The 56,949-nt window shown below is 62.5% G+C and carries 49 protein-coding genes (1 of these 49 only partly in view); 17 read left to right on the forward strand and 32 right to left on the reverse strand.

Annotated elements, in window-relative coordinates:
* Positions 1 to 33: 33 nt before the first annotated feature.
* The 5 genes from ABN482_RS05315 to ABN482_RS05335 form a co-directional block, all read right to left on the reverse strand.
* Entirely contained in the window at positions 34 to 1,317 is a 1,284-nt protein-coding gene (locus tag ABN482_RS05315; RefSeq protein WP_349503013.1) for a TRAP transporter large permease, read from the reverse strand.
* Positions 1,314 to 1,952 carry a TRAP transporter small permease subunit gene (locus ABN482_RS05320; RefSeq protein WP_109062932.1) on the reverse strand — a complete coding sequence of 213 codons (639 nt, stop codon included), beginning with the start codon at positions 1,950 to 1,952 and terminating at the stop codon, positions 1,314 to 1,316. Before ABN482_RS05320 ends, ABN482_RS05315 begins: the two co-directional genes overlap by 4 nt.
* A 131-nt stretch (positions 1,953 to 2,083) precedes the next feature.
* Entirely contained in the window at positions 2,084 to 3,142 is a 1,059-nt protein-coding gene (locus ABN482_RS05325) for a TRAP transporter substrate-binding protein (protein WP_349503092.1), read from the reverse strand.
* 35 nt (positions 3,143 to 3,177) lie between these two features.
* On the reverse strand, positions 3,178 to 3,981 hold the full coding sequence (locus tag ABN482_RS05330; protein ID WP_349503014.1) for a putative hydro-lyase: 804 nt from the start codon (positions 3,979 to 3,981) through the stop codon (positions 3,178 to 3,180).
* Between the two features lie 291 nt (positions 3,982 to 4,272).
* Positions 4,273 to 5,175, reverse strand: coding sequence for a LysR family transcriptional regulator (locus ABN482_RS05335; protein ID WP_349503015.1), 903 nt, complete (start codon positions 5,173 to 5,175; stop codon positions 4,273 to 4,275).
* A 163-nt stretch (positions 5,176 to 5,338) separates the two neighbouring features.
* Between ABN482_RS05335 and ABN482_RS05340 the strand changes: the two genes are divergently transcribed.
* Together ABN482_RS05340 and ABN482_RS05345 are read left to right on the forward strand one after the other, a co-directional pair.
* Complete coding sequence (locus ABN482_RS05340; RefSeq protein WP_349503016.1) at positions 5,339 to 7,342, forward strand: FUSC family protein; 2,004 nt, start codon at positions 5,339 to 5,341, stop codon at positions 7,340 to 7,342.
* A 131-nt stretch (positions 7,343 to 7,473) separates the two neighbouring features.
* Entirely contained in the window at positions 7,474 to 10,398 is a 2,925-nt protein-coding gene (locus tag ABN482_RS05345; protein WP_349503017.1) for a xanthine dehydrogenase family protein molybdopterin-binding subunit, read from the forward strand.
* A gap of 29 nt (positions 10,399 to 10,427) precedes the next feature.
* On the opposite strand, the gene mnmE is transcribed toward ABN482_RS05345, so the two are convergent.
* The 6 genes from mnmE to rpmH all read right to left on the reverse strand — a co-directional run bounded on the left by mnmE (position 10,428) and on the right by rpmH (position 15,434).
* The gene (mnmE, locus tag ABN482_RS05350) at positions 10,428 to 11,945 is read right to left on the reverse strand and encodes a tRNA uridine-5-carboxymethylaminomethyl(34) synthesis GTPase MnmE (RefSeq protein WP_349503018.1); all 1,518 of its coding nucleotides are present in this window, start codon (positions 11,943 to 11,945) and stop codon (positions 10,428 to 10,430) included.
* Positions 11,946 to 11,972: 27 nt separating this feature from the next.
* Positions 11,973 to 12,677, reverse strand: coding sequence for a MarC family NAAT transporter (locus ABN482_RS05355; protein WP_349503019.1), 705 nt, complete (start codon positions 12,675 to 12,677; stop codon positions 11,973 to 11,975).
* 149 nt (positions 12,678 to 12,826) lie between these two features.
* The gene (yidC, locus tag ABN482_RS05360) at positions 12,827 to 14,539 is read right to left on the reverse strand and encodes a membrane protein insertase YidC (protein ID WP_349503020.1); all 1,713 of its coding nucleotides are present in this window, start codon (positions 14,537 to 14,539) and stop codon (positions 12,827 to 12,829) included.
* A gap of 84 nt (positions 14,540 to 14,623) precedes the next feature.
* Positions 14,624 to 14,920, reverse strand: a complete 297-nt coding sequence (yidD, locus tag ABN482_RS05365; protein ID WP_349503021.1) for a membrane protein insertion efficiency factor YidD — start codon at positions 14,918 to 14,920, stop codon at positions 14,624 to 14,626.
* Complete coding sequence (locus tag ABN482_RS05370) at positions 14,914 to 15,303, reverse strand: ribonuclease P protein component (protein ID WP_349503022.1); 390 nt, start codon at positions 15,301 to 15,303, stop codon at positions 14,914 to 14,916. Before ABN482_RS05370 ends, yidD begins: the two co-directional genes overlap by 7 nt.
* Positions 15,300 to 15,434 (reverse strand): 50S ribosomal protein L34, encoded by a 135-nt coding sequence (gene rpmH, locus ABN482_RS05375; RefSeq protein WP_043679136.1) that lies wholly within the window; start codon positions 15,432 to 15,434, stop codon positions 15,300 to 15,302. The genes ABN482_RS05370 and rpmH overlap by 4 nt, the downstream gene beginning before the upstream one ends.
* A gap of 238 nt (positions 15,435 to 15,672) precedes the next feature.
* Here rpmH and dnaA point away from each other — a divergent pair, with 238 nt between their 5' ends.
* From dnaA to ABN482_RS05410, 7 genes are all read left to right on the forward strand, one after another.
* Positions 15,673 to 17,151, forward strand: a complete 1,479-nt coding sequence (dnaA, locus tag ABN482_RS05380; protein WP_349503023.1) for a chromosomal replication initiator protein DnaA — start codon at positions 15,673 to 15,675, stop codon at positions 17,149 to 17,151.
* A gap of 2 nt (positions 17,152 to 17,153) precedes the next feature.
* Positions 17,154 to 18,263, forward strand: a complete 1,110-nt coding sequence (gene dnaN, locus ABN482_RS05385; protein ID WP_109062314.1) for a DNA polymerase III subunit beta — start codon at positions 17,154 to 17,156, stop codon at positions 18,261 to 18,263.
* Positions 18,264 to 18,284: 21 nt separating this feature from the next.
* On the forward strand, positions 18,285 to 20,747 hold the full coding sequence (gene gyrB, locus ABN482_RS05390; protein WP_349503024.1) for a DNA topoisomerase (ATP-hydrolyzing) subunit B: 2,463 nt from the start codon (positions 18,285 to 18,287) through the stop codon (positions 20,745 to 20,747).
* A 288-nt stretch (positions 20,748 to 21,035) separates the two neighbouring features.
* The gene (locus tag ABN482_RS05395) at positions 21,036 to 21,614 is read left to right on the forward strand and encodes an NUDIX domain-containing protein (RefSeq protein ID WP_349503025.1); all 579 of its coding nucleotides are present in this window, start codon (positions 21,036 to 21,038) and stop codon (positions 21,612 to 21,614) included.
* 76 nt (positions 21,615 to 21,690) lie between these two features.
* Positions 21,691 to 22,848, forward strand: coding sequence for an alpha-hydroxy acid oxidase (locus ABN482_RS05400; protein ID WP_349503026.1), 1,158 nt, complete (start codon positions 21,691 to 21,693; stop codon positions 22,846 to 22,848).
* Between the two features lie 3 nt (positions 22,849 to 22,851).
* A complete protein-coding gene (locus ABN482_RS05405) occupies positions 22,852 to 23,136 on the forward strand; it encodes an acylphosphatase (protein WP_109062322.1) in 285 nt (94 codons plus the stop codon).
* Complete coding sequence (locus ABN482_RS05410) at positions 23,102 to 23,641, forward strand: DNA-deoxyinosine glycosylase (protein WP_349503027.1); 540 nt, start codon at positions 23,102 to 23,104, stop codon at positions 23,639 to 23,641. The genes ABN482_RS05405 and ABN482_RS05410 overlap by 35 nt, the downstream gene beginning before the upstream one ends.
* 12 nt (positions 23,642 to 23,653) lie before the next feature.
* Here the strand turns inward: ABN482_RS05410 and ABN482_RS05415 are convergent, their stop codons facing one another.
* Both ABN482_RS05415 and ABN482_RS05420 read right to left on the reverse strand, forming a co-directional pair.
* The gene (locus ABN482_RS05415; protein WP_349503028.1) at positions 23,654 to 25,285 is read right to left on the reverse strand and encodes a methyl-accepting chemotaxis protein; all 1,632 of its coding nucleotides are present in this window, start codon (positions 25,283 to 25,285) and stop codon (positions 23,654 to 23,656) included.
* A 145-nt stretch (positions 25,286 to 25,430) separates the two neighbouring features.
* Positions 25,431 to 26,036, reverse strand: coding sequence for a helix-turn-helix domain-containing protein (locus ABN482_RS05420; protein WP_349503029.1), 606 nt, complete (start codon positions 26,034 to 26,036; stop codon positions 25,431 to 25,433).
* A gap of 126 nt (positions 26,037 to 26,162) precedes the next feature.
* On the opposite strand from ABN482_RS05420, the gene lhpI reads away from it, so the two are divergent.
* Both lhpI and ABN482_RS05430 read left to right on the forward strand, forming a co-directional pair.
* Positions 26,163 to 27,119, forward strand: coding sequence for a bifunctional Delta(1)-pyrroline-2-carboxylate/Delta(1)-piperideine-2-carboxylate reductase (gene lhpI, locus ABN482_RS05425; protein ID WP_349503030.1), 957 nt, complete (start codon positions 26,163 to 26,165; stop codon positions 27,117 to 27,119).
* 45 nt (positions 27,120 to 27,164) lie between these two features.
* Complete coding sequence (locus tag ABN482_RS05430; protein ID WP_349503031.1) at positions 27,165 to 28,460, forward strand: MFS transporter; 1,296 nt, start codon at positions 27,165 to 27,167, stop codon at positions 28,458 to 28,460.
* Positions 28,461 to 28,605: 145 nt separating this feature from the next.
* Here the strand turns inward: ABN482_RS05430 and ABN482_RS05435 are convergent, their stop codons facing one another.
* Genes ABN482_RS05435 through ABN482_RS05445 form a run of 3 tightly spaced genes read right to left on the reverse strand, consistent with a single transcriptional unit; the run spans position 28,606 to position 30,335 of the window.
* Complete coding sequence (locus tag ABN482_RS05435; protein ID WP_109062328.1) at positions 28,606 to 29,187, reverse strand: YceI family protein; 582 nt, start codon at positions 29,185 to 29,187, stop codon at positions 28,606 to 28,608.
* A gap of 25 nt (positions 29,188 to 29,212) precedes the next feature.
* A complete protein-coding gene (locus tag ABN482_RS05440; protein ID WP_349503032.1) occupies positions 29,213 to 29,791 on the reverse strand; it encodes a YceI family protein in 579 nt (192 codons plus the stop codon).
* A 1-nt stretch (position 29,792) separates the two neighbouring features.
* On the reverse strand, positions 29,793 to 30,335 hold the full coding sequence (locus ABN482_RS05445) for a cytochrome b (RefSeq protein WP_349503033.1): 543 nt from the start codon (positions 30,333 to 30,335) through the stop codon (positions 29,793 to 29,795).
* Positions 30,336 to 30,542: 207 nt separating this feature from the next.
* Here ABN482_RS05445 and ABN482_RS05450 point away from each other — a divergent pair, with 207 nt between their 5' ends.
* A complete protein-coding gene (locus tag ABN482_RS05450; RefSeq protein ID WP_349503034.1) occupies positions 30,543 to 31,715 on the forward strand; it encodes a YncE family protein in 1,173 nt (390 codons plus the stop codon).
* Between the two features lie 129 nt (positions 31,716 to 31,844).
* Here the strand turns inward: ABN482_RS05450 and ABN482_RS05455 are convergent, their stop codons facing one another.
* Entirely contained in the window at positions 31,845 to 33,146 is a 1,302-nt protein-coding gene (locus tag ABN482_RS05455) for an SLC13 family permease (RefSeq protein ID WP_349503035.1), read from the reverse strand.
* Positions 33,147 to 33,175: 29 nt separating this feature from the next.
* Positions 33,176 to 33,988: an amidohydrolase family protein gene (locus ABN482_RS05460; RefSeq protein WP_349503036.1), complete on the reverse strand. Its 813-nt coding sequence runs from the start codon at positions 33,986 to 33,988 to the stop codon at positions 33,176 to 33,178.
* Positions 33,989 to 34,162: 174 nt separating this feature from the next.
* On the opposite strand from ABN482_RS05460, the gene ABN482_RS05465 reads away from it, so the two are divergent.
* Positions 34,163 to 34,903: a GntR family transcriptional regulator gene (locus ABN482_RS05465; RefSeq protein ID WP_349503037.1), complete on the forward strand. Its 741-nt coding sequence runs from the start codon at positions 34,163 to 34,165 to the stop codon at positions 34,901 to 34,903.
* Between the two features lie 39 nt (positions 34,904 to 34,942).
* Here the strand turns inward: ABN482_RS05465 and panB are convergent, their stop codons facing one another.
* The 5 genes from panB to ABN482_RS05490 form a co-directional block, all read right to left on the reverse strand.
* Positions 34,943 to 35,770 carry a 3-methyl-2-oxobutanoate hydroxymethyltransferase gene (gene panB, locus ABN482_RS05470; RefSeq protein ID WP_349503038.1) on the reverse strand — a complete coding sequence of 276 codons (828 nt, stop codon included), beginning with the start codon at positions 35,768 to 35,770 and terminating at the stop codon, positions 34,943 to 34,945.
* Positions 35,771 to 35,821: 51 nt separating this feature from the next.
* Positions 35,822 to 38,209, reverse strand: coding sequence for a TonB-dependent siderophore receptor (locus tag ABN482_RS05475; protein ID WP_349503039.1), 2,388 nt, complete (start codon positions 38,207 to 38,209; stop codon positions 35,822 to 35,824).
* Positions 38,210 to 38,298: 89 nt separating this feature from the next.
* On the reverse strand, positions 38,299 to 39,186 hold the full coding sequence (locus ABN482_RS05480; protein ID WP_349503040.1) for a FecR family protein: 888 nt from the start codon (positions 39,184 to 39,186) through the stop codon (positions 38,299 to 38,301).
* Positions 39,176 to 39,688, reverse strand: coding sequence for an RNA polymerase sigma factor (locus ABN482_RS05485; RefSeq protein WP_349503041.1), 513 nt, complete (start codon positions 39,686 to 39,688; stop codon positions 39,176 to 39,178). Before ABN482_RS05485 ends, ABN482_RS05480 begins: the two co-directional genes overlap by 11 nt.
* An 89-nt stretch (positions 39,689 to 39,777) precedes the next feature.
* Entirely contained in the window at positions 39,778 to 40,248 is a 471-nt protein-coding gene (locus ABN482_RS05490; RefSeq protein WP_349503042.1) for an Lrp/AsnC family transcriptional regulator, read from the reverse strand.
* 103 nt (positions 40,249 to 40,351) lie between these two features.
* On the opposite strand from ABN482_RS05490, the gene ilvB reads away from it, so the two are divergent.
* Both ilvB and ABN482_RS05500 read left to right on the forward strand, forming a co-directional pair.
* Positions 40,352 to 42,106: a biosynthetic-type acetolactate synthase large subunit gene (ilvB, locus tag ABN482_RS05495; RefSeq protein ID WP_349503043.1), complete on the forward strand. Its 1,755-nt coding sequence runs from the start codon at positions 40,352 to 40,354 to the stop codon at positions 42,104 to 42,106.
* Positions 42,107 to 42,174: 68 nt separating this feature from the next.
* Positions 42,175 to 42,894 (forward strand): DUF554 domain-containing protein, encoded by a 720-nt coding sequence (locus ABN482_RS05500; protein WP_349503044.1) that lies wholly within the window; start codon positions 42,175 to 42,177, stop codon positions 42,892 to 42,894.
* Between the two features lie 101 nt (positions 42,895 to 42,995).
* Here ABN482_RS05500 and ABN482_RS05505 read toward each other — a convergent pair whose 3' ends face one another.
* From ABN482_RS05505 to ABN482_RS05525, 5 genes are all read right to left on the reverse strand, one after another.
* The gene (locus ABN482_RS05505) at positions 42,996 to 44,960 is read right to left on the reverse strand and encodes a TonB-dependent receptor (RefSeq protein WP_349503045.1); all 1,965 of its coding nucleotides are present in this window, start codon (positions 44,958 to 44,960) and stop codon (positions 42,996 to 42,998) included.
* Between the two features lie 219 nt (positions 44,961 to 45,179).
* Complete coding sequence (locus ABN482_RS05510; protein ID WP_349503046.1) at positions 45,180 to 47,801, reverse strand: DNA topoisomerase III; 2,622 nt, start codon at positions 47,799 to 47,801, stop codon at positions 45,180 to 45,182.
* Positions 47,802 to 47,947: 146 nt separating this feature from the next.
* Positions 47,948 to 48,796: a tRNA glutamyl-Q(34) synthetase GluQRS gene (gene gluQRS, locus ABN482_RS05515; protein ID WP_349503047.1), complete on the reverse strand. Its 849-nt coding sequence runs from the start codon at positions 48,794 to 48,796 to the stop codon at positions 47,948 to 47,950.
* 69 nt (positions 48,797 to 48,865) lie between these two features.
* Positions 48,866 to 49,330: a Smg family protein gene (locus tag ABN482_RS05520; RefSeq protein WP_349503048.1), complete on the reverse strand. Its 465-nt coding sequence runs from the start codon at positions 49,328 to 49,330 to the stop codon at positions 48,866 to 48,868.
* Between the two features lie 54 nt (positions 49,331 to 49,384).
* The gene (locus tag ABN482_RS05525) at positions 49,385 to 50,992 is read right to left on the reverse strand and encodes a Na+/H+ antiporter (RefSeq protein ID WP_349503049.1); all 1,608 of its coding nucleotides are present in this window, start codon (positions 50,990 to 50,992) and stop codon (positions 49,385 to 49,387) included.
* Positions 50,993 to 51,221: 229 nt separating this feature from the next.
* Here ABN482_RS05525 and ABN482_RS05530 point away from each other — a divergent pair, with 229 nt between their 5' ends.
* Positions 51,222 to 51,761, forward strand: a complete 540-nt coding sequence (locus tag ABN482_RS05530) for a cytochrome b (RefSeq protein WP_349503050.1) — start codon at positions 51,222 to 51,224, stop codon at positions 51,759 to 51,761.
* A 78-nt stretch (positions 51,762 to 51,839) separates the two neighbouring features.
* Here the strand turns inward: ABN482_RS05530 and ABN482_RS05535 are convergent, their stop codons facing one another.
* A complete protein-coding gene (locus tag ABN482_RS05535) occupies positions 51,840 to 53,981 on the reverse strand; it encodes a TonB-dependent receptor domain-containing protein (RefSeq protein WP_349503051.1) in 2,142 nt (713 codons plus the stop codon).
* 147 nt (positions 53,982 to 54,128) lie between these two features.
* On the opposite strand from ABN482_RS05535, the gene ABN482_RS05540 reads away from it, so the two are divergent.
* Entirely contained in the window at positions 54,129 to 54,914 is a 786-nt protein-coding gene (locus ABN482_RS05540; RefSeq protein ID WP_349503052.1) for a winged helix-turn-helix domain-containing protein, read from the forward strand.
* Positions 54,915 to 54,963: 49 nt separating this feature from the next.
* Here the strand turns inward: ABN482_RS05540 and ABN482_RS05545 are convergent, their stop codons facing one another.
* The 3 genes in view from ABN482_RS05545 to mlaD are tightly spaced (at most 23 nt apart) and all read right to left on the reverse strand, a layout consistent with a single transcriptional unit that may run on beyond the window.
* Entirely contained in the window at positions 54,964 to 55,641 is a 678-nt protein-coding gene (locus ABN482_RS05545) for an MlaC/ttg2D family ABC transporter substrate-binding protein (RefSeq protein ID WP_502877243.1), read from the reverse strand.
* A 16-nt stretch (positions 55,642 to 55,657) separates the two neighbouring features.
* Complete coding sequence (locus tag ABN482_RS05550; RefSeq protein WP_349503053.1) at positions 55,658 to 56,437, reverse strand: MlaA family lipoprotein; 780 nt, start codon at positions 56,435 to 56,437, stop codon at positions 55,658 to 55,660.
* Between the two features lie 23 nt (positions 56,438 to 56,460).
* Positions 56,461 to 56,949, reverse strand: the 3' portion of a protein-coding gene (gene mlaD / locus ABN482_RS05555) for an outer membrane lipid asymmetry maintenance protein MlaD (RefSeq protein ID WP_349503054.1). The gene runs 21 nt beyond the window's last position; only the last 489 of its 510 coding nucleotides appear in the window; its start codon lies beyond the right edge, outside the window — the gene reads right to left on this strand; its stop codon occupies positions 56,461 to 56,463.

The raw sequence follows: 56,949 nt of genomic DNA on the forward strand, positions 1-56,949 counted from the left end.
GCCTGCGCACAGGCGTGCCCGATCCGGCAGGGTCTAGTTGAACAGGGTCGGCAGGAACAGCGCCATGCCGGGGAAGAGCGCCAGCAGCGCGATCAGGATCAGCATGGTCGGCACGAACGGCAGCGCGCCGATCATGACGTCGTTCAGGCTGCCCTTGCTGCGCAGGCTCTGCACCACAAACAGGTTCAGGCCCACCGGCGGCGTGATCAGGGCGGCTTCGACCAGAATGATGATGACGATGCCCAGCCAGATCGGATCGTAGCCCAGTGCAATCATGATGGGTGCGACGATGGGGATGGTGGTAATCATCATCGACAGCGTTTCCATGAAGCAGCCCAGCACCAGGTAGAACACCACCAGCACGACCAGCATCCAGCCGGGCGACACGCCCAGGTCGGTGATGGTGCTGGTCAGTGCCGAGGTCAGGCCGGTGGCCGACATCACGAAATTCATGAAGGCGGCACCGATCACGATCAGCATGATCATGGCGCTGGATTTCATGGTGCCTTCGAGTGCGTCACGCAGCATGATCAGGTTCAGGCGGCCCATGCCGGCAGCCAGGACCAGTGCGCCCACGACGCCGAGTGCGGCGGCTTCTGTCGGCGTGGCGATGCCGGCATAGATCGACCCTACCACCAGCAGGAAAATGCCCAGCGGCGGCAGCAGGTGCACCAGTGCCGTGAAGCGTTGCTTCCAGCTCGCCTTCAGCTTGTTGCCACCCCAGGACGGGCGCAGCACGCAGGCCAGCATGATGATCAGCATGAACAGGCCCGCCAGGACCAGTCCGGGAATGATGCCGGCCAGGTACAGTTTGGGCACCGAGGTATTGGTCAGCACGCCGTAGATCACCAGGTTGATCGAAGGCGGCAGCAGGATGCCCAGTGTGCCGCCTGCGGCCAGGCTGCCCAGGAACAGCCGCTCGTTGTAGCCGTTCTTCTTGATCTGCGGGATGGCGACGGTACCGACCGTGGCGGCGGTCGCCACGCTGGAGCCGGAGGTGGCCGAAAAGACGGTGCAGGCCCCGATGTTGGCGTGCATCAGGCCGCCCGGCAGCCAGGACAGCCACAGGCTCATGGCGCTGTACATGCGCTCGGCCAGACCGGAGCGCAGCAGGATCTCGCCAAGCATGATGAACAGCGGGATGGCGACCAGCAGGAATTCGTTGCTGGTGCTCCAGGCCACTTCGCCGATGGCCATGGTCAGCGGCAGCATCGAGTACAGCGGGTCGAGTGCCAGACCGAGCAGGCCGAGCGCGGCACCGACGGGGATGCTCAACCCCAGGAATACGAGCATCAGGATGAGGGTCGTGGCGATCATCGCGCGTCTCCGTGTTGTGCTTCGCCGTGAACCATGCGCTTGCCGGCTTCGGCTTCTTCCTCGGCTTCTTCGCGGGTGCTGCGCATGCCGCAGAGGGCCTGCACCGTGCGCAGGTCGCCCGTGACCAGGGCCAGCGAGGAGCGCAGCAGCATCAGGCCCAGCACCACGCACAGCCAGACCAGGCCGGCAACCCACATGAACTGCGGAATCCACAGCGGCGTGGCCATGGTGCTGTTGGCCGTCGAGCCGTTGCTCCAGGAGAGCGCCGCCACATCGATGGCATAGCGCGTGAGATAGGCAATGAAAATCCCCAGACCCACCAGGCTGAGCCAGTCGAGGAAGGCGCAGATGCGCACGGGCAGCAACTGGTAGAGCGCATCGATCCGGATGTTGGCGCGGTTCAGCGCGACGAACGAGAGCGCCCACGAAATGCTGATGGCAAAGGCATAGCCGGACAGTTCGTCGGAGCCGCCCAGGTTGGTGCCGAACAGCTTGCGCACGACCACGTCGGCGGCCACGTAGAGCGCGCTCAGCAGTGTCATGGCACCGGCCAGCCAGACGGTCAGGCGTGACAGCCGGTTGGCCTGGTGCAGCAGGGCGCTGATCCATTGGAATCGGTCAATTGAGTGGGTCATGATGGTCTTCTGGGAAAATCTGCTGCGTCATCGGGCGCAGCGGGTCTGGCACGCGAGGTGCCGGTGTCCGGGCAGCCAGCCCGTCCGGAAAGAATCCGGCAGGCTGGCTGCGGCGTATGTGCCGGACGGTGTTACTTGCTGGCGACGATGCCCAGCTCCTTGCCGATGGTGTCGTTGAAGTCTTTCACGCACTGCTCGTTGCAGCGGGCGGCCCACTTCGGCACCACGACTTCGGCGGTGATCTGGCGCAGCAGTTCGCGATCGGCGTCGGTCGGCTGAACCAGGGTCATGCTGCCCTTGACGGCCTGGTCGCAGGTGGCGGCCCCGGTGTTGCAGTCATAGCCCATCTGGGTTTCGCGCGCGGCGGCATCCCAGATCTGGTTGATCAGGCCATCGATCTGGATCTGCAGGAAGTCCTGCACCTTGGGATCAAGCTGATTCCAGATGTTCAGGTTGGCTGCATGAATCTGCTGGTTCCAGTTGATCGGCAGTTCCAGCAGGTGGGTACTGACCTCGTACCACTTGGCCGAATAGCCGGACATGGAGCCGGTGATGGCGCAGTCCACCACGCCGTTCTGCAGTGCCGGCACGACTTCGCCGAATGGCAGCGTCACGGCCGTGCCGCCCAGCGCCTGCACGAACTCGCCGGTGGTGCGGCTGCTGGTGCGGACCTTCTTGCCCTTGACGTCGGCCAGGCCGGTAATGGGGGCATTGCAGAACAGCACCTGTGCGGGATAGGTCGAGATGCCCAGGACCTTGATCCGGTTTTTGCCGTAGAAATCCGAATAGACAGGTTCGAAGGCCTCGGTCACGGTACGGGCGGTGGCCACGTCGGGGGCCAGGCCGGCCAGGTCGATGGCCTCGTTGATCGGGTTGTCGCCTGCGAAATAAGACAGCGTGGCCGTGCCGAATGGCACCACACCCTGGCCGATCAGGCGCAGCAGCTCAGGGCCCTTGAGACCCATTTCATTGAAGCCCTGGACGGTGGCGGTGACCTGCCCCCCGGAGCGCTCGGGAATGGTCTTGGTCCAGAACGGTTGCTCGTTGTTCTGGTAGGCAGTCAGGTTGCTCAGGCCGCCCACGACCGTGAGTTCGGTGCGGGGCAGGTCGGGCGTGACATCCTGTGCGCCGGCCTGTGTGCCCAGCAGCAGGCCCAGTGCCAGGGTCGGCAGGGCGAGGGTTCGGGACATTTTCATGGGTATTCTCCTTGAGAGTATGGCCTGTCTTACAGCACGGCCAGTTTTGTGTTGAGCAGGTCGGTGATCAGCATGTGGCCGGGTGCATGGGTAATGCAGAACGGCGGGGCCACGGTCTGGATGACGGATTGCGGCGTGACGCCGCAGGCCCAGAACACGGGCAGTTCGCCCGGGCGAATTTCGACTGCATCGCCATAGTCCGGCCGGTTGATATCCTGGATGCCGATCAGGGCCGGATCGCCAATGTGTACCGGTGCACCATGCACCGAAGGCAGCCGACTGGTGATCTGTACGGCGCGGATGGCATCGGCGGCCTTGAGCGGACGCATGGAGACGACCATCGGGCCATGCAGGCCTGCCGTCGGGCGCGTCGGGATGTTGGTACGGTACATCGGCACATTGCAGCCCTGGCTGATATGGCGCACGTCGATGCCCTCGGCCAGCATCGGTTCCTCGAAGGAAAACGAACAGCCAATGGAAAAAGTCACCAGATCATCACGCCACCAGTCCAGCAGGTCGGTCGGCTCGGCCACCAGTTTGCCATCCTGCCAGATGCGGTAGCGCGGGGTATCTGTGCGGATGTCGATGTCCTCGCCCAGCCCCGTCAGCAGCGTCTGCCCGGGGTTGGATACGTCCAGCAGCGGGCAGGACTTGGGGTTGCGCTGGGCGAACAGCAGGAATTCGTTGGCCAGGTCCTTGGGCAGAATCATCAGATTGGCCTGCACATGGCCGGGAGCCAGCCCGGCGGTAGGGCCGTCGAGTTCGGCACGGCGGATGCGTTGCCGGACTTCCGGGGCGGACAGGGCGATTTCTGGGAGGATGGCAGCAGTCATGTCGGCTCGCAGGAAAGGGTGCCGTGAATACAGCCTGCAGAAGTGCAGCACGCATACGGCCTATGGCAGCGATTCCAGCCTACGGGGTGATGACTGTCCAATCATTCGTTTGGATGTTTTCTTATAAATTAAATTTATAAGTTTGAAAGGAAAGGAATTTTTCAGTTGCCGACCCTGTGTTCGGAAGGTGCTATGAGGGTAAGTCCTGATGTCTGAACAGAGGCTGGATCGGCGTATCGGCGCACACAGGGCGACCTCTTCATGCAGAGAACGCAAGGTCAGGCAATGGAATCAGGCGGCAGACTTGCTGTGTGCGGCATGTGCCACTTCCTGGGCGACCTGTGCCACGGTGCGCACGATGTAGCTGTCGGGCGAGTCCAGCCAGCAGGCATAGAAACTGAGTTCCGGCAGCGAGTCCCGCACGTTGAGAATACGGATGCTGCCCTGGGCCAGTTCGTCCTGCATGACCTCGGGGGCGATGGCACTGACACCGATGCCGCGCCGGGTCATGTGCACGATGGTGCTCAGCGAGGCGCAGCCATACATGCGTGGCGTTTTGATGCCGGCCGCCAGCAGCGTGCCGCGTACTGCGCGGTAGGGCTGGCTGTTGGCCGGGTAGGTGATGATGGGGTACGCCGCCAGCTCGCGTGCCTTGAGCAGGCGGTCATCCAGGTGCAGCGCCGGGCTGGCGGCCCAGACGACCGGGTAGTTGCACAGATGCAGGTGCTGCAGCTTGGGATCGTCACCCACGCCCACCAGCAGCGCCAGGTCGATCTGGTGGGCCGCCACCTGCGGGCGCATGACCTGCGTGGTATCGACATGGATCTCCACCACCAGCGCCGGATAAAGCGCGCTGAGCCGTTCCAGCAGGGCGTGCAACCAGGTATGGGCGATGGTTTCGGCCACGCCCAGGCGCAGGGTACCGCGCACGGCATTCTGGGCACAGGCTGTCTGCATCATGTCGTTGCGCAGGTCCAGCATGCGCTGTGCCTGCGTCAGCAACTCCTGGCCCTTGTCGGTGATCTGGATACCGCGCGTATCGCGGGTGAAGAGGCGGGTGTTGAGCGTCTGCTCCAGCGCGGCGATGCGCTGCGAGATGGCAGGCTGCGTGGTGTTGAGTTTTTCCGCAGCGGCGCGGAACCCGCCCAGCTCGGCGACCCAGACGAAGGTTTCGATTTGCTTGAAGTCGATCATGGCGGTTCCCGGATGGGCAGATACTACACCACGGTTGCCTGCGACAGGAGGTTTATGCTGGAATGAGGTCGCGTCTGCCCGGACAACTGGGCTGGCGCGAAATGCCGCACAGACCTGATCGCCTTTGGCGCCCATCGCCACTTCTGACATTTCGTGCCGCCCCATGACCACCGCTTCCCCGCCTGCCATGCCGCATGCCCCGGGCCCCAATGCCTGGCTGCGTGAACTGACCCGACTCAACAAGCCGGCCGCCTGGCGCTGGGGGCGTTCGCTGCGGGCGGCACTGGGCATGGCCGTGCCGCTGGGCGTGGGCCTGGCGACCCAGCAACTGGCGCTGGGCCTGCTGGTTGCCCTGGGTTACCTGATGCAGATGAATGGCGAACGCGACGGTCCGTACGAGGATCTTTTCCGCCGCCTGCTGGTCACGGCTCCATTGGGTGCCGCCGGTGCATTGCTGGGTTATGCCTCGGGGTTGCCCTGGGGCTGGATCGTGCTGCTGATGATGGGCGTCTCGTTTCTGGCCAGCGTGGCCAGCAGCTACAGCGCGGCCCTGTCGATCGGCACCATGCAGGCGTTGGTGCTGGGCACCGTGGCGCTCGGCAATCCTGCATTGCATGGTAGCGCCTTGCACATGTTCCTGATGTTGCTGGTGGGGGCCGCGCTGTATGCGTTGCTGCTGGGGGTGGAGGCGCTGCTGCAGCGCAGCCGCCCCCGGCGCGAAATGCTGGCTGCCCTGTTGCTGTCCCTGTCCCGGCTGGCCGAGGGACAGGCCAGTGGTGCTTCAGTCGAGACACAACGCCGGCAGGTGACAACACAGTTATCCGCCGTTTATGCCCTGATGCTGCAGACCCGTTCTCAGGCGCAGGGGCGCAGCCCCCAGGCGGACCGGCGGGCGGCGGTTCTGCAGCGGGCCGATGGGCTGTTTGCCGCCATCCTGGCGTGCAGTGAAGCGGCTCAATTGTCGGCAGCGACACGGGCCTTGAGCCAGATGGCCCAGGCCGTCAAGGATGGGCAGAGGCTGCCTGCCCCCGTTTTCGATACCCAGGCACCGCTGCTGTCGCGCGCCGTGGCGGCGCTGGGCGTGGCCTTGTGGGGGCCGATGGAAATGACCGTGCAAGTGGCTGATCGGCCTGGGCAGGCCGGTGCATCGGGTGCGCAGGTGGTGGCCGTGCACCCGCAGGCGCGGCTGCGGGTGTGGCTGGATCGGCTGGCTCCTGGGCGTGATGTCCTGCTGTCGGCGCTGGCGCTGGCACTGTGTGTCGGCATTGCCTATGCACTGCGCTGGCTGGATGACCGCAGCCACTGGTATTGGCTGCCGATGACGGTGTTCCTGGTGATGAAGCCGGATCTCGGGTCGATCTTCGGTCGTACCGTACTGCGCTGCCTGGGGACGGCCGGTGGTGTATTGATCGGCGCGGCCATCCTGGCCTGGCTGCCCCCCGGGCCGCTGTTCATCGGCATCATGGCCCTGATTGCCCTGCTCATGCCGCAGGCACGCCAGATTTCCTATGCCGTGATGACGCTGACGATGACGCCGCTGGTCCTGGTGCTGATCGATCTGGTCAGCCCTGAAACCAAGGGTATCGATTATGCGCTGTTGCGCCTGGTCGATACGCTGGGCGGGGGGGCAGTAGTGCTGGTGTTTGGCTATCTGATCTGGCCCAAGTCACATCATCGGCAACTGGCCGGTGCCTTTCACCAGGCGCGCCGGTCCATGGCGGATTATCTGTTGAGCACATTGCGTGCCACGGATGGTGACGGCCATGTGGCCGAGGCGGCAGAGCTGGGTGCCTGCCGGCGTACCGTATATGGGCAATTGGCCAACATGCGGGCCATCCTGCAGAAAACGCTGGTCGATCCGCCGCCATCGGGTCGGGAGGCTGCCGCCTGGTTTCCCATCGTGGCCAGTGCAGAACGGGTCTGCGATGCCATCACGGCGTATTCCATGGGGGCCACCACGGCAAGAGCCACTGCCCAGACCGAGGAACTGGAGCGGCTGGCCACCTGTCTGGCTGATGGGACTACCGGCAGCGACGGCGATGCGCAGCAGGGTGTGCAATCGCTGCCGACGGGAGATCCTGCGGCATCCCGGCTGGTGGCGCATATCCGGGAAGAGGTCGGGTCGATACGAGGGTATGTGGAGAAAACCGATAGCCGTCCGTGCTGACGGCTCGTGATGGTCAAAGCCTGTGCATTCCATTACATTTGGCGTTTCCGTGATGCACGAACAGCGGCGGCAGGAAAACATCGCCGCCGTGCGGTCGTTCCAGTCGCGCCAATGGTTTTCAGGAGCAGGTGGTGTCAAGCGCAAAGCAGGCTGGATTTTCTCGTCGGGATTTCATCAAGCTGGGTACGGTGGGCGGTATTTCTCTGTGGCTGGGTCGCTTGCCTGCGGCGCAGGCAGTCGAGGTCTATCCCGGTGCCAGCCCAACTGACTGGATCGGGCCGGATGGCAAGGCCAAATACCGCTGGGATGCCATCCGCAAGGTGACGGGCCAGAAGAATTTTGCGTTCGATTTTCGTGCCCCTGACCTGGAAGGCTGGCCTGCCAGCTCGGGTTATGCCTTCATGTTGAAGGCAACGGATGCCGAGCACGTATTCACCGGGATCGACCTGTCCATGTTGCCTGCCGATTTGCAGCCTGATCGGGTGCTGTTGCAGGGCGATTTGGCCGGCAGCGGCATCCGGGCACCGTCCAGCATGGGCAAGGGCTTCTACGGCGAGCATCTGTTGTTGCCGGTTGGCGAGACCGCGCCGTTGCTGGGACATCCTGTGGCCATGCTGTTCTATCGGGATTTCGATCGCTTCGAGGCCGCCAAGCGCATGCTGCGTTTTGAGACCGGCACCGTCAAGTATGGCCAGTTCACTGGCCCCAGGCCGCCTGCCAACTATGGAGCTGCGCGGTTCGTGCGCATTGGCGGCGAGACGCCGCAGTCTCCCCCTGTGTTCGCGCCCTTCCAGGATGGGGCCATCAAGGGCGGCTTTCATGGCGACGAGGTCGTCTGGCCGCCATTCGATCCCGATCCATCCCTGTTCGTGCCGGACGTCATCAAAAGAAAACGGGGCAGTGGCTTTGAAGATGCCTTGCATGCGGCCGATGCCGATCCGACGCTCAAGGAGCGTGCCATGGATGCCGCTGCCGTCATTGCGGATGAGATTGCCCAGGCACGCGCCAATCCGGACAAGCTGGTGCTGGAGCGGCATGGCTTTTCGCAGTCCATCGACCCCTGTGCGATGGAGCCCGACAACTGTACGGCCTGGTACGACGCCGACACGGCCACCCTGCACATCCTGACCGCGACCCAGTCGCCGGCCGGGGTCGCCAGTGCCGCAGCCGAGATGCTGAAAGACAATCGCCAGGTGCCGGTCAAGCGGATCGTATTGCTGACGGGCTCGACGGTAGGCTATGGTTCCAAGGACTATTCGGTCTTTCCGTACTACGCCATTGCCGCCTGTCTGTACAGCGGCGGCATGCCCGTGCGCATGGCCAACGACCGCTATGAGCAGTTCCAGCTGGGCATGAAGCGCCATTCGATCGACATGGACGTGACGATCACGGTCGATCGCCAGACAGGCAAGTTCGAGACGCTCAAGGGGGTCTACACCTGTAATGGCGGTGGCCGGGAGAACCTGTCGGTTGCCGTGTCTCATGTCTGTGCGCGGGGCGCGCAGTCGGTGTATTACTTTCCGAAGTCCGACCTGGCCACGATGGCGATGGCCACGTCGGCCGTCGAGGCGGGGTCCATGCGCGGCTTTGGCGCATTGCAGTCCATGACCGTGACGGAGATCATGGTCGATGAAATCGCCGACACGCTGGGGCTGGACCCCATCGAGCTGCGCCGGCGCAATGCCTTGCGCACCGGCGACCAGAACACGCAGGGCGGTGTCCAGGCGGGAGACCCGAGGATTGTCGAGATCCTGGACAGGGCCGCCGCACATCCCCTCTGGATCAACCGCGACCAGGCCAAGGCCGATTTCGACGCGGCCAACCCCGGCAAGCGCTACGGCGTTGGCTTTGCGCAGGTGCAGACCGTTTATGGTTCCAGTGGCGATCCGGGCATCCTGGTGCTGGAGTTCGATGCTGCCGGCACCTTGAGCATGCGGCACTGCGTTCAGGAAATCGGCACGGGGGCGACCACGGCACAGCAGGTCATGGTGTGGCAGGCCCTGGGCAAGGCCCCGGACAATGTCTCCTTCGGGGTGACCGATTTCCCGGAACTGCCGCTGCATACCGCGCGGGCCGACCAGGCGCAGCAGGACAAGTATGCCCAGCACGATCCCTATTGGGTGCCGGCCATCGTGCCCGACATGAGTTCATCGAGCAGCGTGTATTACACCGGCTTTGCCACGCGACAGGCCGCGCGTTTCCTGCTGGAGTACTCGCTCTGGCCGGCGGCGCGCGCGATCTGGAGCGAAGGGGCCGGTGGTGGTCCGATATCGACGTTCGATGTGCAGTTTTCGGATCTGCGCGTGAGCCCCGAAGGACTGGGCGGTGGCGGCATGGCACCCATCCCGTTTGAGCAACTGGCCCGCAAGGCACACGACATGGGGCTGGTGACCGGCGTGGCCCTGCACACCTTCAGCCGATGGGAATGGGCGCGTGCCGAGTTCGACATTCCCGGCGTGGGCGTGCGGACTCTGGCGGTCGATGCCCTGGCGTTGCGCTATGGCGAAGGCGCGCCGCCAGCGCTGAAGCAGCGCATGAGCGTGGCCGGCTATGACTTCATCAAGCGCATCCGTGCCCTGTATCCGCCCGTCAAGCGCAGCAGCGCCGGGCCGACGACCTATACCTCGGCGGCCTACATCATGGAACTGAACGTCAATACGTTCACGGGCGAGGTCGATGTGATGCGACATCATGCGCTGATGGACCCTGGCACCATGATCGTGCCCCAACTGGTGTCCGGGCAATTGCAGGGCGGTGCCGCCATGGGGATCGGTCATGCGCTGATGGAAGAACTGCCCCTGTATGGCGACGGGCCCGGCGATGGTACGTGGAACTTCAACCGCTATGTGCTGCCGCGCGCCGCGGATGTGGCGGTCTGGACGCAGACCGCAGAGTTCCTGCCGCCGCTGTCAGAGACCTCACCACCCAAGGGCATGGCCGAACTGGGCATGATTCCCATCGTGGCGGCCACCAGCAATGCGATTGCCCATGCCATCGGCAAACGCTTCTATGAGTTTCCGGTTTCTGCGGAGAAGATTCGGAAGGCGCTGGGGTAGTTGGGGCGGGAGGGAGTCGCGGAGGACGCTCACTTCCCAATACAAAACCCCGCAAAAATCTCCCCCAGCAAATCATCACTACTGAAAACCCCGGTGATCTCCCCCAGCGCCTCGTGCGCCAGCCGCAGCTCTTCCGCAAACAGATCCAGCACGCGGTCATCCATCTGCGCGTGCGCCCAGGCCATCTCAAGGTGTTCGCTGGCGCGCAGCAGCGCCTGCATGTGCCGTTCCCGGGCCAGCCAGGGGGATTCCATCGAGGCATTCCAGCCGGCCAGTCGCAGTAGCGTCTGGCGCAGCGTATCCAGCCCCTGGCCGGTGGCGGCGGAAACACAGAGGATCTCGCCGGCATCGCGCCGTCCGTTGGGAGAAGGCTGCGCTGCGCAGGCGAGGGTGTCCGTGCCGCCCGGCAGCAGGTCCAGTTTGTTGTAGACGGTCAGCACCGGCGTGCCGGCCGGCACGCGGGCGGCGATGTCTGGCTCCAGGATGGGCGATTCACCCATGGCAGGCAGATGACTGCCACGGGGTAGATCGGCGGCTCCCGGTTCATTGACGTGACTGCGGGTTGCCGCAGCATCGGCGTTCTGTGCCGACCTGTCGGTCAGCCCCATCACCGAGCGGATATCCCGCAGATGCAGCACCACGTCCGCTTTCTCGATTTCCTGCCAACTGCGGGCGATGCCGATGCGTTCGACCGTATCTTCGGTGTCGCGCAGGCCGGCGGTATCGACGATATGCAGCGGCACGCCGTCGATATGGATCTGTTGCTCGACCTTGTCGCGGGTGGTGCCGGCAATCGGGGTGACGATGGCAGCCTCGAAGCCGGCCAGCGCATTGAGCAGGCTCGATTTGCCCACATTGGGCTGGCCAGCCAGCACGACCCGCAGACCTTCGCGCAGGATCACGCCCTGACGTGTCTGGGCGATGATGGTCTGCAGGGCCTCTCGTAGTTGTTGCAGCGTACCGCGTGCCTGGTATTTTTCGAGGAAATCGATTTCTTCCTCGGGGAAATCCAGAGTGGCTTCGACCAGGGTGCGCAGGCCCACGATATCGCCTGCCAGCGCATCGACCTGGGCTGAAAAGGCACCGGTCAACGAGGCCATGGCACCGCGTGCGGCGGCGTCCGAAGAGGCTTCGATCAGGTCGGCCACAGCCTCGGCCTGCGCCAGGTCGAGGCGATCATTGAGAAAGGCCCGCCGGGTGAACTCCCCTGGCTCGGCCAGCCGCAGGCCCAGGTCGCGGCCAGCCTCCAGGCAGCGCTCCAGCACCTGTCGCAGCACAGCCGGACCACCGTGGCCTTGCAGCTCGAGCACATCCTCGCCGGTGTACGAATGCGGACCGGGAAAGGACAGTACGATACCCTCGTCGATGGTACTGCCGTCGTCTCTCAGAAAAGGCAGGAAGTGTGCGTGGCGTGGCCTGAGGGGCTGGGCGAACAGCCGTGTGCGCAGTGCGGTGAGGTCCGGGCCGGATACGCGCACCACGCCGATACCGCCCCGGCCTGGGGCGGTGGCGATGGCGGCGATCGGGTCGGTGTGATGGGCACTCATGCAAACTCCTGCTGATGCGGACTGCCGCTAGAACGCTGCAGCGGGTGCGGCCGTGGTTGGGGTGACGATTTCCTGCACGCCGTTGATCACGAACTGGACAGCCATGCAGACCAGCAGGAAGCCCATGATGCGTGAAATGGCTTCCACACCGTTGTGGCCAATGAATTTGACGATCTTTTCAGCCGAGCTCAGGCAGAGCCAGAACAGCAGGGCCAGCAAGACGAAGACGATGACCGGCGAGACCATCAGGACCCAGTCCGCATATTCCTTCGTGTCGCTGCCGTTGATGGTGGCGGCTACGCTGACGATCATGGCGATGGTGCCGGGGCCGGCCGTGCCCGGCATGGCCAGCGGTACGAAGGCGATGTTGGGCACATTGGCGCTGGCCATGGCCGTCTCGTTGGTTTTCTGGGCCTCGGGCAGATCGGTGTTGCTGCTGGGAAACAGCATGGTGAAGCCGATAAAGGCCACAATCAGGCCACCGGCGATGCGCATGCCGGGGATGGAGATCCCGAACGACTGCATGATCAGATGTCCGCCAAAGAAGGTGACGATCATGATCATGAAGACATAGAGCGTGGCCTGGCGCACCTGTGCCTGACGCTCCTTGTAGGGGATGAAGCGGCTCAGTGACAGGAACATGATCATCGATGTCAACGGATTGGACAGCGGCAGCATCAGCAGCAGGCCCAGGCCGGTCAGCGAAACAAGGTCGGTCAGGTCTTTCAGCATCTCAGTGTGCTCCGGGAAAAACTCAGCAAGGGTAGACAATAAACAAAAAGGCGCCGGCTGTCTGCCTGGCGCCTTCGGAGACTGCGTCGTGGAACGGGCCGGTTGTCATCCCGAAGGATGCCTGACAGCCCGTTACCTCGTCATGTCGCTCAGTTGTTGGCGGCTGCTGCTGTCTGTTTTTCCATCTTCTTGGTGATGTACCACTGTTGCGCGATCGACAGGATGTTGTTGACGCACCAGTACAGCACTAGACCGGCCGGGAAGAAGAACATCATCCCGCCGAACACCAGCGGCATGATCATCATGATCTTGGCCTGCATGGGATCGGGTGGCGTCGGGTTCAGCTTGATCTGCAGGAACATGGTCGCCATCATCACGGCGGGCAGGATGAAGTACGGATCGCGCACCGACAGGTCATGCACCCAGAGGATCCAGGGCGCACCGCGCATCTCGACGCTGGCCAGCAGCACCCAGTACAGCGAGATGAAGACCGGGATCTGCACCACGATCGGCAGGCAGCCGCCCAGCGGATTGATCTTCTCGTTGCGGTACATCTCCATCATGGCGGCGTTGAGCTTGGGCTTGTCGTCGCCATACTTCTCTTTGAGGGCCTGCAGGCGCGGGGCGACCATTTTCATCTTGGCCATCGAGCGGTAGCTGGCCGAAGCGAGCGGGTAGAACGCGGCCTTGATCAGCACAGTCAGGGCCACGATGGTCCAGCCCCAGTTGCCCAGCAACATGTGCAGCCAGGTCATGAGCGAGAACAGCGGCTTGGCGATGATCGTCAGCCAGCCGTAGTCCACCACCAGATCCAGGCCAGGGGCCAGGGCTTCCATGGCCTGCTGGTCCTGCGGGCCGACCCACAGGCGAGCCGAGGCGATGGTGGTTGCGCCGGGGGCGATGGCATCGACCGGCTCGATGGCGCGCACGGCGAACAGGTTCTTCTGCAGTTCGACGATGTCGTTGGTGCGAACCTTGCCCTGCGGCGGGACCCAGGCGGTGGCGAAATAGTGCTGGATCATGGCGATCCAGCCGTTGTCTGCCTGACGGACGTAGTCAGCCTTGTTCTTTTCGATATCGGAGAAGGTCACCTTCTGGAACTTGTCCTGGTTCGAGTACACGGCCGGGCCAGTGAAGGTGCGGTAAAAGCTCGATGAGTCGGCGGGCGAGTTGCCGTCGCGGGTGATCTGCAGGTAGACCGAGGGCGACTTGGCAGCTTCGCTGGTGTTGGTCAGGGCATGCTTGACGTCGACGACGTAGCTGCCCTTTTGCAGGCTGAAGCTCTTGACCAGGCGCACGCCGCCCGACTCGGCCTGGAACACCACGGTCAGGTTGTCGCCGTTCAGTTCGTGGTCGGCGCTGATCACGCTGAATTGCGACAGGTGGTTGGGGTAGGCCTCGGCACCGGCGGGCGCACCCACGGCACCGGTCTGCACCAGGTAGGTCAGGGCAGGCACGTTGTCGAGCAGGATGGTGGGCTGGTCGGAGCCGCTGCTGGCCGGATACTTGAGCAACTCCGCCTTGATGATCTGCGCACCCTGGGTGTCGAAGGTCAGGCGCAGCACATCGCTGGAGACGACCAGCAGGCGATCCTGAGGTGCATTGTCTGCGGGTACGCTGGCCAGAGCGGGCTGCGATGCGCCCGGTACGGTGCCGGTTGCCGCAGCAGGAGCCTGTGCGGCTGCAGGCACTGCCGGATCGGTGGCACCCTGCGTACCGGCAATGGGTGCGCTCGTGGTGTCGGCCTGTGCCGGCTGGGAGCTGAACAGGCCGGGCTGACCATTATGGGTCTGCCAGTTGTTCCAGAGCAGCAGCAGCGCGAAAGAAAAGATCATCCAGAGGATGGTGCGTCGAATATCCATGGTGCCTGCAGAGAGTTAAATCCGGCCGGAGCGGAAAGGGTGTGTCGGAATCAGGTTTGCGGCAAAGTCCACAAGTTTAGCCGGTTAAGGCTGCGGATGGTGGCGTCCGTCATGTTCGCCGTGTTCGTGGTGCGACCCATGCCGTGCGTGGCTCGCACCACACCGGCAGTCCGGAACCGGATCGACGCCGCCCTGGGCCCATGGGTGGCAGCGGCCGATGCGCCGCACCATCAGCCAGAATCCCTTCCACGCACCATGCGTCTCGATGGCTTCGATGGCGTACTGGGAACAGGTGGGGGTGAAGCGGCACGAGTGGCCGGTCCAGGGGCTGATGAAATAGCGGTAGAAGCGGATCGGTGCGATCAGCAGCGCCTTCAGCATTGGGCCGCCCTCCGGAAATGCCTGTCCAGCTCGATGCGCGCCTGGCGCTTGAGCTCGGTGAGGGACGTGTCGGGAATGCGGTTGCCCAGGCGCACCACATAATCGGCCGGCGGCAATTGCCCCTGTATCTGGCGAAATGCTTCGCGCGCTACACGCTTGAGGGCGTTGCGGCTGACCGACAGCGGTGCGAGGCGTTTGGCAACGATCAGCCCCAGGCGCGCGCGCGAACAGGCGGGCGCGTCAGAGGTCGCTGCAGGTGCGCTATGCAGTACGAACAAAGCCCCTCGGGATACGCGGCGGTTCTTGAGGCACGCGGCGTATTCGGAAGGGCGCAGCAGGCGGGCGGCAGCGGGAAAGCGGGCTGTCGGCCGGGGCTCGATCACACTGCCAGGCGCTTGCGGCCCTTGGCACGACGTGCGCTCAGCACGGCGCGGCCGGCACGGGTCTTCATGCGCACGCGAAAGCCGTGGGTACGCTTGCGACGGGTAACGGAGGGTTGGAAAGTACGTTTCATGTTCAGATCCGGGTTGGTCTGGAGGGTTGGTCCAAGGGCAGTACCGAGCCGCATCCCAGGCTGCATCAGGCATGGCCTGTGCAGCAGAAAATCGCCCGCTACAGTGAAAAGCCCTCTATTTCATCAAATTTTTGCAGTGTAGTCAAATGGTTAGGGATGGTGAACGTGTAACCGGGCAGGCGGCCTGTGGATAACATGGGCCGGGACAGGGTAGAATCGAGGTTTGGATAAGAGTCAAATGAACGAGTTCTGGCAAACCTGCGTTTCCCGGCTGGAGCAGGATATTCCCCCCCAACAGATCAGCGCGTGGATACGCCCGCTGGTGCCGCTTGCGTACGACGAGACGCAGGCGGTGTTGCGCGTGGCTGCACCCAACCGCTTCAAGCTTGACTGGGTGCGCAAGAATTATTCCCTGCGCATCGAGGAACTGGCGGCCGAATGGTTCCATCGTCCGGTGCAGGTCACGTTCGAGCTGGCCCAGGGGCGGGTCGGCGTGGCGGCTGCGCCGGTGCCCGCTGCACCGGTCCCGGCACCGGCCATTGGCCTGCTGCCCACCGAAACACCGCTGCCGGCCGACGTGCCGGCCTCGTCGGTATTCCAGGCCGATACCGGTACGCAGCAATCGGCCCGGATCGAGGCTCCTACGCTGGTGCTGGCCTCGCAGGCCTCCGGGCAGGCCGTATATGATCGGTCGCGGCTCAACACCGACATGACGTTCGACAACTTCGTCACCGGCAAGGCCAACCAGCTGGCGCGCGCCGCTGCACTGCAGGTGGCCGAGAACCCGGGCGTCTCGTACAACCCGCTGTTCCTCTACGGCGGCGTGGGCCTGGGCAAGACCCACCTGATCCACGCCATCGGCAACGCCATGGTACAGGCCGGCACCGGCTCCAAGTCCAAGGTACGCTACGTGCATGCCGACCAGTACGTCTCCGACGTGGTCAAGGCCTACCAGCGCAAGGCGTTCGACGATTTCAAGCGCTACTACCATTCGCTCGACCTGCTGCTGATCGACGATATCCAGTTTTTCTCCGGCAAGAATCGCACACAGGAAGAGTTCTTCTACGCCTTCGAGGCGATGGTGGCACAGCGCAAGCAGATCATCATCACCAGCGATACCTATCCCAAGGAACTGGCTGGCATCGACAGCCGCCTGATCTCGCGCTTCGACTCCGGCCTGACGGTCGCCATCGAGCCGCCCGAACTCGAAATGCGCGTCGCCATCCTGCTGCGCAAGGCCGATTCCGAAGGCATGCCCATGCCCGAGGAGGTGGCTTTCTTCATCGCCAAGCATCTGCGCAGCAACGTGCGCGAGCTTGAAGGTGCGTTGCGCAAGGTGCTGGCCTATGCACGCTTTCATGGCCGCGATGTGCTGACGGTCGAGATGTGCAAGGATGCGCTCAAGGATCTGCTGTCGGTTTCCAACGGCCAGATCACGGTCGAGAACATCCAGAAAACGGTGGCTGATTTCTACAAAATCAAGGTCGCCGACATGTATTCGAAACGCCGGCCTGCCAATATTGCACTGCCGCGCCAGATCGCCATGTACCTGGCCAAGGAACTGACCCAGAAAAGCCTGCCCGAGATCGGCGATCTGTTTGGCGGTCGCGATCACACGACAGTGCTGCACGCGGTGCGTAAAATCTCCGATGCCCGCACCAAGCAGACCGAACTCAACCATTCCCTGCACGTACTCGAACAAACGCTCAAAGGATAACCATGCAACTCGTACAGACCACGCGTGATGCCCTGCTCAAGCCGCTGACTACGGTGGCTGGCATCGTCGAGCGCCGCCATACATTGCCCATCCTGGCCAACATCCTGCTGCGCAAGGAAGGCGAGAACGTATCCTTCGTGGCGACCGATCTCGAAGTGCAGATCACCACCCAGGGCAGCTTCGGCGTTGGAGCCGAGGCCGAGTCCACCACCGTGGCCGCCCGCAAGCTGCTCGATATTCTGCGTGCGCTGCCCGACAGCAATGACGTGCGCCTGAGCCTGGCGGGCAGCAAGCTCAACGTGCAGTCCGGCAAGAGCCGCTTTGCCTTGCAGACACTGGCGGCCAGCGAGTTCCCGACCCTCAGCCAGCCCGAGACCTGGGACGTGTCGCTGACGCTGACTCGCAAGGCGCTGCGCCACCTGCTCAACATGGTGCATTTCTCCATGGCCCAGCAGGATATCCGCTATTACCTCAACGGCATGCTGCTGGTGTTCGAACCCGAGCAACTGCGCGCCGTCGCGACCGATGGCCACCGCCTGGCCCACGATGCCACGCCGGTCACCGGCCCGGCCCAGCGCCACGAGGTCATCGTGCCGCGCAAGACCGTGATGGAAATGCTGCGCCTGCTCGACGAGAGCGAGGAGCCCGTCCAGATCGACGTGGCCCAGGGTCAGATCCGTTTCCGCTTCGGCGATGTCGAGCTGATCTCCAAGCTGGTCGAGGGCAAGTTCCCCGATTTCACCCGCGTGATCCCGACCAGCTATACCCGTCACGTCGATATTCGCCGTGATGCCTTGCAGGGCAGCCTGCAGCGTGCCGCCATCCTGACCAGCGACAAGTTCAAGGGCGTGCGCGTGCAGTTCACCACCCACCAGATGCGCATTTCCTCCTCCAATGCCGAGCAGGAAGAGGCGCAGGAAGAACTCGAGATCGACTACAGCTTCGAGCCGCTCGATTTTGGCTTCAACGTCAGCTACCTGCTGGACGTGCTGGGCAACGTCAAGACCGAGAACATCCGCTGGTCGGTCGCGCCCGATGGCAACGCCTCCACGCTGATTACCCTGCCAGACGACGAAAGCTTCAAGTACGTCGTCATGCCCATGCGCATCTAACCGACAGGACCGCAGAACACTATGTCCGATCAACAGAATACGAATACGCCGACCTCCTCTGGTGCCGAATACGGTGCCGACTCGATCAAGATGCTCAAGGGCCTGGAGGCGGTGCGCAAGCGTCCGGGCATGTATATCGGTGACACATCCGATGGCACCGGCCTGCACCACATGGTGTTCGAGGTGGTCGATAACGCCATTGATGAGGCGCTGGCCGGCTATTGCGACGACATCGTGGTCACTATCCACGCCGACAGCTCGATTTCGGTCACGGACAATGGGCGGGGCATCCCGACCGATATCCACCATGATGACGAACACGGCCGCAGCGCTGCCGAAATCGTCATGACCGAGCTGCATGCCGGTGGCAAGTTCGACCAGAATTCCTACAAGGTCTCCGGTGGCCTGCACGGCGTGGGCGTATCCTGCGTCAATGCATTGTCCGAGTGGCTGCGTCTGACGATCCGTCGCAAGGGCCAGGTGCATCACATGGAGTTCCGCCAGGGTGCGCGCGTGGCACCGCTGGCCGTGATCGGCGAGAGCGACCAGCACGGTACCGAGGTGCACTTCCTGGCCGATCCGCAGATCTTCAACAATATCGAGTTTCACTACGAGATTCTGGCCAAGCGCCTGCGCGAGCTGTCCTTCCTCAACAACGGCGTCAAGATTCGCCTGCTCGACAAGCGTACCGGCAAGGAAGACAATTTTGCCTATTCGGGTGGCGTCAAGGGCTTCGTCGAGTACATCAACCGCAGCAAGACCGTACTGCATCCCGACATCTTCTCGGTGTCGACCGAGTCGTCGGCCGGCGGTGTGCCCGTGGGCGTCGAAGTCGCCATGCAATGGAATGACAGCTACGCCGAAAACGTGCTGTGCTTCACCAACAACATCCCGCAGCGTGATGGCGGTACCCACATGACCGGCCTGCGCGCCGCCATGACCCGCGTCATCAACAAATACATTGCCGACAATGAGCTGGCCAAGAAGGCCAAGGTCGAGACGTCCGGCGACGATATGCGCGAAGGCCTGGCCTGCGTGCTGTCGGTCAAGGTACCCGAGCCCAAGTTCAGCAGCCAGACCAAGGACAAGCTGGTCTCCAGCGAAGTGCGTCCGGCGGTCGAAGAGGCCGTGGCGCGTACGCTCGAAACCTGGCTGCTGGAGCATCCGGCCGATGCCAAGGCCCTGTGCGGCAAGGTGGTCGAGGCTGCCCGTGCCCGCGAGGCCGCCCGCCGTGCCCGCGAAATGACGCGGCGCAAGAGCGTGCTCGAGGGGGCCGGCCTGCCCGGCAAGCTGGCCGACTGCCAGGAGAAAGACCCGTCGCTGTGCGAACTGTACATCGTCGAGGGTGATTCCGCAGGGGGCTCGGCCAAGCAGGGCCGCGACCGCAAGTTCCAGGCCATCCTGCCGCTGCGCGGCAAGGTGCTCAACGTCGAGAAGGCACGCTTTGATCGGCTGGTCGCCAGTGAGCAGATCGCGACCCTGATCACCGCGCTGGGTACCAGCATCGGCCCCGATTTCAATATTGACAAGCTGCGTTACCACCGCATCATCATCATGACCGATGCTGACGTCGATGGTGCCCACATCCGCACGCTGCTGTTGACGCTGATCTACCGCCAGATGCCCGAACTGGTCACGCGTGGCCACATCTACATCGCCCAGCCGCCGCTGTACAAGGTCAAGGTCGGCAAGGACGAGCGCTATCTCAAGGATGATGTCGAGGAAGCGCAGTTCATGCTGCAACTGGCGCTGCGCGATGCGGAGCTCAAGCCGTCTGCCGAGGCTGATCTCATCACCGGCGACACGCTTGAAAACCTGGCGCGTCAATATCTGCTGGCCAACAGCGTGATTTCACGCCTGGGTCGCATCATGGATGAGTCCACACTGAGCGCCCTGGCCGAAGGTGTGGCGATCGAGCTTGACGACGTGGCACAGGCCGAAGCTTCTGCGAAACGCCTGCAGGAAGCACTCTTCAACCCGCTGGTGCCCGAGAACGTGACTGTGCTGGTTGAGACAGATGCCGAAAGCGGTGTGCCGCGCCTGATCGTGCAACGCCAGCACCATGGCAATGTCCGGGTTACGGTGATCGACCAGCATTTCCTGCGCAGCGCTGATTATGGCGTGCTGTCGCGTGCCGCCCAGACGTTCCTGGGGCTGGTGGGCAACGGTGCCGTGGTGGCCCGAGGTACGGGTGAAAAACGCCGTGACAAGCCGGTGTCCGACTTCCGCGAGGCCATTCAGTGGCTGTTCTCCGATGCCGAGCGCGGCCTGTCCAAGCAGCGCTACAAGGGTCTGGGTGAAATGAATCCCGACCAGTTGTGGGAAACCACCATGGATCCGACCGTACGCCGCCTGCTGCGCGTGGAGATCGAGGATGCCCTGGCGGCAGACGAAATCTTCACCACGCTGATGGGTGACGAGGTCGAGCCGCGTCGGGCGTTTATCGAAACGCATGCACTGACGGCGGCGAATCTGGATATCTAGGCTGTTTGAGGTGTCTTGAGTGCTACAAGGGGTTGCATCATTGCAGCCCCTTGATATTTTGTGGGGCAAGATAGCTTCCTGGCAAATTTGACTGCCACCAACTGCGAAATGGCTGGCATCGATGCGGGTGATGTTGCACTGATCACAGGTACGGCCCAGGCTGAGGTCTGGCGTGTGTGCTTCACTGTTTGCCGCCTGATACGGCGGCAGCCTCCAAAGCCCCGTCTATAATTTCCGGCATCCCGCGAAGGCAGTCTGGCCTTCGCATTGCATATTGCCGGAATACACATGACCGATCACGATCCCCTGCAGGAAGTTGCCCTCGATAGCGAAACGCTCTACCAGGGCAACTTCCTCTGCCTAAAGCGCGATACCGTGCGCCTGCCCGATGGTGCCGTCACGACGCGTGAATACGTAAAGCATCCCGGCGCGGTCGTGGTCATTCCCCTGCTGGACGATGGCCGCGTGCTGCTGGAGCGGCAGTTTCGCTATCCGGTCGGCCAGGTGATGATCGAACTGCCGGCCGGCAAACTCGATGCCGGCGAGGATCCGCTGGATTGTGCCCGGCGCGAACTGCTGGAGGAAACCGGCTACTCGGCACGGCAATGGGCGCAGGCCGGGGTGATGCATCTGGCGATCGGCTATTCGGATGAAATTCTCCATATCTATTTTGCCCGCGACCTGAGCGCCGGTGAACGCCAGCTCGACGAGGGCGAGTTCCTGGATGTGATTGCCATGCCAGCCGAGGCCTTCCTCGACGGTTGCCGTACCGGTCTGATCACCGATGCCAAGAGTCTGAGCTGCGCGCTGTGGCTGCAGAACGTGCAGCGCGGCGACTGGACGCTGGACTGGCAGGATATGGCGTAGCTTCGGCGCTGGCAGAGCGCGTTCTAGCGGGCGTTTTCGATTCACGATTCAAGATGTACGTAACACACAGGCAACCATGAGCAAAGACCTTTCCAGGATCACCGATATTGCCGACCTGCAGCGGGTCGCCCGCCGTCGGGTGCCGCGCATGTTCTATGACTATGCCGATTCCGGTGCCTGGACCGAGAGTACCTACCGGGCCAATGAAAGCGATTTCCAGAAGATCCGTTTTCGCCAGCGGGTGGCGGTGGACATGGAAGGACGCTCGCTGGCCACGCAGATGATCGGTCAGGATGTATCCATGCCGGTGGCGCTGGCACCAACGGGGCTGACCGGCATGCAGCATGCCGATGGCGAGATGCTGGCAGCACAGGCGGCGGCGGATTTCGGCGTGCCGTTTACCCTCTCGACCATGAGCATCTGCTCCATCGAGGATGTGGCGCGGCATACCCGCAAGCCATTCTGGTTCCAACTCTACGTGATGCGTGATCGCGGCTTTATCGAAGACCTGATCGGTCGTGCCCGTGATGCCGGCTGCTCGGCCCTGATGCTGACGCTCGATCTGCAGATTCTGGGCCAGCGACATAAAGACATCAAGAATGGCCTGTCCGCGCCACCCAAGCCGACCCTGGCCAACCTGATTGACCTGGTGACCAAGCCGCGCTGGTGCATGGGCATGCTGGGCACGCCGCGTCGTACTTTCGGCAATATCGTCGGCCATGCCAAGGGGGTCAAGGATATTTCCTCGCTGTCGTCGTGGACGGCCGAACAGTTCGATCCCAAGCTGAGCTGGGCCGACATCGAATGGATCAAGCGAACCTGGGGCGGCAAGCTGATCCTCAAGGGCATCCTGGACGAGGAAGATGCCCGCATGGCGGCCGACAGTGGGGCTGATGCCCTGGTAGTCAGCAATCATGGTGGTCGCCAGCTGGATGGGGCGATGTCTTCCATCGAGGCGCTGCCCGGCATTGCCGAAGCGGTCGGCAAGGATATCGAGGTCTGGATGGACGGTGGCATCCGTTCCGGGCAGGATGTGCTCAAGGCCTGGGCGCTGGGCGCACGCGGTACGCTGATTGGCCGTCCTTTCCTGTACGGGCTGGGTGCCTTTGGCCAGGAGGGTGTGCGGCGCGCACTGGAAATCATTTACAAGGAAGCCGACATCACCATGGCGCTGTGCGGCCGGAAAAATCTGTCCCAGGTCGACCGTTCGGTGCTGCTGCCGGGAGCATTCTGAACGATGCGTATCAACTCTATCGAGACGGTCAAAGTCGTGATCACCGGTAAAGTGCAGGGGGTCTACTACCGGCACAATACCGTGCGCATGGCGCACGAACTCAAACTGTGCGGCTGGGTGCAGAACATCGACGATGGCAGCGTGCATGCCCTGCTGCAGGGCGAGGCCGACCAGATCGACCGGATGCTGGCCTGGATGCGGCAGGGACCGCCCGCTGCGCGGGTGGATGAAGTCGTCAGCGAAACCATTGCCCATGACAAGCGCTACGAACGCTTCCAGCAGCTATAGCTTTGCGCCGGTCGAGGCACCCCAGGCGCGCCTGCTGGTGCTGGGATCGATGCCGGGCGTGCAGTCGCTGCGCGCCGGGCAATACTACGCCCATCCGCGCAATGCCTTCTGGCGCATCATGATGCATGCACTGTTGCCGGATGCCGCTGCGGATGCGCCGTTGCCGGCGTATGCGCAGCGGCTGACGTGGCTGCAAGCCAATGGCATCGTGCTATGGGATGTGCTGCAGTATTGCGAGCGGCCTGGCAGCCTGGATGCCGCAATCCGTCGCGATTCGATGGTTTTCAACGATTTCGCGGGCCTGTTGGCACGTCATCCCGGCATCGTCCGGATATGTTTCAATGGTGCTGCGGCGTGCGATCTCTTCGAGCGCCATGTTGCGCCGGGGTTGCTGGCGGCGGGATGCCTGCCGCCAGACCGGCGTCGCCTGCCTTCGACCAGCCCGGCGCATGCCGGCATGTCGTTCGAGGACAAGCAGCGCCTCTGGTGCGAGGCGCTGGACTGAGTCGATTTGCGCTCAGGCTGCCGGCAAGGCGCGTACTGGCTTGCGTGCTGCCCGGTGGGACAGTACCGGCGTTGCGTCGAGGGTATGGCCGTCGCCTTGCAGGCGGAACACGCCGATGGCATGTTGCAACTGGCGAGCCTGTTCCTCGAGCGAGCCGGCTGCGGCTGCGGCCTGTTCGACCAGCGCGGCATTCTGCTGCGTGACCTGATCCATCTGTGTGACCGCCTGGTTGACCTGGTCGATTCCGCCGGCCTGTTCGCCGGAGGCGGCAGCGATCTCGCCCACGATGTCGGCAACGCGTCGCACCGAGTTGACCAGTTCGTCCATGGTTTCGCCCGCCGATTCGACCTGTTGCGAGCCGGTTTGCACGGTACTGATGGAGGTCGAGATCAACTCCTTGATCTCACGGGCAGCCGAGGCCGAACGCTGGGCCAGCGTACGGACTTCGCTGGCGACCACGGCGAAACCCTTGCCCTGTTCGCCGGCGCGGGCGGCTTCCACGGCGGCATTGAGCGCCAGGATATTGGTCTGGAAGGCAATTCCGTCGATCACGCTGACGATCTCGCCGATGCGCTGCGAACTCTGCGAGATGTCACGCATGGTCGAGACGACCTGGCCGACTGCCGTACCGCCACGCTGTGCGACCTGTGCTGCCGTACCGGCCAGAGTGTTGGCCTGCTGGGCGTTGTCGGCGTTCTGTTTCACGGTCGAGGCCAGTTGCTCCATGCTCGCGGCCGTTTCTTCCAGGGAAGCGGCCTGTTGCTCGGTGCGGCTGGAGAGGTCGGTGTTGCCCATGGTGATTTCCTGGGCACCGGTGTGGATCTCGTGCACGCCATTGCGCACCTGGCCGATCAGGCGCAGCAGACCCTGCTGCATGGTACCCAGTGCGGTGCGCAGACGACCGATTTCGTTGTGGGCACCGGCTTCGACGGTTTCGCTCAGATCGCCGCCTGCGATTCGTTCCAGCTGGCGGGATACGGCATCCAGCGGTCGGATCACGACTCGCATCAGGGCCACGTAGATCAGGACTGCCAGCAGCAAGGTCGCCAGCATGGCGGCGATCAGGATGTACTGGGCCTGGCTGGCATCTTCCGCCGCCTCGTTTACCAGTGCTTCTGCGCGCGGCTGGGTATAGCCGTTGAAGCGTTCCAGCGCGGCATTCAGGGCCAGCGTACCTTCGGTGGTGTCCAGCTGCAGACGGCGCAGCAACTGTACATCGTTGGCCTTGATGGCGGCGATGGCTGTCGTGACGTAGCGGTCGAGATAGTCACGCATGGACGCCGCCAAGGTATCCGACAGTGCCTGGCCTTCAGGAGCCGCCATGGGGATGGCGGCGAATTGGTCGATGTAGCGACGCGCATTGCGCTCGTGGCCGCCGATGATATCGATCAGCTTGCTGGCTTCGTCATGGCGGTTTTCTTCGCGGGCGAACTGGGCGACGGCTGCACCCAGGCGGGCGCGCATCATTGAAGTGAAGGTCTTTTCCAGTGCCAGTTGCTTTTCTACTGCAATCTGGTTGATGGTGGTGATCGACTGGGCTGACTCGGCAATCTGGAAGCGTGCATACAGGCCCAGGCCAAGCACGACGAGCAGGAACAGGAGCAGCGCCGTGATCAGGCCGCTGCGGATGGACATGTTTTTCATGGAAGGATGCGATAGGGGAGGGATGCAGGCGACGTCGGCTGACGTGCATGGCAGCAAGCACGGCCCTTGTGGCTGATAGAGTGATGCAGGCAGCAGAGTTTAATCGAGATGCTTCTGAATATCTCAGAACTTTCTAGGACATGTCTCAATCCCGCAACCGGGGATGGGAACTGACCCACAGGACCACGGCATCTGCGTCGCCGCTCGAGATACAGGCATGACCCATGGTGCTGTCGAAGTAACAGGAGTCGCCGCTATCCAGTTCCAGTGGTGCATAGAAGTCGGTATGCACCACCACCCGGCCGCTGAGCACGTACATGAACTCCTCGCCATCGTGGCGCAGCAGTTCGGGGAACTCGCTGGAGTCGTGTGCCTTGATGGTCGTGATCAGCGGGATGAACAGCTTGTCGGCCAGATCCCCGTGCAGGATTTCGTAGACGTATTGGCGCGTGTCGTGTCGCAGGCCCTGGTCCTTGCGCGTCACGCTGCGGCGTCCGAGGGGCGTGGGCTTGGGGGCGGCGCTGAACAGCTCGCCGACATTGATGTCCAGGCCACGGGCCAGGGCCGCGATTTTTTCATAGGTTGGCGACAACTGGCCGTTTTCGATCTTGGACAGGGTCGAGACGGAGATGCCGGAGCGCTTGCACAGTTGCTGCAGCGTCAGTCCGGCATCGCGTCTCAACTGGCGCAGCTTGCCGGGCAGGGCACTGCCGGGATCGTGTTCGACGGGAGATGAGTCTGTGTTCTGCATGGGCGCGTCAGGCGCTGCTACTGGAAAACCCTTAGGGAAAATTTCCACTAACAGCAATATTATTTCGCATAAGAAAATTTTTTCCAAAACAGTACAGGCATGGCCTGTGCGCAGATGGTAGTTCACATGCAAATACTGGATCAAGCGCAAACCGAACGTCTCCTGCCATTCGATCGCCTGTTGGGGGCGCTCGAGGCTATGTTCGTCGAGGGTTGCAACGTGCCGCTTCGCCATAACCACCGTATCGGCAATCCTGGAGGCGAAGACGGTACGCTGCTGCTGATGCCGGCCTGGCAGGAAGGCAAGCGGCTGGGCCTGAAGACCGTTTCCATCTTTTCGGGCAACGGCGCGCATGCGCTGCCGGGCCTGCATTCCACTTACACCCTGTTCGATGGCGTCACCGGGCGGCCGTTGGCGGCACTTGATGGTGACGTGATCACGTCGCGCCGTACCGCGGCGGCTTCCGCACTGGCAGCGCGCTGGCTGAGCCGGCGTGATGCCCGTACCTTGTTGGTGGTGGGGTCGGGTCGGGTTGCCAGTTTGCTGGCCGACGCCTATCGCAGCGTGCGTCCCATCGAAACCGTGCTGGTCTGGAATCTGCATGAAGCCGGCGCACAGGCCCTGGTGGCGCGCCTGCAGGCTGCCGGCATCGATGCCCGTCACGCGCCGGACCTCGAAGCTGCTGCGCGTGAGGCAGACATTATCTCGTGCGCCACGCTGTCGACGGCACCGCTCATCAAGGGCGAATGGCTGCGTCCTGGCGTGCATCTGGATTTGATCGGCAGCTTTGCGCCGGCCATGCGCGAGAGCGATGACGAGTGTTTCCGCTGGGCCACGGTATTCGTGGATACCGACGAGGCCCCCATGAAGGCCGGCGACATTCTCGAACCCGTCAAGAGCGGTGCCTTCGATCCGCAGCAGATTGCCGCCACGCTCGAAGACCTGTGCCGGGGGCAGCATGCCGGGCGCAGCAGCGATACCGAAATCACGCTTTTCAAGGCCGTCGGTACGGCCCTGGAAGATCTTGCCGCCGCCACGCTGGCGTATGACGCCTGGCAACAGCAGCAACAACAGCCGGGCTGATGGCAGACCGGTAACCACACTATCCAGTTTCAAGGGGATGATGAAATGACGGCAACACAAACAGCCGCGCCACAGGCAAGGCGGGCGTCGGGGCGGCGGGTTCTATTGGCCAGCCTGACAGGCAGCTCGATCGAATGGTTCGACTATTTCCTGTACGGCACCACGGCCGCACTGGTGTTCAACAAACTGTTCTTCCCGACCTTCGATCCGGTGGTCGGGCTGATGCTGGCCTATCTGTCGTTTGCGCTGACTTTTTTCATCCGCCCGCTGGGTGGCCTGATTTTTGCCCATATCGGTGATCGGATCGGGCGCAAGAAAACTCTGGTGATCACGCTGTCGCTGATGGGCGGTGCCACGGTGGGGATCGGCCTGCTGCCGGGCTACGACACGATTGGCGTCTGGGCACCGATCCTGCTGGTGCTGCTGCGTCTGATCCAGGGGCTGGGTATCGGTGGTGAATGGGGCGGGGCACTGCTGCTCGCTTATGAATATGCAGCGCCGCAACGTCGTGGCCTGTTCGGCAGCGTGCCGCAGATGGGCGTGACCATCGGCATGTTGCTGGCCACTCTGGCCATGACGCTGATGAGCATGCTGCCGGATGAGCAGTTCATGAGCTGGGGCTGGCGCATTCCCTTCCTGGCGAGTGCCGGCCTGGTGTTCCTGGGCCTGTGGGTACGCAATGGTATCGATGAAACACCCGATTTCCAGAAGGCCAAGCAAGAGGGCAATGTGGCCAAGATGCCGCTGGCTGAAACCCTGCGCGACCACTGGCGTGAAGTGCTGATCGCCATCGGTGCCAAGGTTGTGGAAACGGCACCGTTCTACCTGTTCTCGACCTTCGTGGTCAGCTATGCGACGGGCAGCCTGAAGTATGAGCGCTTCGATGTGCTCAATGCCGTGACGGTGGCGACCCTGGTCACGACCTTCTGCATTCCGCTGATGGGCCTGTTGTCCGACTATGTCGGGCGGGTCAAGGTGTTCGTGGCGGGAGCCCTGGCGATGGCACTGTTCGCGGTACCGTATTTCATGCTGCTGGACATGCGTTCAACGACGGCCCTGATGGTGGCGACGGTCGTGGCCCTGGGCATCATCTGGGCACCGATCACGGCGGTGCTGGGCACGATGTTCTCCGAGATCTTCGCGACCCGGGTACGCTATACCGGCATTACGCTGGGCTACCAGATCGGTGCAGCCCTGGCCGGTGGTACGGCACCGCTGATCGCGACCTGGCTGATGAGCCGCTATGACGGTTCGTGGGTGCCGGTGGCGGTGTACATCATCGTGGCGGCGTTGATCTCGATCGCTGCGGTTTCGGCGGTGCGGGTGCGCAAGGTGGCGTAGTTGCCTTCACGCCCTGTCGCTGTACGGGGCTGGTTGCAATCAATGAATAAAGGCCAGCCATCGATCCGATGGCTGGCCTTTTTCGTGACACTGCGGGTAGGTATGCCCAGGCATCCGGCAGGATGCGCGAGGCAATCAGGCCCGTTTACTTCTGCACGGCTTCCAGAGCGATATTGAGCGTGACTTCATCACCCACGGCCGGCGCGAACTTGCCGGCGTTGAAGTCGGAACGCTTGATGACGGCCGTGGCGTTGGCACCGATCACGGGCTTTTTCATCATCGGGTGTTCCTTGGCGGTGAACGAATCCAGCTTCAGGGTGATCGGCTTGGTCACGCCCTTGATGGTCAGGTCGCCGTCGACCGAAACGGGGGTATCACCGTCGAAGTTGACCTTGGTCGACTTGAACGTGGCCGTCGGATAGGTAGCGGTGTCGAGGAAGTCGGCACCCTGGATGTGGCCGTTGAAGGCTTCGTGGCCGGTATCGACCGTGGTGGTATCGATGGTGATGTCGACCGTGCCGGTCTTGGCCGCCGGATCCAGCACGATGGTGCCGGTGGTGGTGTCGAAACGGTGGATCTGGGTGCTCAGGCCCAGGTGGTCGTACGAGAAGCGGGCCGCAGTATGCGAGCCTTCGACCTCATAGGTGGTGGGGGCGGCCAGTGCGGCGGCGGACAGGCCGGTTGCCAGTGCGGCGGCAAGCGTCAGGCGGGCAAAAGTCTTCTGCATGAGGGATGTCCTTGTTTAGGGGGGGTTATTGGCCGGCAGCGGCCGTGATGCGGAAAGAGACGTCGATGTCGTTGGCGACGATGTCGAAGGCGGCCCAGGCACCTTCGCCGATGGCAAAGTCGCCGCGCTTGAGGGTGAAGGCACCTTCGAATACACCCTGGCCGTTCTGCTCGGCAAAGGTGGCGGGCACGACTACAGGCAGGGACTTGCCCTTGATGGTCAGCGTGCCGCTGACTTCGTAGGCATGGTCTCCGGTCGTCTTGATCTGTTCGGACACAAAGCGTGCCGTGGGGAACTGGGCGACGTTGAACCAGGTGGGCGTGACCACTTCTTCGTCGGCCTCGTCGGAGCCGGCATCGATGCTGCCCAGCTCGACGTCCAGGGCAATCCTGCCCTGTTCGGGGGCGGCGGTGTCGAAGGACAGTTCGCCATTGAAGCGCTTGAACTGGCCGTCCATGGAGACGCCCATCTGGTTGTACTGGAAGCCGATCTTGCTGTCGGCAGGCAGCACCTGGCCGTATTGCGCGGCCTGCGCTGCGGGCAGCAGTGCGGCCAGCGACAGGGCCAGCAGGGTTTTCGTGGCGAGTGCCGGGATGGACTTCATGTCATTTCTCCTTGGATGAAGTGAACATCATGCGGGACAGAATCTGGTCCTTGTCGATGAACTGATGCTTGAGTGCCGCCAGAATGTGCAGTACGACCATTACGATCAGGGCGATATTGAGCGTGGCATGTACCTGTGCCAGCGATTTGCCCAGCTCGCGGTCACGCGCCAGCAGGTCGGGCAGCGGCAGGATGCCGAACCAGACGGTCTGAAAACCCATGGCCGAACTCATCAGCCAGCCGCTCAGGGGGATGCCCAGCATCAGCAGGTAGAGTGCGACATGGCCGCCATGCGCCGCCAGTCGTTCGAACGGACCCATGTGGTCGGGCAGGGCCGGTGGCGTATGGCCGGCACGCCAGGCCAGGCGGATGACGGCCAACAGGAATATGGTGATGCCCAGCCACTTGTGCCAGGAATAGACTTGCAGCTTGGTCGGGGAAAGCGGCATGGTCTGCATGTAGAAACCGAGGCCGACAAGGCCGGTCAGGAGCAGGGCCATCAGCCAGTGCAGGCTGCGGGCGGTACGGGTATAGCGTATCGTCATGGGCGGGAACTGGAGGGGAATCAGCGAAATGTATCAGAGGTGCTGTGTTTCGTTAAGTTCCCTGTCAGCATGGAGATGAAATATATTGTTCCAGAAATGGAGTCAATGCGGCAGGTTACTGCGCAAGTTGATCTCATTTCCTGAATTTTCTTAAATGGAAACGGGTAGAATTCCCATTTGCCCTTTCAAGTTTACAGAGGAAATTCGATGTCCGAACTGAAAAAACGGCTGCTGCTGCCGAATCTGACCCGTGTCGCCCTGTCGCTGGCCGTTGTGTCCGCGCTGGCTGCATGCCAGACCAATCCCGCCGTGGGTTCGCAGACGGCAGACCAGGGACCGCAGGTGGTCCGTGCCGCCGATGCGCTGCAGCAGGCTGCGCAACTGCGCCAGTCGTTGGTGCCGGGACTCTATGAAGTGACCTACGACGAGGCCCGTGGTGCCCTGTTCGTGGCGGCCACGCCCGATTTCGATCCCAAGTCGGCAGGTTTCCTGTATCGCCTGGATCCGGGCACGCTGCAGATCCTGCAGACGATCGAAGTGCCGCGTCGCACGTTTGCGCTGGGCCTCAACGGCAAGACCGGTGCGCTCTATGTGGGCAATACCATGGAGGGCTCGCTCTCGGTCGTCGACAGTCGCAACGGTGCCGTGCTGGGCGTGATCCAGCTGGCCCAGGCCGATGCCGAAGGCAACTATGACCATACCCGCAAGGTCATCATCGACGAACAGCACAACCGCGTTTTCGTGACCAGCCCCAACCAGCGTGGCACGGTCTGGATCATCGACGGTGCGACTGGACAATTGACCCATACCCTCGACAACGTCGGCAAGTGGGCCGCCGGCGCGGCCTATGATGCCGAACGCAATCGCCTGTACGTCAGCCATGGCGGCGATACCGGCGAGGTGGTGGCGGTGATCGATCCCGACAAGGGCGAGATCGTCGAGCGCTTCACCCTGTCCGACGGCAAGGAGCATTTCCTGATCAACAGCGCACTCGATGCGCAGGGTCAGCGCCTGTTCGCTGCCGATGGCAACGCCGATGGCCTGCTGGTCTTCAACACGGTCAATGGCGAACTGCTGCGCAGTGTTCCGGTCGGCGTGGGCGTGCTCGACGTGATCTACAACCCGACCCGCAACGAGATCTACGTCACCAACCGCGGCGTGTCACGCGAGAAGCCCGAGGGCACCGGCAAGGTGACCGTGATCGATGGCGCGAGCTATGCCGTCAAGCGCGTGATCGACCTGCCCGTGCATCCCAACTCGCTGGCCCTGAGCCCTGACCAGCAGACCCTGTTCGTCACGGTCAAGGCTCCGCATGGCGACAAGCATCCGGCGGCCCGCAAGGGTTCCGTCGACAGCGTGGTGCGCATCTCGCTGCAATAAGCCAGCCAGTTATTTCCGCCCCAGTACCGGGGCGGCGACGGCTCAAGAAAAGCCCGGTATCGCAATGATGCGATACCGGGCTTTTTTCTGTCAGTTCCGGGAACGGCAGTGATGCGCTGCCTGCTCGCGTCAGGCCATGAATGTCAGGATGAAGTTGAAGATCACGGCGGCTGCCAGCCCGATGGGGGCGGCCTGGAATAGTAGCCGGGGGAACATCTCGGCGCGGCCCTTGTCGGTCGGGCAGGCTCCCAGCAGCAGGCTGCCACCGGAGGCGAACGGTGACACCGACGTAGCCTGCGAGCCGACCACGATGGCGATGAACAGGATCATCGGATCAATCGACAGCGAAGAGGCGATCGGAGGCACGATCGGGAACAGGGCCGGAGTGACCACGCCCAGCGTGCTGGCGAACAGCGACATGGTAGCGGCGATCACGCCTATTGCCACCGGCACCAGCCAGGTGGGGATGGTGGTGCCGATCCAGGAGGCCAGCAGGTCAATGGTGCCGGCCTTGATGGCAATCGAGATCAGCATGCCGACGCCGCAGATCATGAGCAGCGTGTTCCAGGGGACGGTTGCCATGACCTTGCGCTCGTTGCCGAGCTTGAGCAGCAGCGCGATGACCGAAAATACGCTGGCAATCAGACCGATGTCCACGCGCGAATTGACGAAGCGCAGTGTGGCATTGTCGGGTGCAATCAGCAAGGCGACCGGCGGCAGCAGTACCAGTACCATCATTGCCACAGTCAGCAGCAGGGTGGTTTTCTGTTCGCGGGTCAGTTGCTCGGGTTTCTGGATAGAGAAGTTGGCGCTGGCGATGGCACGGCGGTGGCCGGTGAAGAACACGAAGATGGTGATCACCACGAGCGGGATGATCATGGTGCTGACGAAGATGCCCAGGCTGTTGAGCATGGCAGTTTCTTCCGGTACGCCGGCATTGCCCATCAGGCTGCGGAAAATCACTCCGCTCTGGCTGGAGACGAAGTTGGCTCCGGCCAGGGCACCATAGTTGGCCGACATGCCGCCGATGATCAGATTCATCTTCGTCTTTTCGCACAGCAGCAGCGTCAGCGGTGCCATGAAGGCCAGTACCGTGTAATAGCCGGCTCCCAGTGCGGCGATCAGTGTGGCGGTCAGAAAAATGGCATAGGGCAGCAGGTGCGGAAAGCGCCGGCAACTGTAGAGCAGGTGTTCGGACAGTCGCTCCAGTGTGCCGTTGACGATGGCAAAGCCATAGAACAGGCAGACCGCAAAGATCACGAAGAAGATCTTGAGCGGCCACAGGGCGATCACTTCGCCGGGCTTCATGCCCATGACGAAGCAGCCGATAATGTAGGCGAAGGCAATCGAGAACAGACCGATGTTGATATTGGTCCGGTATCCCAGTGCAATCGCCAGCACGATGGCAGAGATTACAAGCAGGCTCATCATGGCAGGTGTCTCCTCATGGGCCCGTGCGTTCAGCAGTTGTCGAAATGGAAAATACGGGCGGGATTATCCACCAGAATCTTCTGCCGTTCTGCTGTATCCGGCACCATGGCCTTGAACAGGTCAACCTGTTGTGCGTAGGACGTCTTGTCTTCGAAGCGCGTGTGCGGCCAGTCGCTGCCCCACAGGAAATGATCGCTGTGGCCGTAGGCGGCCCGCAGTCGGGCCAGCAGGTCGGCTGCCTGCGTGGCATCGGACTGGCTGCGGTAAGGGGCAGACAGCTTGATCCAGATGTTCGAATCCGGCAGCAGGTTCAGGAATGCCTGCAATTGTGCGGCATGTTCCGGAGCGTACGAGGGCAGCCCGAAATGATCGACGATCACGGCGACACCCGACTGGCCGATGGCCGGCAGGATCGCGGGCAGGTCGGTCATGCCGCGCTGGATCTCCACGGACCAGTGCCGGCGTGCCAGGCGTCCGAAAAAGGCCTGCCAGGCCGCATCGGTGTAATCGGCCAGCGGTTGGCCGACGAGATTCAGACGCACGCCCACCACACCGCCATGTTCCAGAACGTCGAGTTCGGCTTCGCCGATGGCGGGATCGACCACGGCCGTGCCGCGCAGGACGCCGGGGTGGTGCGCCAGTGCGTCGAGCATGAAACTGTTGTCGGTACCCAGAAAACTGGGTTGAACCAGAACGCCATGGGACAGTCCGTTCTCGCGCATATTGCCGATGAAGGTATCGACCAGGGCGTCGTAGCCGGGGGCATAGCGGCGATCGGCCGTCATGGGCAGGTCGGGGCGGAAAATATGGGCGTGGGTGTCGATCCCGGAGATGTTGGGCATGAGCGTTGTCACCTGCAATGTCTTTGTTATTTAGAGAATCCTGAGCGGATTTTTTGAAATCATATATTCATATATATGACCGTAGGAATATACGTTTTGCTGTGCCACACTGTCAAATGCTGCGGCAGGTCCAGGTCAGTGCTAAATTCCCTGTTTTCAGTGCTGGAATCACGCATGAAATCGCCTCTCCCAGACGCGGTCGATGACCGCTTGCCCCGCTATCACCGTTTGCGAGACGATCTCAAGGGCCGGATCGCTGCAGGTGCCTGGCGGCCAGATGAACCGATACCGACGGAAATCGAACTGGCCCGGACCTATGGCGTGGCGATCGGTACGGTGCGCAAGGCTGTCGATATGCTGGTGCAGGAAGGCCTGTTGCTGCGCAGCCAGGGGCGGGGCACGTTTCTGCGCCGGCCGCGCTTTGACCGGTCGTTTTTCCGTTTTTTCCGGCAGGTCGATGCCGCTGGCGTGCGTTCAGTACCGGTCAGCCGCATCCTGTCGCAGGCAGTCGAACAACCCGGAGAACGGGTCCGGCAGGCATTGGGGTTGGCACCGGAACAGTCGGTGTTGCGACTCAAGCGCCGTCGCAGCATGGAAGCGGGTAGCGTGATCCATGAGGATATCTGGTTGCCTGCAGACCGCTTTGTCGCATTGCAGGCGTTGCAGCCAGACGAGTATGGCAATCTGCTGTATCCGCTGTACGAGGAAAAATGCGGGGAAATCGTGGCATCGGCCCGCGAGACGCTGACGATAGAGCCCGCTGATGCTGTGCTTGCCGCTGAGCTTGGCATCGAGGCCGGTAAGCCGGTGGCCGTTATCGAGCGGATTGCACTGGGCTACGACCAGTTGCCGATCGAGTATCGGCTGTCACGCGGAGCGGCGGAGCATTTCCGCTATCAGATCGATATTGCCTGATATGTGGGGGAAGCTGTGCGCGTCCCCCGTCTGTACGTTTCAACCGGCTTTCTTCACGCCAAAGCAGTGCTCCAGCCCCGGAAAGGCCTGGGTACGCACTTCTTCGGCATATTGCGCGGCCGCTTCGCCGATCTGGGCACCGATGTCCGCATAGCGCTTGGCAAAGCGCGGGATGGTCGCGCCACTCAGGCCCAGGATGTCTTCGGTGACCAGTACCTGCCCATCGCAGCCAGGCGAGGCACCGATGCCGATGGTCGGAATGGCGAGCGCCTCGGTGATGCGCCGTGCCAGCGGCTCGGCGATGCCTTCCAGCACCACGCCGAAGGCCCCGGCCTCGGCATGCGCCTGGGCATCGGCCAGGATGCGTGCTGCGGCTTCGTCGTTCATGCCCTGGGCCTTGAAGCCGCCCATGGTATTGACGTACTGAGGCATCAGGCCGACATGGGCCAGCACCGGTACGCCGCGTGCCACCAGGAAAGCCACGGTCGGTGCCAGTGCCGCGCCGCCTTCAAGCTTGACTGCTGCCGCGCCGCTGTGCGCCATCATGTGGGCCGCGTTGCGAAACGCCTGCTCGGGGGACTCCTGGTAGCTGCCGAAAGGCATGTCCACCACCACGGCACTGCGTTGCGTGGCACGGACCACTGCGGCTGTGTGCGCCGTCATCTGTTCGACGCTGATGGTCAGCGTATCGGGCAGGCCATAGCCCACCATGGCCGTGGAGTCGCCCACCAGGATGAAATCCAGGTGCGGATCGATGGCACGCGCGATCGGCGCGATGTAGGCGGTCAGGGCAGCGATCTTGCGCTGGCCCTTGAGCGCCACCAGTTGCGGGATGGTCGTGCGGCGGATGTCGGTGTGTATGCTCATGGCGGGACAGCATACCCGTCCCGCGCCGGAGCGCACAAGAGGCGTTTTCCTTCAGAAGCGGTATGTCATGGTGGCCAGCACGGTGCGTGGCTGCCCAGGCATGCTGGTCGAGCGCCAGTACTCCCGGTCGGCCAGATTGGTGACGGCCAGACTCGCCTGCCAGGCTGCCTCGCGCCAGCCGATCATGGCGTCCCAGCGGGTATAGCCGGGCAGTTTTTCCGTATTGGGAATGTCGATCCAGCGTGCGTCCACATAGGTCAGTCCGGTTTCGGCAAAAAATCCGGTTTGTGGCGCGTAGGTCAGGAACAGGCTACCGTTGCGTCGACCGGTTCCGCTCTTGTACTGGTTTTCGCGGTCGGGTGAGCTGGCGTCTTCGACCACCTTGGCTGACTGCAGGCCGATGCCGCCGCGCACGTACCAGTTGGTGGCAATCCTGCCCGACAGGCTGAATTCCATGCCCTGGGTACGTTCCTTGCCGGCCACCTCCCAGCGATCCGGCTCATTGATGGAGTCAGGGCGATAACGGATGTTGTAGCGTTCCAGCTGGAAGAGCGACAGTTGGGTCGACAGATTGCCGTCCAGCCATTCGCTCTTGAGGCCGGTCTCGTATTGCCGGGTGTATTCGGGATCGGTGTTGTAGACCGCGGTCTGATCGACGCTGACACTCAGCAATCCGGAGCCACCATAGGGGGTGAAGGTCTTGCCGTAAGACACATACAAGCTGTGTTCGGGCACGGGTTGCCAGATCAGGCCGATACGTGGGCTGGTGGTGGTCCCTTCATACGAGCGGCTCTGGCCTGACAACTGGTTGCGTGACCGAAAGCGGAACTGTTCGGTACGCAGGCCCAGCAGGACTTTCCATTCGGGGGTCAGGCTGATCAGATCCTGCAGGTAGATAGCCCTGGCATGGGCCTGGTGGCGATTTTCCTGTGTGGCGGTGCCCTGGGGGGGCTTGGGGAGCCAGACCGGATTATCGATGTCGATAGGATCAATAAGACCGCGCTGCGTGGCCAGACTGGGGCGGCGCTGTTCATGCGAATAGTCCAGACCGACCAGCAGGTCGTGTGCCATGCCGGCCAGTTCGAACTGGCCGGTCAGGTCGAGGTTGGTCGTGAGCGTGGTGTTATCGGTTTGCTGCCAGGCCCGTAGCCGGCCCTGCAGTGTGTCGCGGCCTTGCAAGGCTGCAGGTTGAGAGCAAGATGCGCCGGAGGTCTGATTGACCCCGTCGGCACTGCAGAAAAAGCCGCTGTACAGGTGGTCGAAGTTCTGGGACTGCTTGCGATGCCCGACCACCCAGCGCAGCGCCCAGTTGTCGTTGAAGGCGTACTTCATGTCCGAGCGGAAATAGCGCAGCCTGTCTTCGGCATAATCATCGGGGTGGGCGAAAGCGCGCCGGATCGACAGCCCGGAGGGCAGGTTGTCGTAGGCCAGCCCGCGGTCCGGCACACGCCAGGCTTCGTCGTGGGTGTATTGCAGCAGCCAACTGAAATTGTCGTGGTTGTCGAACAGAATGCTGGGCGAGACCATCCGGTTGCGATAGCGGATGTCATCCCGGAAACTGTGGCCGTTCTCGGCATCGGCGGTCAGACGCACTGCGATATTCGGGTGTACGACCTCGTTGATGTCGAGCGTACCGCCGGCTGTTTGCCACGAACCGCCACGCAGCGTGACTGAACTGCCCAGGTCGAAGCGGGCCTGTTTGCTGATCTGGTTGACGATGCCGCCGCCGCTGCCACGACCATAGAGTACCGATGCGGGGCCTTTCAGGACCTCGACCCGTTCGATATTGGCCGTGCTGTGGCGGATCTGGCCACTGGCGCGGATGCCATCCAGGTAAATATCGTTCGACGATGCCTCGAAACCCCGGATCATGATGGAGTCGGCCCGCATGTCTGGTTGCGTGTCGATGTTGGGGATGCCTGCCAGCATCGTGCTCAGTTCGTTGATGCCGTAGTCCTTGGCCCGCTGCGTGTCCACAAAGTCCAGCGTCTGGGGAATATCCATGGGGTTGAGGGCTGTTCGGGTGGCCGTGGTGACCAGCCCGGGGCGCACGTCGAACACGTCCTGCTGGCCGTGCACATGGACGGCCGACAGTTGCGAGACGGTTGCCGTATCGCGTGCCGGTGCGATCGTGAAGATGCGCTCATCGCTGCTGTCGACACGCAGGCTGCTGCCCTGCAGCAGGCGCTCCAGCGCCTGGCGAGGCGTATGCTGGCCTGTCAGTGCCGGTGCGTTCAGACTGGCCGGAATGCTGTCCACATAGAGGATCTGGATGCCGCTTTGCTGGGCGACGGCCTGGATGGCGGCGCTCAAGGGTTGGGCGGGAATGGCAAAGGTCTGGGCGGCCTGCTGTGCATGGGCCTGGACGGACAGCGTGGATGCGCCGGCCAGTGCCAGGGCGCAGATTGCGCTGTGGGCCGGTGGAAAGAAGCGAGACACGGAAACAACCTCCCTGGGTGAATCAAGATGCGATGTGGGAGTAAGCCGTTTCTGGCTGCTAGAGTGCCAACCTGAATTTACAAATTATTTCATTTTGCCGGACGGCGACGGATATCAAGACTGCCGTCGGATTGCTTTTGCACGGCCAGCGGTGCGATACGGGGCAGGAAGGCCAGGATATCCTCGAGATTGCCGAGTTCAAACTGTCCGGTGATCGGCAGGGTTGCCAGGCTGTTGTCGTGCAGGCGGATCGGTGCCTGCCGGTAACGCTGGATTTCGGATAGCACCGTGCCCAACGGTGTCTGGCGGAACAGCAGTTTGCCGTCGCGCCATGCCAGCCGGTCTGGATCGGCATCGCGGTGTGTGGTGTGCGTGCCGGCCTGTGTCAGGCGCAGGGCATCCTGTTCACGCAGGATGTGGCGTCGACCCTGGGCATCCAGCACATCGACACGTCCCTCCAATACCATGACGCCGATCTGTGCGCCCAGGTCCGTATGACGCACGGCAAAGACCGTACCGATATCTTCAATCAGTACCGGCCCGGCCTGCACCGTAAAGCTGCGCAGCGCGGAGTGGGCGGCGGTGAAGATGGCCTCGCCCTGCTCCAGTGTGAATTCCCGGGAAAACAGCCGATAGCGCACTGCAATGCGGCTATCGGTATTGAGTGCCAGTGTGCTGCCATCCGAGAGTGTCCAGTGTCCGCGCTGGCCGATGCGCATCTGCAGGGTGTGCTGTTCCAGAACCGGATTCCAGAGCCGCAGGCCGGTGGCCAGGATTGCCAGCAGCGTCAGGCTGGCGGCGGCTGTCAGGCGTCGCTTGCGGCGACGCGCACGGCGCAGGATTTCATCCGGGGTGGGCAGAACCAGACGCAGGGTCTCCAGATAGGGTTGCAAGGCCTCCTGAGCGACAGGCTCGCTGGTGATGGGCGGCGAGGCATGGCCGGATACGGGACCACCGGTTGCAGGCTCAGGCCGCATGGTCGAGCACTTCCCGTATGGCGGCATGGGCGCGTTCAAGGTGCCGGGCGACCATGGTGCGCGATATGCCCAGCATGTCTGCGACCCGGGTCTGCGGAACCTGATGCAGCACATGCAGTGAAAAGACCTCCTGGCAGCGCAATGGCAGGCTGGCCAGGCACTGGATCAGGCGGGCCTCGGTCTGCAGGCTTTCCAGCGCTTCGTGTGGGTTGGGCGTGGCTTCGGGTTGCAGCCAGTGCTGTGCGGCGGGTTGTTCGAGCGCTGCCTGGCGGGCACGCTGGCTGCGCCAGTGATCGATGGCCTGGTGCGTGGCCAGGCGGTAGAGAAAGGCGCGGGGTTGGCGAATGGCCTGTCGTGGCGTGGTCAGCAGGTCGACGCTGACATCCTGAACCACATCCTGCGCAAAATGCCGACAGCCAAAGCGTGTCTGGATGTGGCCGACCAGCGCATCATAGTGGCGGATCAGGGCTGCCAGGATGGGCGTTGCGGTAGGTGTGGACATCGGAAACACGATTGAATTGTTCCGACGATTTTAGCATTAATAATGGTTATTATTACTGATTTGGTGTGATACCTGCATAACCCTCGGGGCTATGCATCTCTTCGCTGCAGCGGCAGCCGCCCCTGCTTGAGCTGGCGCAGTACGAAACTGGACTTGCTGTGGCGGATGCCCGGGATCAGATAGAGCCGTTCGCGCAGCAGCCGCTCATAGTCACGCGTATCGCGCACGGCGATGCGGATGTAATAGTCGTAGTCGCCCGACACCAGATAGGCCTCCAGCACCTCCGGGATATCGGCCAGGGCGCGGCCGAATTCGTAGAGTGTCTGCTCACTGTGGTCATCCAGCGTGACATGCACGATCACCGTGTCCTGATAGCCCAGTTGGGCAGGGTCGAGATCGACGGTATAGCCCCGGATCACGCCAGCCTGTTCCATGCGCTTGATGCGGTTCCAGCAGGGCGTGGATGACAGTCCGACCTCGGCACCGATCTCGCTCAGACTGGCTCGGGCATTGCGTTGCAGGGACGCCAGGATGGCCAGATCAAACTTGTCCAGATTCATTTTCTTTAAAAGTGATTTTTTGAAGAAAGATTTCCTATTTTATGGCGAAAACTGGAGAAATAAAGGATGCCTATTCTGCGGCTGCACAGATACGATATCCGGCATGAACAGTTCCCGTGATCTCCAGCTCAGAACCGGCGCCCAGGCGCTGCTCGATCAACTCGTCGCCCTTGGGGTCGATACCATTTTCGGCTATCCGGGGGGGGCTGTATTGCCGCTTTATGATGCGCTGCATGCCGAGCCCAGGCTGCGCCATGTTCTGGTGCGCCATGAACAGGCTGCCGTTCACGCCGCAGAAGGCTATGCGCGCAGCACGGGGCGGACCGGTGTGGTTTTGGTTACGTCTGGTCCCGGCATGGCCAATACCGTGTCCGGGCTGCTCGATGCCATGTGTGATTCGGTCCCGGTGCTGTGCATCAGCGGCCAGGTCTCGACGGCGGTGATCGGCACCGATGCCTTCCAGGAGTGTGATGCGGTGGGGATTTCCCGGCCCGTGACCAAGTGGAATACGCAGATCCGCTCGACCTCCGATGTTGCCAGGGTGATCGAGCGCGCCTATGCGCTGACGCGTCAGGGGCGGCCGGGTCCGGTGCTGGTCGATGTGCCCAAGGATGTGCAGCAGGGGCGTGCCCCGCAGCGTGCCGGCTATGGACGGGGGCGGCAGGAGGCAGCACCCCGCCTGCCGCGTGGCGGCCTGACGCGAGCGGCAGAGCTGATCGCAGCGGCCCGGCGGCCCGTATTCTATGGGGGGGGCGGTCTGATCCAGTCCGGACCTCAGGCCTGCGCGGATTTCACCGCCCTGGTACGGCGTGTCGGGGCACCTTGCACGCTGACCCTGATGGGGCTGGGAGCCTATCCGCCTGACGATGGCCAGTTCCTGGGCATGCTGGGCATGCACGGTACGCTGGAGGCCAATCTCGCCATGCATGAGGCCGATCTGGTGGTCTGCGTCGGTGCCCGCTTCGATGACCGCATTACCGGTCGCCTGGATGCCTTCTGTCCGGGTGCGCAGAAAATCCACATCGATATCGATCCGACGTCGATCAACAAGGTGGTGCCTGTCGATGTGGCCCTGGTGGGCGATTGCGGGCAGATGCTGCTGGGCCTGGCGGCGGCGCTCGAGCCGTTCTGGCCTGCACTGGAGGCTGAACCGCAGCGGCTGGCCGGCTGGTGGGGCAGGATAGCCACATGGCGCGCGCAACAGTGTCTGGCCGTGCCTGAAAATGACCAGCACATCCTGCCGCAGGCGCTGATGCAGTCGCTGGACCGGGCATTGGCGGGGCGCGATGCCGTGGTTTCCACCGATGTCGGTCAGCACCAGATGTGGGCGGCACAGCACCTCTCGGTGCGAGGGCCGGGGCGCTGGCTGACGTCCGGCGGTGCGGGCACCATGGGGTATGGCCTGCCGGCGGCCATCGGTGCGCAGATTGCCCATCCGGCACGCACCGTGGTGTGCGTCAGCGGTGATGCCTCGATCATGATGAATATCCAGGAACTGGCCACGGCCAGCCAGCATGCCGTACCGGTCAAGGTGGTGCTCTGCAACAACGGCTACATGGGCATGGTCCGACAGTGGCAGGAGCTGATTCATGGCGGGCGCTACAGCCACAGCCAGCATGTGGCGCAGCCCGATTTCGTGCAGTTGGCGCAGGCTTTCGGCTGGGCTGCAGAACGTGTGTCCGATCCGGCCATGCTTGCAGCGGCACTGCAGCGGTGCCTGGATCATCCGGGGGCCTATTTCCTGGATGTCTGCGTGGCTGACCAGGAAAACTGCTTTCCGATGATGCCGGCAGGCGTGGGACACAACGAGATCATGCTGGACGCAGAGACCTGGTTCCGGGCGCACCCTGTGCCGTAGCGGGAAATATGTCGGGCGTGCCGACAGCAGTAGAATGGCCGACTTGATCTGGTCTTGCGGAGTGCTCCATGGTTATCGGTCCTTTCATCAACAGCGCCGCCATCCTGCTGGGTGGCATCGGTGGCGCGGCACTGGGAGACCGGATTCCGGCCAGCCTGCGCAAGACGCTGCCATCGGTGTTTGGGCTGGCGGCCCTGGGCATGGGCGTCATGCTGACCGTGCGCACTGCGCATCTGCCGGTTGCGGTGATGGCGCTGTTGCTGGGGGCGGTGATTGGCGAGTTGTGTCGTCTGGAACACTGGATCGGTCGCGCCGGCAATGCGGTGCGGCTGCTGGTGGAGCGTCGCAGCGGCACGGGCCATGCCGCGCCTGCGGATGAACAGGCTTTCCTGGATCGCTATGTGGTGGTGGTCGTGTTGTTCTGCGCCAGCGGTGCCGGGGTATTCGGTTCCATGCAGGAAGGCATGACGGGCGATGCCAGCGTATTGCTCGCCAAGGCGTTCCTGGACCTGTTCACGGCGGCAATTTTTGCCTCCAGCCTGGGCTATGCCGTGGCCGTGATTGCCGCGCCGCAACTGGCGATCCAACTGATGTTGGCGCTGGCTGCGGGATTTCTGATGCCACTGACCGATGCCGGCATGCAGGCAGACTTCTCCGGTACGGGGGGCCTGCTGCTGCTGGCAACCGGGTTCCGGATCTGCGGCATGCTGAATCTGCCGGTTGCCAATCTGTTGCCGGCTCTGGTGCTGGCGATGCCGCTGTCGGCGTTGTGGAGCCGGTTTTTCTGACGGTCGGCGATAGAACTGTCGATTCCTTGCTTTTAGGTCCATACGCCACCGAGTGTTTCCATGTGGCGCATGGACTGGCTCAATTGTTTGCTGAGCAAGAATTACATTTTCAGGTTCAGTGAGAGATAGGCTGCGCGACCTGCGCCGGGAGAGAACATGGGTTGACTCGCATCACCCCAGAAGAAATTGTCATACCAGGCGTAGACATACTCACGGTTGGCCAGATTCTTGAGTTGCAGGTCCACGCTGATGCTGTCGCTGAAATCATATTTCACGCTGGCATCCAGCAGTGTGAAACCGCCATATTTCCCTTGTGCATTGAGTTCATCGATGTAGTAGGCACCCTGGCGCCGCCCTTGCAGGCCAATCGTCCATTTGGCGGCAGGCTTGTACTCCACGCCGAGATTGGAAATGTGGCGAGGGGTGGAAAACACTTCTTTACCGGCCAGGGATGTGCCGTCGGCAAGAAAGGCACTCTTGACCTTGGCTTCCTGGATGGCATGTGAAAACCAGACGCGCCATGTCGGGCTGAGGCGCGTTGCCACTTGCAGATCAAGGCCCCGTCGCCGCGTTTCGCCCAGACCCACGGTGGTGCCTGTACTGGGCATATTCGAGACCTCATCGGTGGCGTCCTGCTGCCAGGCAGCAATGCGCGCTTGCGTACCGGGAGTCGGTTCGAAGCGAATCCCGATTTCCTTGCCGGTATTGATTGATGGGCGGTATCCCGCCTGACCCGGTGTGATGTAGGCAGGGCTGGTCGATCCGGTCAGTATCTGGAAGGTTCGCCCCCAGTTGGCATAGACGTTGATGGCCGGTGTCAGACTGTATACCAGGCTCAGCTTGGGCTGCTTGATCCAGTTGTAATCCTGCAGGGGGGCTCGTTGACCAGTCAGGTTGAGTTCCGTATGACCATGGAATTTATCCAGTCTGAAGGCTGGAATGATCTTCAGGCGCTCGGTGGGGCGAATGATGGCCTGCAGATAGACGCCGATGTTGTCCAGCGTATAGCGTTCATCGTTCTGGGTGCGCGCCGCAGGGGCATTGAAGTCCGTGGGCAGGGCGTAGTTGAAGCGGTAGCGTTCGTACGTGTTGATCTGGCGTTCCAGGTTGATGCCTCCGTCGAGCATCAGGTAATCATTCGCCTGCCAGGTCATGTTGCTGAGCCAGCCGTACTGGCGCTCATCCCATATGCGTTGCTGGCGAGGGGCATTGCCGATCGGATAAGAGGTAAATGTAATGCGACGGTCATCCTCGTAGCTATTGAAGTAGAAACGATTGTTCCAGGCAAGCAGGTCGTTGATCTGCCAGTCCATGTGCAGGCTGGCATGTCGCATGTCGCGATCATCGCTGTCATTTGCATTTTTTTCTGCCGATTGATCCCTGTCGGCAGCAAGTTCGGTGGCGGTCAGAAAGCCGGGTTCTTCCGCCTCATGATGATGCAAGCGGGTGATCAGACCGATTCGGAAGTCGCCGGAATCCGAGGTCAGGAACCATTTGCCGCCCAACGTATATTTTCGGGATGCGCTATTGGCTCGCTCACCGTGAATATCCTGTCGGGCGAGAATATAGTTCTGTGCAAAACCGCCCGACTCGCGGCCGATCGCCATCTGTACTTCACGGGTGGCAAAACTGCCATAGGTCAGGCGGGCATCCGTGTAGTTGCCGCCCTGGCGGGTACCGATATTGATATTGCCGCCGATGTTGTGCAGGCCGTAGCGTGGATCGTTGGTGCCGCGAACCACTTCGATATAGTCAATATCGAGGGGGAAAATCATGTCGATGAAGCGCTGGTTGCCACTGTTCACGTTGCTGGGAATGCCGTCGATCATGACCTTGATGCCATTGATGTAGCCTTCTCCATTGAATGCGCGGAATGTCGGCTTGCCGGATTCGGCACCCATGCGTGTTTCGGTCAACTGGATGCCGGGCATCATGCCCAGCAATTCCCAGCTGTTGGTCACGTTTTGTGTGGCGACCTCTTCGCTTCCAATCACATCAACCGAAGTCAGGATGCTGCTGGCCGGCAGGGAAGCGCCCAATGTTTCCGAAACTGTCACGGCTCCCATGGTGACTGCCGTATTGTCGGAGGATGCTGCGTGTGTTGCGGATGCGAGCGTGCTGCATAGTATGAGTGGCCAAGCCAGGGGTCTCATGGTGATGCCTTGAATACGTCAGTTTATATAATGTTATATCATACCATTTTGGTTGGGTGTAAATGCAGAAACCACAAGGGCCGTCGTACCAGAAGTACGACGGCCCTTGTCTTGTTGTGTCAGCCGAGGGGTTTAGCTTTCGCTGCTTTTCTTGGCGGCCGGCTTGCGGGTCGTGGCTTTTTTAGTGGCTGTCGTCTTGGTCGTGGCGGCCTTGGTCGTGCGGGTCGCCGTCTTGGTCTTGGCCGTGCTGGCTGCAGTCTTGCGGGCTGCGGCAGGCTTGGCGGCGGACCCCTTCTTTTCAGGACGGGGTTCGAACTCGAAGCCGACCTTGCCATCGGGCTGACGCACCAGGAAAGCCTTGAACTTGCGGTTGGTGCGGCTGGACACGAAGCCGTCGAGCAGGTCGGTGCGGCCTGCTTCCGACAGCAGCTTGCCCATCTGCTCGCGCGAAATGTCCTGCTGCAGGATGACCTTGCCCGAGCGGAAATCGCAGGTCTTGGCCGGGCCGGTGGACTTTTCGCAGATATAGCTCATGCCGTGCTCGAACACGCTGGCCTGGCACTTGGGGCAGGGACCGACCGGCGTGTGGCCTGAAAAATCGACGGCCTCGTCGTCTTCTTCGTCATTCTGGCCGAAATCGAATTCCAGCTTGAATTCGTCATTGATGCGCAGAATGGCGGCAAACGGGCGGCCCATCTTGCTGATGAAACCGTTGAGCGGGCCGATTTCTTTCTTGGCCAGAAGCTCCTCGACTTCGGGGATCTCGAACGTACGGCCGCCGGGGTGTTTGCCGATGGAAAAGTCGCACTGGGTGCAGGCGTAGCGCCGGTAGTTTTCCTTGACCACGCCGCCGCAATGCGGGCAGGGCGTGGACAGCGTGGCATAGTCGCCCGGCACGGTATCGCGTTCGTATTCCTTGGCGCGCTTGACGATGACCTGGGTGATCTGCGCAATCTCGCGCATGAAGGCTTCGCGCTGCAGCTTGCCCTGTTCGATCTGCTTGAGCTTGTGTTCCCACTCCCCGGTCAGTTCGGGCGAGGTGAGTTCGTGGACGTTCAGGCCGGCCAGCAGTGTCATGAGCTGACGTGCCTTGGCGGTGGGCACCAGGTCGCGGCCTTCGCGCCGCATGTAGCCTTCGGTCAGCAAGCCTTCGATGATGGCTGCCCGCGTGGCAGGCGTACCCAGACCGCGCTCTGACATGGCTTCGCGCAGTTCCTCGTCTTCCACCAGCTTGCCGGCGCTTTCCATGGCGGAGAGCAGCGTACCTTCATTGAATCGCGCTGGCGGCTTGGTTTGCAGGCCAATGGCTTCGATATCCTCGGTCCGCACGGTCTCGCCTTCGGCAACCGGCACCAGATTGGTATCGTCGCCCTGGGCTTCACGACCATAGACGGCCAGCCAGCCGGGGGCGACCAGCACCTTGCCGTCGGTCTTGAACGTATGGCCCGAGACTTCGGTGAGTCGCGTCGTGACACGGAATTCGGCGGCCGGGAAAAAGACGGCCAGAAAGCGCTTGAGTATCAGGTCGTAGAGCTTGCCTTCGGCTTCGCTCAGTTCCCTGGGCAATTGTGGCGTGGGGATGATGGCAAAGTGATCCGACACCTTCTTGTTGTCGAAGATGCGCCGGTTGGGGCGAACCCAGTGCTGCTCCAGCACATGACTGGCATGGCGGCTCAGGTTGCCGACGGCAGCCGACTCGCCCGAGGCCAGGTGCTGCATGGTCTGGTGCACGGTGGCGATATAGTCTTCTGGCAGGTAGCGTGAGTCGGTCCGCGGGTAGGTCAGTGCCTTGTGCCGTTCGTACAGGGTCTGGGCCAGAGCCAGCGTGGTCTTGGCCGAAAAGCCGAAGCGCGAGTTGGCCTCGCGCTGCAGCGAGGTCAGGTCGTAGAGCAGGGGCGACAACTGGGTGCTGGGCTTGGAGGTCTCGGAGACCTTGCCGGGTTGTTCGCGGCAGGCTGCCACCACGCTCTGGGCGGCTGCCTGCGACCACAGGCGCGATTCGCGTTTTTCAGGATCGCGCTCATCCTTGGTGAAGTCAGTATCGATCCAGCGGCCTTCGTACAGGCCGGCGGCGGCCACGAACTGGGCCTTGACCTCCCAGTAGTCGCGCGGCACGAAACGGCGGATGCGGTCCTCGCGCTCGGCCACGATGGCCAGCGTCGGGGTCTGCACGCGGCCCACCGGCGTCTTGAAGAAACCACCGTCCTTGCTGTTGAAGGCGGTCATGGCGCGCGTGCCGTTGATCCCTACCAGCCAGTCAGCCTCGGCGCGCGAGCGGGCGGCCGCCTCGAGCGGCTTGAGCAGCTCGTCTTCGCGCAGGTTTTCGAAGGCCTCGCGGATGGCATTCTGGGTCATGGACTGCAGCCACAGTCGCTGGACCGGCTTCTTGCTGCCCGCATACTGCACGATGTAGCGGAAAATCAGCTCACCCTCGCGCCCAGCGTCACAGGCATTGATGACCCGATCCACGTCCTTGCGCTTGACCAGGCGCACCAGCAGCTTGAGGCGTTCGGTGGCTTTCTTGTCGACCGGGTTGAGCGTGAACTCGGGCGGAATGACCGGCAGATGGGTGAAGCTCCACTTGCCGCGCACCGGATCATTGGGGGCGACCAGACTCAGCAGGTGGCCGATGCTGGCGGCCAGCACATAGTTTTCGCTTTCGAAGAAATCGCCTTCGCGCTTGAATCCGCCCAGGGCACGCGAGATGTCCAGGGCGACGGAAGGTTTCTCGGCAATGATCAGTGCTTTTGTCATGTGAATCCAATGCAGGCTTGCGCCACGATAGCGCGGATGATACGGGGGGACAAAGCAGCTTTGCAAGTCTGCTGCGCCAAAGAGGCGCACGCATGGACTGCTGCATCGCCTGTTCCGGTGCCTGCGCAGACCGGCTGGCGAAGCAGTCAGGATAACGGAAAGCGGGCCTGCCAGTGCAGGATGGCGGTGGCGAGGAACGTATCGCGTCGTGATGCGGGCAAGGGTGCAAAGCCCAGATCGTGCCAGGCCTGGCGCAGTGTTTCCAGGGCCTGGCCGGTGTTGGCGGCAGGGGCATGGTTTTGCTTGGAGAGCTTGAGACCTGAGGCCGGGTCCAGCACCAGCGGTGTATGCAGCATGGCGGGCAGTGGCAGCCCGAGCGCCCGGCACAGCATTCGTTGGCGTGCGGTTGAATCGAGCAGGTCGGCACCGCGCACGATATGGGTGATGCCCTGTGCGCCATCATCGACCACCACAGCCAACTGGTAGGCCCAGAGCCCATCGGCACGTCGCAGGATGAAGTCACCTGCCTCGCGCTCGACATCCTGCTGCTGGATGCCCTGCCAGCGATCCTCGAAGGTTTCGATGCCGGACGGCACCCGGAAGCGCCAGGCTCGGGTCGTGCGGCCAGGTGGCAGGCCCTGGCGGCAGGTGCCCGAATAGATGCCGCCGCCGGTTTCTCGCCGGGTGCAGCCACAGCCGTAGACGGCATGTGATGCCTGCAGGTGCGTCAGGGCGTCGGCGTAGCGTTCATGGCGTCGGGATTGCCAGACAGGTTCGCCGTCCCAGTGCAGGCCCAGGTCCTGCAATTGCTGCATGATGATCCGATCAGCACCGGCGACAGTACGCGGGATGTCGATATCTTCTATGCGCAGCAGCCAGCGGCCATTGGCAGCACGGGCATCGAGCCAACTGGCCAGGGCCGTGGCGATCGAGCCGGCATGCAGCGGTCCGCTTGGGCTGGGGGCAAAACGGCCGATATAAGAAGGGGCACCCATGTCAGCGGTCATTCAGGCGAGCATGAACGGTGGTGGAACGGTACGTTGATGCCGCCCTGGCGTCCGGCATCAGTGCAGGGGACGTGGGTCTTCCTGCGCGGACAGCAGTTCTTCCAGGATCAGGTGGTCCACCTCGGCCTCCTGGCTCCAGAGCACCATCAGCACGATGGTCTTGAGCCTGTCCAGCCCGATGGGCCGTTCGTCCAGCGCCCAGACGCGTTCAACCACGATTTCGCGGATGGGCGCGGGCAGCGCACCGCTGTTTTCCAGGAAAGACAGGAAGCCGACAGCCTCGCTGCCCAGCAACTGGTATTCGTCGTCGGTATAGATGCGGCAGGACTGTCCAGCCGGACGGGCGGCGAGTTCGACGCACTGCTCGGTGGACGTGGCCAGCCCATAGAGCCAGCCCAGCGCATCGTGGATGTCCTCGCGCTCGAAGCCGGCTGCCGCCAGGCGGCGTGCCAGTACATCGGCCTCGGGACAGGATTGCGGGGTGTAGTAGTTCTCGAACAGGTAGACCAGAATGTCAAACATAAGCGGCTCGTCTGCTATATCGACAGTGTACCCCGGATGCCGGGGCTTCTGTGGTCAGCGCAACCGTGCTTCCATCAGATCGATTTCATGGACCAGTTTGCGCGAGGTTTCGTCGGTGATGCGATGTTCGCGTGCCAGCCGGAAAACCGCAGCCCGCTCGGCCTGCAGACCGGTCAGGCGCAACTCCTGTTCGATGGATGCACCCAACCGCAGGTCGGAGGCCTCTTCGGCGGCAATCGTGCCGGCTTCGATCTTGCGCCGGTATGCATCCATGGCCCGGGCGGCGGCTTCGGCGCACAGCTGTGGATTCTCGTAGCGGGCTTCCAGCGTGTGCTGTGATTGCTCGATCGCATGGATCGCGGCGTCGGCGGCAAGGCGCCGCGCCTGGGCCTCCTCGGTCGCCTGGGATGAAATGTCGGGGATGTGCAGGCCCTTGAGCAGGCGCGGCAGGCCAAGGTTGGCAGTGATCAGCGAGATGATGGTTACGGTGGCGGCCAGGAAGATCGCCAGGTCACGGGCCGGAAAGGCTTCGCCGCTGGGCAGGAGCAGGGGCAGGGTGAGCACGCCGGCCAGTGTGACGGCACCGCGCACGCCGGCCAGTGAAACGGCGGCGGTCAGGCGCATGCCTACCTGGGTTTCGGCCTGGCCACGTCGGCGTGCAACCCAGCCATTGATCAGCAGGCAGAGGCGAACCCAGCCAAAGCGCAGCAGGGCCAGGGCGATGTTGATGACCAGGGCGTAGACCAGCAGCCACCAGGGGTTTTCGTGGCCGGTTTCCTGGACGACACGGACAGCGCCTTCGAAAATGCCGGGCAACTGTTCGCCCAGCAGGACGAACATGATGCCGTTCAGGGAAAACTGGATCATGTCCCACAGGGACTTGCGCTGGATACGTGTGGCGGCCAGTGCCCGACCTGACAGTTCGACGTAGCTCATGGCCACGCCCGCAGCGACGGCGGCCAGGATGCCCGAGGCTCCCACCTCTTCGGCCAGCAGGTAGGCTCCGAAGGGGATCAGGACGCTGACCAGGATCTGGGCCCCGGGTTCTTCACCGATGCGGCGACCCAGCCAGGTCTGGGCATAGGAAATGGCCAGCGTAAAGCCCGCACCGCACAGCAGGCCGCCTGCCGCCACCCACAGGAAGGTGAGCGTGGCATGGGGCAGGGAGAAGGTGCCGGTGACGGCGGCCGCGACGGCAAAACGGAAACAGACCAGGCCCGATGCATCGTTGAGCAGGGATTCTCCCTCAAGGATGTGCATCAGGCGTTTCGGGATGGGGATGCGTGCGGCAATCGAGGAAACCGCGACCGGATCGGTGGGCGAGACGATGGCGGCCAGTGCAAAGGCAACAGCCAGCGGCATGGCGGGGATCATCCAGTGGATCAGGTAGCCCAGCCCGATGACCGTGAAGATGACCAGCCCCAGCGCGAGCTGGATGATCATGGTCTTGTCCTGCAGCAGATCCCGCTTGGGGATGCGCCAGCCATCCAGGAACAGCAGCGGCGGCAGGAACAGCAGGAAGAAGATGTGAGGTTCCAGCTGGATGTCGTACTGGAAAATGCTGGCCATGACCGCGCCCAGTGCGATCTGGACCAGGGGCAGCGGGATGGCGATGGGCAGCAGACGTACAATCCAGCCGCTGGCGACCACGGCCAGCAGCATGACCAGAACAAGACCGATGGTATCCAGAGTGCTATCCCGCGATGTATTGATAGAGAAAGTCTATTTTGCACCAAAGACCGGATGCGCCGTACGGACTTTGTGCAGACTTTATGAAGATTGTGTGCAGAACCCGTGAGGAATGGCGCGGGCTTGATCTGTGTGTAGATAAAAGACAACAGCGTGTGGCACTCTTCGGAGTGTCTAAATTCATTCGCAGACAGGAGAGAAAATGAAAGCGAACTGGCTCGACAGTCCTGGCAAGTATGGACTTGTCTCACGACTGCTTCACTGGGGCATGGCGGCGATCTTCGCCTGGCAATTCCTCGGCATGATTTTCAAGGTCACGCTGGGCAAGACCCCGCTGACGGGTTTTTTCACGAGTTCGCATGCCTCGCTGGGGGCCTTGTTGTTCCTGCTGGTGGCGCTGCGCCTGGTCTGGGCACTGTACAACGCTCGTCGCCGACCGGGCTATGAGGCATCCTGTAGTGGCTTGATGGCCCGTCTTGGACACGTGGCCCTGTATGGGCTGATGTTTGCGGTTCCGAGCCTGGCCTTGCTGCGCAGCTATGGTTCGGGCCGTGCATTTGCGCCCTTCGGCATTCCGCTGTGGTCGGCAGGCGAGGACAAGATCGAGTGGATGACCGCGGCGGGCAATGCGGCCCATGGTCTGCTTGGCTGGGTGCTGCTGGCTATCATCGTCGGCCACCTCGGCATGGCAGTCTGGCATCGTGTGGCCAAGCGTGATGATGTGTGGCAGCGCATGGCCTGATTGCGGCCATGCCCGTTCGGGCGGGAGAAATGCCGGGGCCCGGTACCTCTCCCGCCCCTTCGCTCATGAAGGCTGGTTTCAGAAACGGCTGGTCAGGCCCACGAAGTAGGTCCGGTTGCCGCTGTCATAGTTGTTGCCGCTATTGAGCGTGGACTTGTTGGTCAGGTTGATGACCCCCGCACGCAGGGTCAGGTTCTGGTTCACGTCGTAGTGGGTGGTCAGGTCGAAGGTTGTGTAGGCCTTGGCAAAGGTCAGGCCGCCACGCGGGATTTCCGACGGTACGGATTGCTTGCCCACGTACTGTGCGCTCAGGTTGGCCGTCCAGCGGTCGGTGATGCGCCAGTTGAGGTCGGAGTTGATGGTCAGCTTGGGCACGACCAGCAGATCCTGGCCTGTAGACAGGTTCTTCGACTCGAACATGCGTGTCAGGTTGCTGCGCCATTCCAGCGTGCTCAGCAGCGGTACCCTCAGGCTGGCTTCCAGGCCGCGGGTGCGGGCCTTCTGCGCGTTTTCCATGCGGGTCCACCAGTAGCCGTTGATCAGCCCCAGCGGCGCGTAGTCGATCTTGTTCTTGAAGTCGGTATGGAAGTAGGTGGCTTCCACGCTCCAGCCGTTGGCTGCATAGCCGGCTCCGAACTCATAGCTGGTGCTGGTTTCCGGTTCGAGGTTGGGATTGCCTGCCATATAGCAACCGCGTGTGCCGTCCGCATTGGTGCTGGTGCCGGTCCAGCCCATGCCGGCCAGGCTGCGGCAACCGTTGCCGCCCGATTGGGTGGCGGCACCTGCCGAATTTTCCTTGAGGTTGGGCGCGCGAAAGCCGCGCGAGATGCCGCCCTTGAGCGTCCAGGCTTCGGTCGGGTGGTAGACCAGGTAGCCGCGTGGCGACCAGTGGTTGCCGTATTTCTCGTGGTGGTCCATGCGCAGGCCCAGTGTCAGCGTCAGGTCGTCGCGCAGGAACATCTGGTTTTCACCGAAGACGGCCCAGGTATTGCTGTCGAGTTTTGCGCCGGGCGAGGCTTCGCCGTTCCAGGTGACGGGCACGGTGCCGATGGTGTCCGAGTTTTCCAGTTCTTCGCGTTTCCACTGCAGGCCGGTGCTCAGCAGGTTGTCGACGAACAGGGTATAGGGCAGATCGATCTTGCCATCGAGGATGGTTTCACTCGAGTTGCTGGCGGCAGAGCTGCCTTCGTTTTCGTACTTGTTGTGGTACAGGTTGACCTTGGACGAGACCGCACCGTAACGGCCATCGTGCGTCAGCCCGTAGCTGGTATGTGTCAGCTTGCTGGAACCCCATGCCGCGACGATGGGGTTGCCATTGGCCGCCAATTGGGTGGATGGCGTGGCACGCTGGATACCCTGGGCCACGTCGGCGCTGATGCTCTGGTCGGGCGTGATCTGCCAGTTGAGCAGCGCATTGACATTCTGGTTGCGCGTGCCGGAAGCGCCTCCGGCTACATCGTCGGCGGTACGGCGAGTGACATTGCCACCCAGGCGCAGGCCGAGCTGTTCGGTCAGCGGGCCGCTGACATTGGCTCCCAACTGATAGGTATCGCCCCGGTCGGAATTGTCGGGCTTGCTGTAGTTGCTGGTGAAGGTGCCGGCCCAGACAGGCGATACCTTGCGGGTAATGATGTTGATCACGCCGCCCATGGCATCGGAGCCGTAGAGCGAGGACATCGGGCCGCGGACCACTTCGATGCGTTCGATCATCTCGGGCGAGATCCAGTCCAGATCCTGCTGGCCGAGGTCGGGACGGTAGTTGGTATGTGCAGAACTGCCCTGGCGCTTGCCGTCGACCAGGATCAGCGTATAGGCCTCAGGCAGGCCACGGATCTTGATCTTGGACTGCGCGCCCGTGGCCGCGTAGCCGCCGGACACACCCGGGACGGTGTTGAGCAGCTCGGCAATGCTGGTGACGGGCTTGCGTTCGATCTCCTCGCGGCTGATGACGCTGATGCTGGCGGGCGCATCGCGCAGGTCGACCTCGGTACCGGTCGCGGTGATCACAATGTTGTCGAGCGTATTGACGGTGTTGCCGGTTGCCGTTGTCGTGTCCTGGGACTGGGCATGACTGGCCGGCAGCAGGGCCAGGCTGGCCAGGGCTGCCCAGATGGCGCCGTGCAGGCGCTTGGTGTGCAAGGTGTGGTCCATGAAAATACCGTAGTAGCGGATGAAGGCTGTAAAGGGCCGGTGCCGGATGTGGCGTGGCTGGTACGGCATTTGATATGCAAATGTTATTGATTTGCGTTTTTGAATTGCGCTCTATACACTTCTAAATGCTTCTTGTATCTGCTTGGCGTTATCGATTGGCCGATGTTGCCTGCCGGCAACGTTGTTGCGGTTGATCCTTATTCTTGTTCTCTGGCCGTGCACACATCCTTCCCTTTTCAACCCTTCAATGTCCTGCTGGCAATGGATGCCGAGGCGCTCAGGCAGTTTGCCGGTGCGCTGCCCGTGTCGGTGCCCGTCTCTTTTCACCTGGCGTGCGATGAGATGGCCATGCTGTGGCACATACGACATACCCCTCTCGACATGGTGATACTGGCGGGTACGGTCCCGACCGAGGTTCATGCGCGATTGCTGACGCTTGCAAGGTTGCCCCGCATCGTTTGCCTGGGTGATGATGCTCTGTCCGCATTCCGGGACTATGCCGGATGGCGGGAGTGTGTCGTGGCTTTGCCCAGCCTGGTCAATGTCGATGCCCTGCATCTGCAGATCCAGGCCTGCATGCGCCAGGCTGGTCATCCGGCGGCGGCCCTCACCCCGTTGAGCGCTGATAACCTCAGCCTGGACCCAGCCCGCTCAGTGGCACGGATCGGTGGTGCGGAGGTCTATCTGACGGCCGTGGAGATGGATGTATTGGCGATGCTGGTGCGCCACGCGAACATGCTGGTCAGTCGCGAGCAACTGGGACAGATTGCCCTCGGGCCCGGATTCATGCCCAAGGAGCGCAGGCTCGATACGCATGTCAGCAACCTGCGGCGCAAGCTGCGGGCACGTTTCAGTGCCGAGATGGCTCACCTCGAAATCCGCAGTTTCAGGGGGCGTGGCTACGCATTGATGATAGGCGAGCGCCTGGTCAATGCCGTGCAGACCGGGGGGGCCAGGCTGTTGGGCCTGTATCTGGCCATGAGCATGGCCATGCCCTGGTAGAGAGAAGGATGCCGGGGGGATGTCCCCCGGAAGTCGATCAGGTCAGTGGTTACTGGCTGGTCTGGGAGTTCTGGGTATTCAGCGCCTGGATCAGACCGTCGATGCCGTTCTGCTGAATCTGCTGGTTGAACTGATTGCGGTAGTTCTGGATCAGCCAGATGCCTTCCACGTTCAGGTCATAGACTTTCCAGCCATCAGGCGTCTTTTCCAGGCGATAGTCCACGCGGGCCAGCGGACGGGTACCCTGGATGAACTGCGATGACACCACGACATCCTTGGCATCTGCATCGCCGCGGAAGGGCAGCATCTGGATGGCTGTCTGGTTGTCGACCTGGGTCAGAGCACCGCTGTAGGTGCGGATCAGCGTGCCGCGGAAGGCTTCGGCCAGTTGCTGACGCTGTTCGGGTGTGGCGTTGCGCCAGTGGCGACCCGCTGCCAGGCGGGTGGTCTTCTCGAAGTCCACATAGGGCAGGATCAGCTCATCGACGGCCCGGTTGATGCGGGCACGGTCGCCGGCGCGGACGCTGCCGTCGGCACGGATGCGGGCCAGTGCCTGGTTGGCCACGGTTTCGATGAAAACCTGCGGCGCACCCTGGGGATCGGGCTGGGCATCCTGGGCGGCAGCCGGACGCAGCCAGACCGAGGCGGCCGTCAGCAGCAGGCCGATCATGGCGATGAAAAACAGCCTGCGCAGCAGGGGTGTGTTGGGATGGACAGTGTTCTGCATATGCATGTCTCTCCGTTCAGGGTTTCGGGGTGATGACGGGTTGCGCGGCAACGGGCGCGATGCTTTCGTCATCCTCGTCTTCGTAGTCGGGCAGGTCGGTGCTGTTGAGCCCCTTGAGCAGGGCTTCACGGCGTTGCAGGTAGGCATCCCGGGTGAAGCTGTAGGGATCCAGTGCAATGCTGTCGAGCGTATCGCTGGCCTGCAGCAGGTCGGCACGCTTGCTGACGAAGTAGGTGCCCAAGACGGTATTGCGTACCGGCACGTCGTTGATGCTTCCCGGCGTGATCGGATTGGCGACCCAGTCGCCCAGCAGGCCACCGGTATCGCGGATTGTGCTCGGGCCGATCAGTGGCAGCACCAGGTAGGGACCCTGGCCCACGCCCCAGACGCCCAGCGTGGTGCCGAAGTCGTTGGGAATGCGGTTGGCACCATTGGCGGTGGCCACGTCGAAGCAGCCGCCCAGGCCGACCGTGGTGTTGAACAGCACCCGGCCCAGCGTATTGAAGAAATCGACGCCACGGCCCTGCAGGAAGCTGTTGAGGCCGCTCCAGATGTCGCCGATATTGCTGAAAATATTGCTGACGCAGCTGCGGGCACCACTGGGCGTCAGGTCTGTGTACATGGCGGCGATGGGGCGCACCACGGCACGATCGACGGTATCGTTGAACTGATAGACGCCGCGGTTGAAGCGCTCGAACGGATCCTGCGGATCCGGCTTGCCCGGCAGGGGCGCACAGCCTGCCAGCGTCAGGGCCAGGCAGGTCGTCAGGGCAACGGGTTTGAGGTTGAAACGCATGATGGTAAGGGCTCCGGGCGGAATCAGTGTGCCGGCGCGACTGGCGCGGGATGTTCGTCGTTGGCAGGGGCGCTGCCTTCCTTGTCTGCGGAACTGTACAGGAATTTGCTGATCAGGTTCTCCAGCACGACGGCGCCTTGCGTGTAGGTAATGGTCTGGCCGTTTTCGAGGTCGGCGTCATCGCCGCCCGGATCCAGGCTGACATACTGTTCGCCCAGCAGGCCCGAAGTCAGGATCAGGGCCGAGCTGTCGCTGGGGAATTTGTATTGCGACTCGATGTCCAGGGTGACGTGTGCCTGGAATGACTTGTTGTCGAAATCGATCTTGTTGACCCGGCCCACCACCACGCCGGCGCTCTTGACGGGGGCACGAGCCTTGAGGCTGCCGATGTTATCGAAGCTGGCACCTATGGAGTAGGTCGGGGCGAAGGAGAAGGTGCTCAGGTTGCCCGCGCGCAGGGCCAGGAAAGCCAGTGCCAGGGCACCCAGGAACACAAACAGTCCTACCCAGAA

Source organism: Corticimicrobacter sp., assembly GCF_040137905.1.
Classification (GTDB): Bacteria; Pseudomonadota; Gammaproteobacteria; order Burkholderiales; family Burkholderiaceae_B; genus Corticimicrobacter.

What these genes read in the sequence shown, in the direction of transcription:
- ABN482_RS05315 (WP_349503013.1), bottom strand. Translation starts at nt 1,317, where the DNA reads ATGATCGCCACGACCCTCATCCTGATGCTCGTATTCCTGGGGTTGAGC.
- ABN482_RS05320 (WP_109062932.1), bottom strand. Translation starts at nt 1,952, where the DNA reads ATGACCCACTCAATTGACCGATTCCAATGGATCAGCGCCCTGCTGCAC.
- ABN482_RS05325 (WP_349503092.1), bottom strand. Translation starts at nt 3,142, where the DNA reads ATGTCCCGAACCCTCGCCCTGCCGACCCTGGCACTGGGCCTGCTGCTG.
- ABN482_RS05330 (WP_349503014.1), bottom strand. Translation starts at nt 3,981, where the DNA reads ATGACTGCTGCCATCCTCCCAGAAATCGCCCTGTCCGCCCCGGAAGTC.
- ABN482_RS05335 (WP_349503015.1), bottom strand. Translation starts at nt 5,175, where the DNA reads ATGATCGACTTCAAGCAAATCGAAACCTTCGTCTGGGTCGCCGAGCTG.
- ABN482_RS05340 (WP_349503016.1), top strand. Translation starts at nt 5,339, where the DNA reads ATGACCACCGCTTCCCCGCCTGCCATGCCGCATGCCCCGGGCCCCAAT.
- mnmE (WP_349503018.1), bottom strand. Translation starts at nt 11,945, where the DNA reads ATGAGTGCCCATCACACCGACCCGATCGCCGCCATCGCCACCGCCCCA.
- ABN482_RS05355 (WP_349503019.1), bottom strand. Translation starts at nt 12,677, where the DNA reads ATGCTGAAAGACCTGACCGACCTTGTTTCGCTGACCGGCCTGGGCCTG.
- yidC (WP_349503020.1), bottom strand. Translation starts at nt 14,539, where the DNA reads ATGGATATTCGACGCACCATCCTCTGGATGATCTTTTCTTTCGCGCTG.
- yidD (WP_349503021.1), bottom strand. Translation starts at nt 14,920, where the DNA reads ATGCTGAAGGCGCTGCTGATCGCACCGATCCGCTTCTACCGCTATTTC.
- rpmH (WP_043679136.1), bottom strand. Translation starts at nt 15,434, where the DNA reads ATGAAACGTACTTTCCAACCCTCCGTTACCCGTCGCAAGCGTACCCAC.
- dnaA (WP_349503023.1), top strand. Translation starts at nt 15,673, where the DNA reads ATGAACGAGTTCTGGCAAACCTGCGTTTCCCGGCTGGAGCAGGATATT.
- dnaN (WP_109062314.1), top strand. Translation starts at nt 17,154, where the DNA reads ATGCAACTCGTACAGACCACGCGTGATGCCCTGCTCAAGCCGCTGACT.
- gyrB (WP_349503024.1), top strand. Translation starts at nt 18,285, where the DNA reads ATGTCCGATCAACAGAATACGAATACGCCGACCTCCTCTGGTGCCGAA.
- ABN482_RS05395 (WP_349503025.1), top strand. Translation starts at nt 21,036, where the DNA reads ATGACCGATCACGATCCCCTGCAGGAAGTTGCCCTCGATAGCGAAACG.
- ABN482_RS05400 (WP_349503026.1), top strand. Translation starts at nt 21,691, where the DNA reads ATGAGCAAAGACCTTTCCAGGATCACCGATATTGCCGACCTGCAGCGG.
- ABN482_RS05405 (WP_109062322.1), top strand. Translation starts at nt 22,852, where the DNA reads ATGCGTATCAACTCTATCGAGACGGTCAAAGTCGTGATCACCGGTAAA.
- ABN482_RS05410 (WP_349503027.1), top strand. Translation starts at nt 23,102, where the DNA reads ATGACAAGCGCTACGAACGCTTCCAGCAGCTATAGCTTTGCGCCGGTC.
- ABN482_RS05415 (WP_349503028.1), bottom strand. Translation starts at nt 25,285, where the DNA reads ATGAAAAACATGTCCATCCGCAGCGGCCTGATCACGGCGCTGCTCCTG.
- ABN482_RS05420 (WP_349503029.1), bottom strand. Translation starts at nt 26,036, where the DNA reads ATGCAGAACACAGACTCATCTCCCGTCGAACACGATCCCGGCAGTGCC.
- lhpI (WP_349503030.1), top strand. Translation starts at nt 26,163, where the DNA reads ATGCAAATACTGGATCAAGCGCAAACCGAACGTCTCCTGCCATTCGAT.
- ABN482_RS05430 (WP_349503031.1), top strand. Translation starts at nt 27,165, where the DNA reads ATGACGGCAACACAAACAGCCGCGCCACAGGCAAGGCGGGCGTCGGGG.
- ABN482_RS05435 (WP_109062328.1), bottom strand. Translation starts at nt 29,187, where the DNA reads ATGCAGAAGACTTTTGCCCGCCTGACGCTTGCCGCCGCACTGGCAACC.
- ABN482_RS05440 (WP_349503032.1), bottom strand. Translation starts at nt 29,791, where the DNA reads ATGAAGTCCATCCCGGCACTCGCCACGAAAACCCTGCTGGCCCTGTCG.
- ABN482_RS05445 (WP_349503033.1), bottom strand. Translation starts at nt 30,335, where the DNA reads ATGACGATACGCTATACCCGTACCGCCCGCAGCCTGCACTGGCTGATG.
- ABN482_RS05450 (WP_349503034.1), top strand. Translation starts at nt 30,543, where the DNA reads ATGTCCGAACTGAAAAAACGGCTGCTGCTGCCGAATCTGACCCGTGTC.
- ABN482_RS05455 (WP_349503035.1), bottom strand. Translation starts at nt 33,146, where the DNA reads ATGATGAGCCTGCTTGTAATCTCTGCCATCGTGCTGGCGATTGCACTG.
- ABN482_RS05460 (WP_349503036.1), bottom strand. Translation starts at nt 33,988, where the DNA reads ATGCCCAACATCTCCGGGATCGACACCCACGCCCATATTTTCCGCCCC.
- ABN482_RS05465 (WP_349503037.1), top strand. Translation starts at nt 34,163, where the DNA reads ATGAAATCGCCTCTCCCAGACGCGGTCGATGACCGCTTGCCCCGCTAT.
- panB (WP_349503038.1), bottom strand. Translation starts at nt 35,770, where the DNA reads ATGAGCATACACACCGACATCCGCCGCACGACCATCCCGCAACTGGTG.
- ABN482_RS05480 (WP_349503040.1), bottom strand. Translation starts at nt 39,186, where the DNA reads ATGCGGCCTGAGCCTGCAACCGGTGGTCCCGTATCCGGCCATGCCTCG.
- ABN482_RS05485 (WP_349503041.1), bottom strand. Translation starts at nt 39,688, where the DNA reads ATGTCCACACCTACCGCAACGCCCATCCTGGCAGCCCTGATCCGCCAC.
- ABN482_RS05490 (WP_349503042.1), bottom strand. Translation starts at nt 40,248, where the DNA reads ATGAATCTGGACAAGTTTGATCTGGCCATCCTGGCGTCCCTGCAACGC.
- ilvB (WP_349503043.1), top strand. Translation starts at nt 40,352, where the DNA reads ATGAACAGTTCCCGTGATCTCCAGCTCAGAACCGGCGCCCAGGCGCTG.
- ABN482_RS05500 (WP_349503044.1), top strand. Translation starts at nt 42,175, where the DNA reads ATGGTTATCGGTCCTTTCATCAACAGCGCCGCCATCCTGCTGGGTGGC.
- ABN482_RS05505 (WP_349503045.1), bottom strand. Translation starts at nt 44,960, where the DNA reads ATGGGAGCCGTGACAGTTTCGGAAACATTGGGCGCTTCCCTGCCGGCC.
- ABN482_RS05510 (WP_349503046.1), bottom strand. Translation starts at nt 47,801, where the DNA reads ATGACAAAAGCACTGATCATTGCCGAGAAACCTTCCGTCGCCCTGGAC.
- gluQRS (WP_349503047.1), bottom strand. Translation starts at nt 48,796, where the DNA reads ATGGGTGCCCCTTCTTATATCGGCCGTTTTGCCCCCAGCCCAAGCGGA.
- ABN482_RS05520 (WP_349503048.1), bottom strand. Translation starts at nt 49,330, where the DNA reads ATGTTTGACATTCTGGTCTACCTGTTCGAGAACTACTACACCCCGCAA.
- ABN482_RS05525 (WP_349503049.1), bottom strand. Translation starts at nt 50,992, where the DNA reads ATGCTGCTGGCCGTGGTCGCCAGCGGCTGGATTGTACGTCTGCTGCCC.
- ABN482_RS05530 (WP_349503050.1), top strand. Translation starts at nt 51,222, where the DNA reads ATGAAAGCGAACTGGCTCGACAGTCCTGGCAAGTATGGACTTGTCTCA.
- ABN482_RS05535 (WP_349503051.1), bottom strand. Translation starts at nt 53,981, where the DNA reads ATGCCGTACCAGCCACGCCACATCCGGCACCGGCCCTTTACAGCCTTC.
- ABN482_RS05545 (WP_502877243.1), bottom strand. Translation starts at nt 55,641, where the DNA reads ATGCAGAACACTGTCCATCCCAACACACCCCTGCTGCGCAGGCTGTTT.
- ABN482_RS05550 (WP_349503053.1), bottom strand. Translation starts at nt 56,437, where the DNA reads ATGCGTTTCAACCTCAAACCCGTTGCCCTGACGACCTGCCTGGCCCTG.